This is a genomic window from Streptomyces sp. CC224B (genome assembly GCF_030010595.1).
Lineage (GTDB): Bacteria > Actinomycetota > Actinomycetes > Streptomycetales > Streptomycetaceae > Streptomyces > Streptomyces longispororuber.
The window spans coordinates 56,021-107,197 of sequence record NZ_JASCXL010000012.1 but is presented as its reverse complement, the minus strand read 5'-3'; the positions used below and the strand labels follow the sequence as shown (position 1 = coordinate 107,197).

The window sequence follows — 51,177 nt, the reverse complement described above, 5'->3', positions numbered from 1 at the left end:
GGTATCAACATATCTGGCGTTGACTTTTGGCACGCTGTTGAGTTCTCAAGGAACGGACGCTTCCTTTGTACTCACCCGCAGAATCTCTTCTGGGGCTTTCCTCCGGGCGCTTCCCTTCGGTATTTCGTGTTTCCGACTCTATCAGATCTTTCCGGCTTCCCGGTCCGTTCCGATTTCATCGGTGCTTTCCAGCCTTTCGGCCTTCCGGCGGTGTTGACTCTATCAGATCCTTTCGGGCCTGATTCCCTGTCAACCGGGTTTGTCTTCGCGGCTGTTGGGCCGTTCCGACGAGTGAGACTTTAGCGGATTCCCGGCTCCCGACGCTAATCGGGCTGGTTCTTGCGAACACCGGCTTCCTCATTTCGCAAAAGCGCACGGAAACGGAACGACGTCGGAGTCCTCGCGAACACGAAGAAGCCATGCATCGATCGTTTGAGTGGTTCTTGCGGAATGGCCGCCCGGGGACCGACCAGAGTCGGCGCTCACGTCGGGCAACTCGGAGAACACTACGTAGCGGCTCCCGGGGGTGTCAACTCCGGGCCTGGGGGCGCTACGGTGGACGCGTGACGACACACGCGTGCATCCAACTGTGGTGGGCCGCCTGACGGCGGCCGTACTCACGCGTGTACCCAACGGCCGCCGCCTCGGCGGCCGTTCGCGTATCTCCCTCCGGAGGACCTGAGCCCGGCCGCCGGGACGGCGGCCCCGTTCCGGAGGTGGAGAGCAGTCATGACGCGGATCTTCAGTGGGGTCAAGCCCACCGGGCACCTGACGCTGGGCAACTACCTGGGCGCCGTCCGGGGCTGGGCCGAGGTGGACCAGCACCGGGCCGACGCGCTGTTCTGCGTGGTCGACCTGCACGCCCTGACCGTGGAGCACGATCCGGCGCGGGTGCGCAGGCTCAGCAGGCAGGCCGCGACCCTGCTGCTTGCCTCGGGGCTCGATCCCGAGCGGTGCACGGTCTTCGTACAGAGTCACGTCGACGAGCACGCGCGGCTGTCGTACCTGCTGGAGTGCGTGGCGACCGACGGCGAGATGCGGCGGATGATCCAGTACAAGGAGAAGTCGGCGCTGGAGCGGGCGCGGGGCGGGAGCGTGCGGCTGTCGCTGCTGACGTATCCCGTGCTGATGGCGGCGGACATCCTCGCGTACGGGGCGGACGAGGTGCCGGTCGGCGAGGACCAGACGCAGCACGTCGAGCTGACGCGGGACCTGGCGGTGCGGTTCAACCAGCGGTACGGGCACACGTTCACGGTGCCGCGCGCGACGCGGCCCGAGGTGGCGGCGCGGGTCATGGACCTGCAGGACCCGACGTCGAAGATGGGCAAGTCGCACGAGTCCGGTGCGGGGATCGTCTACCTCCTCGACGAGCCGGACGCGGTGCGGAAGAAGGTCATGCGGGCCGTGACGGACAGCGGCGGCGAGGTCGTGTACGACCGCGGGGCCCGGCCGGGGGTCGCGAACCTGCTGGAGATCCTGGCCGCCTGCGAGGGCGGGGACCCCGAGGAGCTGAGCGGCGCCTATGACTCGTACGGGACGTTGAAGAAGGACACCGCGGAGGCCGTGGTGGAGGTCCTGCGGCCCGTGCGGGAGCGGCACAAGGAGCTGGCCGCGGATCCCGCGTACGTGGAGGAGGTGCTGCGGGCCGGGGCCGAGCGGGCCAGGGGGATGGCGCGGCCGACCGTCGACGCCGCCTACCGGGCGATCGGGCTGCTGCCGCCCGCGGCCGAGGGGCCCGCGGGCGGCGCGCGGGGTTAGCCGTTGCCGGAGGCCAGCTCGCGGCTGCGGTCGCGGGCGGCCTCCAGGGCGGCGATGAGGGCGGCCCGTACGCCGTGGTTCTCCAGTTCGCGGATGGCGTTGATGGTGGTGCCCGCGGGGGAGGTGACGTTCTCGCGGAGCTTCACCGGGTGCTCGCCGCTGTCGCGGAGCATCACCGCGGCGCCGATCGCGGCCTGGACGATCAGGTCGTGGGCCTTGTCGCGGGGCAGGCCCAGGAGGATGCCCGCGTCGGTCATGGCTTCGACCAGGAAGTAGAAGTACGCCGGTCCGGAGCCGGACAGGGCCGTGCAGGCGTCCTGCTGGGTCTCGGGGACGCGGAGGGTCTTGCCGACGGCTCCGAAGATGTCCTCGGCGTGCGCGAGGTCTCCGGCGGTGGCGTGGCTGCCGCCGGAGATGACGGACATGCCTTCGTCGACGAGGACGGGGGTGTTGGGCATGACGCGGACGACGGGGGTGTCCGCGGCCAGGCGCTCCTCTATGAAGGAGGTGGTGATGCCGGCGGCGGCGCTGATGACCAGGCGGTCGGCGGAGAGGTGGGGGGCGAGTTCGTCGAGCAGCCTGGCCATGTCCTGCGGCTTGCAGGCGAGGATCAGGGTGCCGGCGCGCCGGGCGGCCTCGGCGTTGCTCAGGGCCTCGACGCCGTAGCGGGTGCGGAGCTCGTCGGCGCGCTCCTGGCGGCGGGTGGTGACCAGCAGGTCGGCGGGCGCCCAGCCGGCCCGGATCATGCCGCTGAGCAGGGCTTCGCCGATCTTTCCGGTGCCGAGGACCGCGACGGTCTGGCTCGGCTTGCGCGTCTGGCTCATGGGCGAGGGCCTCCCGGGGTGCGTGGTTCGGGGCCATCCTCGCATCGGCGGGGGCGGGGGCGGCGGGGTGTCCGCCGGGCGGACGCCTGCCGCGGCGCCGTCAGGTCGTACGGCGGCGCAGGGTGGCGGCGCCCAGGGCCAGGACGAGGACGGCGCAGGCGGCGACGATCACGGCGTCGCGGACGAAGTCGCCGGTGATGTCGGGGTGGCGCAGCACCTCGTTCATGCCGTCGACGGCGTACGACATGGGGAGCACGTCGGAGAGCCCTTCGAGGACGGGCTGCATGGTGTCGCGGGGAGCGAAGAGGCCGCAGAGCAGGAGCTGCGGGAAGATCACCGCCGGCATGAACTGGACGGCCTGGAACTCGGAGGCGGCGAAGGCCGAGACGAACAGGCCGAGGGCGGTGCCGAGCAGCGCGTCCAGGAGGGCGACGAGCAGCAGGAGCCAGGCCGAGCCGGTGACGTCCAGGCCGAGGCCCCACAGGGCGAGGCCGGTGGCGAGGGCGGACTGGACGACGGCCAGGGCACCGAAGGCGAGGGCGTAGCCGGCGATGAGGTCGGCCTTGCCCAGGGGCATGGCGAGGAGGCGTTCCAGGGTGCCGGAGGTGCGTTCGCGCAGGGTGGCGATGGAGGTCACCAGGAACATCGTGATCAGCGGGAAGATCCCGAGGAGGGAGGCGCCGATGGAGTCGAAGGTGCGGGGGCTGCCGTCGAAGACGTAGCGCAGGAGCAGCAGCATCACGCAGGGGACGAGGACCAGCAGCGCGATGGAGCGGGGGTCGTGGCGGAGCTGGCGCAGGACGCGGGCGGCGGTGGCGAGCGTACGGAAGAGGAACGGCGTGAAGCGGGCTTCGGGGGCGGCCGGGGCTTGAGGGGGTGTGGTGGCGGGGGCCGGGCGGGTGGTCATCGGAGGCTCCTGGGGGGAGGTGGGTTGGAGGGGGAGCAGGGGTGAGGGGTTGGGGTTGGAGGGGCTGGGGTTGGACGGGGTGTAGGGGCTGGTTGGGCCGGTCAGGCCAGGGGGCTTGACGGGCCGGGCGGGCTGGGCGGACGTGGGCAGGTCGGGTGGGACGGGCTGGGCGGGCCTGGACGGCCGAGCGGGCTGGGACGGCCGAGCGGACCGGGCCGGGCTGGAGGGTCCGGGCGTGGTCGGACCGGGAGAGCCGGGCGGGCCGGATGGGCTGGACAGGCCGGTCGGGCCAGACGAGCCGCTCAGGCCGGATGTGCCGGAGGAACCGGTCAAGCCCGGCGAGCAGGACCGGTCGAGCAGGCCGGCCAAGCCGAGCAGGCCCGTCAGGGCGAGCAGGCCCGTCAAGCCGAGGGGGCCCGTCAGGCCGAGGAGGGTCATGAGCCCTGGGGCTCGCTCGCGGCGTTCGCCGCGTCGACGAGGTGGAGGAACGCCTCCTCGACGGTCGCCGAGCCGGTGCGGGTGCGCAGCGCTTCCGGGGTGTCGTCGGCGAGGATCTCGCCCGCGCGCATGAGGAGCAGGCGGTGGCAGCGCTCCGCCTCGTCCATGACGTGGGAGGAGACGAGGATCGTGGTGCCGCGTTCGGTGGCGATGGTGTGGAAGAGGTCCCACAGGTCCCGGCGGAGTACGGGGTCGAGGCCGACCGTGGGCTCGTCGAGCACCAGCAGCTCGGGCGCGCCGAGGAGGGCGACGGCGAGGGAGACGCGGTTGCGCTGGCCGCCGGAGAGGTTGCCCGCGAGGGCGTCGGCGTGGCCGGTGAGGTCCACGTCGGCGATGGCCCGGGTGACGTCCGCGCGGCGGCGGGCGGCCGCGGCGGGGCCCGGGGAGAGGACGGCGGCGAAGTACTCCAGGTTCTGCCGGACGGTGAGGTCGTCGTAGACGGAGGGGTCCTGGGTGACGTAGCCGATGCGGGAGCGCAGGGCGGGGGTGCCCGCCGGGTGGTCGAGGACGTCCAGGGTGCCGGTGACCTTGGCCTGGGTGCCGACCACGGCGCGCATCAGCGTGGACTTGCCGCAGCCGGACGGGCCGAGGAGGCCGGTGATCTGGCCGCGCGGGACGGTGAAGCTCAGGCCGCGCAGGACGGTGCGGTGGCCGCGGACCGCCTTGAGGGAACGGGCGCGGATGGCCGGGGCGGTGGTGCCGGGGGCCGGGGCGCGGGAGGGAGAAGCAATATTCATCATGTGATGATTATTGCGCGCGGGAGGGTGGCCGCGTCAAGGTGTCGGGCTTCTCGGCCGCGGTGTTCGTACCGTTTCGGTGCGCGCGTACGACGGACGGGCTGGAGGGTGTCTCCAGCCCGTCCGGGGTGCTCGGGGTTCAGATGGCGCCGCGGACGAGTTGGAGGGTGTCTCCAGCCGTCCGGGGTGCTCGGGGTTCAGGTGGCGCTGCGTACGACCGTGACGTCCACGGCGTAGGCCTCGGGCACCACTCCGTCGGGGAACTGCCCGAGGAGGTGGGCGCGCTCGTCGGCGAGGACGGGGGCGGCGCGGTCGGGGCCCAGGGCGGCGAAGTACGAGCGGCTGCCGAGGTGGGCCAGGTGCACGTCGAGCGGGACGGGGCGCGTCCAGTGCAGGCGGCGGTGGACCGGGCCGAGCCCCGGGGCCACGCGGTCGACGACGCGGGCGCTGTCGCCGGAGATGCCGTGGGCGTGGTAGCCGGGCAGGCGGGACTTCAGGCGGGCCTCCTGGGCGGCGGCCCAGGGGACGTCGGGGTCGGGGGTGTTCCACCACAGGGCGAGGGCGCCGCCGGGGCGCAGCACGCGCAGGGCCTCCGGTACCGAGAGTTCCGGTGTGGTCCAGTGGAAGGCCTGGGCGTACGTGACGAAGTCGGCGGAGGCGGTGGCCAGCGGCAGGGCGTCGCCCGAGCCGCGGACCAGAGGGGTGCCGGGCAGGGCCGCGCGCAGGTGGGCGCCCATCTCCGGGCCCGGTTCCACCGCGACGACGTGGGCGCCGCGGTCGCGCAGGAGGCGGGTGGCTATGCCGGTGCCGGCGCCTATGTCGGCGACGTCGGCTCCCGCCAGGGGCGCGCCTGCCAGTTCCTCGACCGTGGTGAACAGCTCGGGTGGGTAGCCGGGGCGGGCGGCGGCGTACTGGGCCGCTACGGAGTCGAAGCTGAGGGCTAAGGCGGTTGGGGGGTGAGGTGTCATGAGGCCATCGTGGCCTGCGCGGGGCGCCCCCAACCATGGGCGCGCTCCGCGCGCGGGCGCCCCTTTCCCGAAACCGGGGGCCGCCGCCCCTGGGCCCCGCTTCTCTCGTCCGGGGCTTCGCCGCTTTCCCCCTCTTTGGCTTTCCCCCTCTTTGGCGCTTCGCGCCTCCTCCGCGGATGCCGGACGGGCTGGGGTGCCCCGGCCCGGGTTACTTTCTGCGGCGCTTCTTGCGGCGCGCGTACTGTTCGAGCGCCGCCTCGTACTCCTCGCGGTGCAGCCGCTCGCCCGGGGCCTCCTTGAGGGAGCGGAAGAAGTAGGCGAGGAGGGAGCCGATGAAGCCGATGGTCATGAGGCTCCGCATGGACGCCACCGACTGCGGGTCGTGCCGCTTGGCAAACCCCTCCCACGTGCGCCGGAAGGCGATGGCGCTGCAGATCGCGAACATGACCACGACCAGCAGGTTCACGAAGGAGCCCACGGCCGCGATCTCCAGGCCCTCGTACGCGAAGCGCAGCACCAGGCAGCCCGCGGCGGCGGCGGCGAGCGAGCCGACGGCGACGCCGGCGCGGCGCGCGGCATAGCCGTCGGTGTGCTCCAGCCACGTCGTGCCGAAGAAGCGGATGGGCTCGGGCCGGGGCCCGGCCGGGGTGCCGGGCTGCGCGGTACGGGGTTCTTCGCTCACGCCCCTGATTATCGCCCGGCCCGGGCGGGGCGGGCCGCGGTGAGCCACGCCGTACTTCTCCCCCGCCTTGCTCCGCCTCCCCCGTCGGCGGCTAGTTTGTGCGGACAGGCGGTTCGTACGGGGGACGGCCGGTACCGGGAGGTCGAAAGAGGTGTCGCTCCGCTCAGGGGACCCTGAGGAGATCGGTGGTTATCCGCTCGAGTCGCGGCTCGGCTCCGGCGGCATGGGCACCGTCTTCCTCGCGCGTACCGCGTCGGGGCGGCCGATCGCGATCAAGCTGATCCACCAGCAGTTCGCGGACGACGACGAGTTCCGCATCCGCTTCCGGCAGGAGGTCGCCGCGGCCCGCCGGGTCAGCGGCGCGTTCACCGCGGCCGTCGTCGACGCCGACCCCGAGGGGCGGCACCCGTGGATGGCCACCACGTACATCGAGGGCCCCACGCTCGCCCAGCGCATCGCCGAGCACGGGCCCATCGGCGGCGCCGAGCTGCGCTCCCTCGCCATCGGGCTCGCGGAGGCGCTGCGCGACATCCACCGCGCGGACGTCGTGCACCGGGACCTGAAGCCGTCCAACGTCGTCCTGTCGCCCGAGGGGCCGCGCGTCATCGACTTCGGCATCTCCCGCGCCGCGGACCAGCAGACGCTCACGATGACCGGCCGTGTCATCGGCACCCCGCCGTTCATGTCGCCGGAGCAGCTCCAGACGCCGCGCGGGGTCGGGCCGTCGTCGGACGTCTTCTCGCTCGGGACGCTGCTGGTGTACGCGGCGACGGGGCAGGGGCCCTTCGACGCGGACAGCCCGTACATGACGGCGTACCAGGTGGTGCACGAGGCACCGGCGCTCGACGACGTCCCGGGCACCCTGCGCGCGGTCGTCGAGCCCTGCCTCGCCAAGGACCCGGCCGCCCGCCCCACGGTCGACGAGCTGCTCGTACGGCTGCGGGACCTGCCCGTGGAGCTGGGGGCCGCCGCGAGCCACGCGAACCGGACCCGGGACACCGACACGCAGCACCATCTGGCCGGGGCGTCGGACAGCACGGCGGGCACCGCGGCCGCCCTGCGCCCGGCGGGGCCGAAGGACGCCCGCGGCGAGCGCCGTGGCCTGGGGCGGCGGTTGCGCAGGCGGTGGCGGCCCGTGCTCGCCGCGGTCGTGGCCGTGGCGGCCATCGGGGGCGGCGTGGCGGTGCTCAGGGCGAGCACGGAGGGCACGGGGGGCGCCCGCGACGGCGGCCCCGACGGCAGGGGGCACACCGTCGCGGCGACCGGGGTGCCGCTGCCGCGGGGGTTCCGGCCCTGGCGGCAGAACGTACCGCCGGGCAAGTCGAAGATCACCGACGAGCTGCGCTGCGTGCCGCGCGGCGACTCGGCGTACTGCGGGGGCGGCGGCGTGATCGCGACCCGCGTCCGGATCGCCGACGGCCGACGGCTGTGGACGGCGCACCACCCGGGCATCCCCGTGCAGGGCACGCACCTGGCCGGGGTGGCGGGCAAGGACACGGTGCTCGGCTACCGTCTGCCCGCCGACGACTCTGGGCCCGGCGAAGTGGTGGCCCTCGACGCGGCGAAGGGCGAGGAGCTGTGGTCCGCCCGGTACGGCAGCCAGTCCCTGGCGCTGTCGGGCCGCGACACCGACGCCGCGCTGGCCGGGTCCACCGTCCTCACCGTCGACGCGGGCCGCACCCGCGTCGAGGCCCGCGCGGCCCGCTCCGGGAAGGTGCTGTGGACGACGCCGTTCCCAGGAGGCCTGGACTGCGCGCCGGTCGCCGAGCACGACCGGGCGTACCTCATGTGCGGGCCGGGCCAGGAGGTGTCGACATCCGAGGTGCGGCACGTCACGGTGTTCGGCGTCGACCTCGCCTCGGGCACGCTCGGCGAGGGCGTCGCCGTCCGCGGCCCGCTCCAGGTGCTCGGCGCGCGCGGCGGACAGCTCGTCCTGGCGAGGCAGCGGGTGGGCGAGATCGGCGTCATCGAGTACGAGGCGGTCGTCCGCGTGGACGCGGCGCGCGGCAGGGCGACCACGACGCGGCTGGCGAAGAGGTACGGCGGGGCGCCGGCGCTCGCGGGCGACAGGGTCTACTTCACCGAGCAGAACGGCGAGGTCAGCGCGGTCGACGCCACCACCGGCAGGCCCGCGTGGACCCGGCAGGCGGGTGTGGAGGGCGCGGCGGGTCCGGTGGCCGGGCCCGGGGCGCTGTACTTCAGCTCGGCCAGCGGCCGGGTCGCCGCGCTCGCGCCGCGCGACGGCAAGCTCCTGTGGACGACCGACCCGAGGACCAACGGCAGCGCGGACGTGGGCGCGAGTCCCCGCGTCGCCCTCGCCGGCCGCGCCGCGGTCGTGTCCGGCGCCGGGAACCTGCTGTACGCCTTCGACACGGCGAAGCCGCCGCGGTCCGGGTGAGCCCCGGGCCGCGACGGCCTCGCACGACCGGGCCGCGGGTCAGCAGCGCGGTGCCACGTACCCGTCGCTGCCCGTGCGCACGTAGGTGTCAGACACGTACCGCCCGCTGCCGATGCGGTCCCATATCTTCGAGGTGCCGGTGGGGCCGGTGACCGTCTCGCCGGACTTCTGGCAGCTGATGGTGACGTGGGCGCCGGCGCTGAGGCGGCCGACCTTGGCGTACGAGGTGCCGGGGCCGGAGCGGACGTTGACGTCGGCGACGACCGCGTAGCGGCGAGCCACCGCCGCCTCCACCGTCAGCTCGGCGCCGTTCGCCACGTCGATGACATCGGGTACGTCGATGACGTCGGGTACGTCGATGACGTCGGCCGTGCCGGCGGCGGCCGTGGCGACGGTGTCGGTCGTCGCGATGGCGTCGGTCGTCGCGATGGCGTCACGTCCGGCGAGGGTGTCGACGGCGTCGGGCATGGTCAGTTCTTCGCTGCTCATGGTGGTCCCCCGTGTGTGCGTGTTCCACGTGAAACAGGCGGCGCGGGCCGCACTGTGGACTGTGCGTCACACCTTAGACGCGCCCGCGCACCACACCAGTTGCAGGACAAACCAGGACAGTCGACCCTCGGCCCGGACGCGGCGGCGGGCGCCCTGCCGGGCCCCGGGGCTCAGCCCAGCCGTGACACGTCCCGCACCGCGCCCTTGTCCGCGCTCGTCGCCATCGCGGCGTACGCGCGCAGGGCCGCGGAGACCTTGCGCTCCCGGGACTTGGGTGCGTACGTGCCACCGAGGGCCGCGCGGCGGCGGTCCAGTTCGGCGTCGTCGACGAGCAGTTCGATCGAGCGGCCGGGGATGTCGATGCGGATGCGGTCGCCGTCCTCGACGAGCGCGATGGTGCCGCCGGACGCGGCCTCCGGCGACGCGTGGCCGATGGACAGGCCCGAGGTGCCGCCGGAGAAACGGCCGTCGGTGACCAGGGCGCAGGCCTTGCCGAGGCCGCGGCCCTTGAGGAACGAGGTGGGGTAGAGCATCTCCTGCATGCCGGGGCCGCCCTTGGGGCCCTCGTAGCGGATGACGACGACGTCGCCCTCCTTGACCCGCTTGTTCAGGATCTTCTCGACGGCCTCCTCCTGCGACTCGCAGACGACGGCCGGGCCCTCGAACGTCCAGATCGACTCGTCGACGCCCGCCGTCTTCACGACGCAGCCGTCGGCCGCCAGGTTGCCCTTGAGGACCGCGAGGCCGCCGTCGCTGGAGTAGGCGTGGGCGACGTCGCGGATGCAGCCGTTCGCGGCGTCCGTGTCGAGGGTGTCCCAGCGCTCGGACTGCGAGAACGCCTCGGCGGAGCGCTTGCAGCCGGGGGCCGCGTGCCACAGCTCCAGGGCCTCGGGGAGCGCGGCGCCGCCGCGCACGTCCCAGTCGTCCAGCCACTGCTTGACGGAGGTGGAGTGGACGGTGTGCACGTCCTCGTTGAGCAGGCCGCCGCGGTACAGCTCGCCGAGGATCGCGGGGATGCCGCCCGCGCGGTGCACGTCCTCCATGTAGTACGTGCCCTGCGGGGCCACGTTCGGGGCGACCTTCGCCAGGCAGGGGACGCGGCGGGAGACGGCGTCGATGTCGGTGAGGTCGTAGTCGGCGCCGGCCTCCTGGGCGGCGGCGAGCAGGTGCAGGATCGTGTTGGTGGAGCCGCCCATGGCGATGTCGAGGGCCATGGCGTTCTCGAACGCGGCGTGCGTGGCGATGTTGCGCGGCAGGACCGAGTCGTCGTCCTGCTCGTAGTAGCGCCTGGTCAGCTCGACGACCGTGGCGCCCGCCCTCTCGTACAGCGCCTTGCGGGCGGTGTGGGTGGCGAGCACCGAGCCGTTGCCCGGCAGGGACAGGCCGATGGCCTCGGTCAGGCAGTTCATGGAGTTGGCGGTGAACATGCCGGAACAGGAGCCGCAGGTCGGGCAGGCGTTCTCCTCGATGCGGAGGATGTCGTCGTCCGAGACGTTCTCGTTCGACGCGTCGACCATGGCGTCGATCAGGTCCAGCTTGCGGACGGTGCCGTCGACGAGGGTGGCCTTGCCCGCCTCCATGGGGCCGCCGGAGACGAAGACCGTCGGGATGTTCAGGCGCAGGGCGGCCATCAGCATGCCGGGCGTGATCTTGTCGCAGTTGGAGACGCAGATCAGGGCGTCGGCGCAGTGGGCCTCGACCATGTACTCGACGGAGTCGGCGATCAGGTCGCGGGACGGGAGGCTGTAGAGCATGCCGCCGTGGCCCATGGCGATGCCGTCGTCGACCGCGATCGTGTTGAACTCGCGCGGGATGGCGCCGGCCGCCTTGACCGCCTCGGAGACGATGCGGCCGACGGGGGCGAGGTGGGTGTGGCCCGGCACGAACTCGGTGAAGGAGTTGGCGACGGCGACGATCGGCTTCCGGCCGATGTCCGCGCCCGGTACCCCGGAGGCGCGCATCAGGGCGCGGGCGCCCGCCATGTTGCGGCCGTGGGTGACTGTGCGGGACCTCAGCTCGGGCATCGTCGCTCGCTCCTTCAGATACGGCTGTCGATACGGCCGAGCGTACGCCCATGATCCAAGATCCGGACAGGGTGTCCGGATGCCGGGACGGGTGTCTCGGGCCGGGTGTCCCGGGCCGGGCGGCGCCTTGCGGACGCCTGGGGCGGGCGGCTCAGGCGGGGCCGGGGCTCGGGCCCGCGGGCTCAGGCGGGGCCGGGGCCCGGCGCGGTCGTGCCGGTGCCGGTGTCTGTGCCTGCACCTGCGCCGGGGAAGCCGGTCAGGTGGCCCTGGACGACCGGGGCCAGCCGGGCCACCAGCTCCTCCAGGTCCGTCGAGGCCAGCGGCTCGACCTGGATGACGTACCGGAGCATGAAGATGCCGACCAGTTGGGCCGCCGCCAGCTCGGCGCGCAGGTCCGCGTCGGGCTGGTCCAGGGTGCGGGCGATGCGGGACAGGAGCTGGGCGGCGACGAGGCGGCGGAAGACGGCGGCGGCGGTCTCGTTGTTGACCGCCGAGCGGACGATCGCGAGGAGCGGCGCGCGCGTCTCCGGGTTCTCCCAGACGCCGAGGATGAAGCGGGTCAGCCGTTCGCCGACGCCCTCCGGGGGGCCGTCCTCGACGGCGACCGGGGCCCCCAGGGCGGGCGCGAAGGCCACCTCGACGGCCGCGGCGAAGACCTGCTCCTTGGTGCCGAAGTAGTGGTGCACGAGGGCCGAGTCGACGCCCGCCGCCTTGGCGATGGAGCGTACGGAGGTCTTGTCGTAGCCGTGCGCGGAGAACTGCTCGCGGGCCGCGTCCAGGATCACCTCGCGGGTCGCGGGGCCCTGCTCGGCCTGGCTGCGGGAGGGGCGGCCCCGGCGCCGGGGCGCGGAGGCGGCGGTCCGGCCGGTCACGGGCGCGGCACCTTCACCGACGACGCCAGGTGCAGCCGCGTGAAGGCCAGGGCCTCGGCGAGGTCGGCCTCGCGCTCGGCGCTGGACATGGCGCGGCGGGTGTTGACCTCGATGACGACGTGGCCGTCGAAGCCGGAGCCGGCCAGGCGCTCCAGGAGCTGGGCGCAGGGCTGGGTGCCGCGGCCGGGCACGAGGTGCTCGTCCTTCGCGGAGCCCTTGCCGTCGGCGAGGTGGACGTGGCCGAGCCGGTCGCCCATGCGGTCGACCATCTCCAGGGCGTCGGTGCGGGCGGTGGCGGTGTGGCTGAGGTCTATCGTGAAGTGGCGGTAGTCGTCCTTGGTGACGTCCCAGTCGGGGGCGTACGCGAGCATCTCGCGGTCGCGGTAGCGCCACGGGTACATGTTCTCCACGGCGAACCGCACGTCCGTCTCCTCCGCCATCCGCCAGATGCCCTGGACGAAGTCGCGGGCGTAGCCGCGCTGCCAGCGGAAGGGCGGGTGGACGACGACGGTCGAGGCGTCCAGCTTCTCGGCGGCGGCCCGGGCGCGCTGGAGCTTCACCCAGGGGTCGGTGGACCAGACGCGCTGGGTGATCAGGAGGCAGGGCGCGTGCACCGCGAGGATCGGGATGCGGTGGTAGTCGCTGAGGCGGCGCAGGGCTTCGATGTCCTGGCTGACGGGATCCGTCCACACCATGACCTCGACGCCGTCGTACCCGAGGCGCGCGGCGATCTCGAAGGCCGTCGCCGTCGACTCCGGGTACACGGAGGCCGTCGACAGGGCGACCTTCGCATCCGGGATGCGCACGACTGGTTCCACCACGGGGAACAGGGTACGGGGCCCCGCCCCGGAGCGGTGAGGCGGTCTCCGGCCCCTGCCCTGTCCTTGACGCCGGGCCTGCCCTGCCGGGGGCTCGCCTGCGGCGGGTGCGCGTCGCTCGTGGCCGGGCGCGCGCCGTTCCCCGCGCCCCCTCGGTGCGCCCCTGTGAGCGCGGTCGCCACGTCAGCCCGGCGGGAGGTGGTCCAGGCGGCGGAGGATGACGCCCTCGCGCAGGGCCCAGGGGCATATCTCGACGCACTCGACGCCGAAGAGGTCCATGGCGCCCTCGGCGACCAGGGCGCCCGCGAGCAGTTGCCGGGCCCGGCCCTCGGAGACGCCGGGGAGCTCCGCGCGCTCGGCGGCGGACATCGCGGCGAGCCGCGGCACCCAGTCCTCCAGGGACTTCCGCTTCAGCTCGCGCTGCACGTACAGCCCCTCGGTGGAACGGGCCGCTCCGGCGAGCCGGGCGAGCTGCTTGAAGGTCTTGGACGTCGCCACGACGTGGTCGGGGCTGCCGAGGCGGCTGAACTCCCCCACCGTGCGCGCGATCTCCGCGCGCACATGGCGCCTGAGGGCCCGTACGTCGTCCGGGTCCGGCGGGTCCTGCGGCAGCCAGGCGGCGGTGAGCCGGCCGGCGCCGAGCGGCAGGCTGACCGCGGCGTCCGGCTCCTCGTCCATGCCGTACGCGATCTCCAGGGAGCCGCCGCCGATGTCGAGGACGAGCAGCTTGCCCGCGGACCAGCCGAACCAGCGGCGCACGGCGAGGAAGGTGAGCCGGGCCTCCTCCGCGCCGCTGAGGACCTGGAGGTCGACGCCGGTGTCCGCGCGGACCCGGGCGAGCACCTCGTCGGCGTTGGTGGCCTCGCGCACCGCGGAGGTGGCGAACGGCAGCAGGTCCTCGACGCCCTTGTCCTCGGCGGCCTGGAGCGCGTCACGCACGGTGGCGACGAGCAGGCCGATGCCGTCGGGGCCGATCGCGCCCTCCGCGTCGAGGAGCTGGGCGAGGCGCAGTTCGGCCTTGTGGGAGTACGCGGGCAGCGGGCGCGCGCCGGGGTGGGCGTCCACCACCAGCAGATGCACCGTGTTCGAACCCACGTCGAGGACACCGAGTCTCATGTACGGAACGCTACTGCTCCGCCGCCCGCGGACGGTCCCGGGGCGGCCCCGGGCACGCATACCCTGGAGACGTGCCAAAGACGAAAAAGGCGAAGTCCGACAAATCGAAGCCCGTGCGCACGCCGGAGCCCTCGGAGCTGTCGGCGCCGCCCGCGCGGGACGGGGCGGAACAGGCAGATAAGGCGGAAAAGGCCGAGAAGTACGGCAAGAAGATCAAGCCAGGCAAGACTGACAAGCCCGGCAAGCCCGGCAAGCACGAAAACAGCGACAAGCCCGGCAACAGCGACAAGCCCGGCAACAGCGACAAAGGCATCAAGGGCAGTATCAAGGGCGGTGCGGCCGGCAAGGCCGTGCGGAAGCTCCGCAAGGCGCCGACCGCGGTGCCCCCCGTGCCCGTCGACGACGAGAAGGGCCTCGACTTCGCGCGCGCCTGGGTGGAGTTCCCGGACCCGGCCGACGACGAGCAGGTCTTCCGCTGCGACCTGACGTGGCTGACGTCCCGCTGGACCTGTGTCTTCGGCAGCGGCTGCCAGGGCATCAAGGCGGGCCGCGCCGACGACGGCTGCTGCACGCTCGGGGCGCACTTCTCCGACGAGGAGGACGAGCAGCGGGTCGCGGGGTTCGTGGAGCGGCTGACGCCCGACATCTGGCAGCACCACGACGTGGGCCGGGAGTCGGGCTGGGTGTCGGTGGACGAGGACGGCGAGCGCCAGACGCGGCCGTACAACGGCTCGTGCGTCTTCCAGAACCGCCCGGGCTTCGCGGGCGGCGCGGGCTGCTCGCTGCACATCCTGGCGCTCAAGGAGGGCCGGGAGCCGCTGGAGACCAAGCCGGACGTGTGCTGGCAGTTGCCGGTGCGGCGGACGTACGACTGGATCGAGCGGCCGGACGACACGAAGGTGCTCCAGGTGTCCATCGGGGAGTACGACCGCCGGGGCTGGGGCCCGGGCGGGCACGACCTGCACTGGTGGTGCACGTCGGCGACGTCGGCGCACGGGGCGGGCGAGCCCGTGTACGTGTCGTACCGGCCGGAGCTGATCGAGCTGATGGGCAAGGAGGGGTACGACCGGCTGGTGGAGCTGTGCGAGGCGCGGCTCGCGTCGCAGTTGCCGCTGCTGGCTCCGCACCCGGCGGATCCGCCGCACCGGGGCTGAGGAGTTCGCCCCGGGGGCGCGGGCGGGGGCGCGTGGGTAAGCCCCCGCGCCCCGGCAGGCGGCGCTTCAGCCCTGCCCCGGGTCCCCGCTCGGGGAGGGCGTCGGGGCGGGGTCCGTCGGGGTCGGCGTGGGCGTCGGGCTCGGCGGCGTCGGGTCGGGTCCGGGCGGGGTCGGCGTCGGCTCGCCGTCGCCGCTCGGCGTGGGCATCGGGTCCGGCAGCGTGGGGCCCGGACGGGTGGCGGTCGGGCGCGGGCCCGGCTGACCGGTCGGGCGTGAACCGCCGTACCCCGCGAGGGAGATGACGGCGCCCGTGGGGCCGATCGTGACGCGCGCGCTCCAGTGGCCGGCCGGCTCGCGGGCGTCGTCGACGTACACCCGGATCGTGAACGAGCGGCCCGGGGCGAGCGTTCCCGAGGCCTGGCTCAGGATCAGCCACGGGGCGCCGGTGCTGGCGGACCAGCGGACGGGGGCCGCCCCGGACGCCGTGAGCGTGATGAGGGTCACCCCGGCGCCCGACCGGGCCTGGACGGCGAGGCGGCCGCCGCCGGGCGCCGTGAGGGACCCACCGGGGCTGAGCACCTCCACGGAGACGCCCGGCCCCTCGCGTCCCTCGGCGGAGCGGGGGTCGGGGGTGGCCTTGGCGTTGCCCGCGTTCTCGTAGCTGTCCCGCGCGCGGGAGCCGTCCCCGCCCGGGCCGTCGTCGGCCTCCGTGGCGCTGGAGGAGCGGCCGTCGGTGCCCTCGCCGGTGAGGGGAGCGCCGCGGTAGGCGGCCCACAGGGCGAGGACGGGAGCGGCCACGACGGTGGCGACGACCGTGGTGGTGACGGCACGCGCGCGGAAGCGCTCGCGGCGCGCGGCGTGGTCCTTGGGGTCCATGGGGAAGCCGCGCCGGTCGAAGCGGGGACCGCCGCGGGCCCTGCGGTGGGCGCGCGGGGCGTGGGCCATGGCGTGGTGCAGGGCCGCGCGCGGGGCCTCGACCAGCGGCAGCGCGGCCGGGGTGACGGCGGTGCCGGGCCAGGCGCCGGAACCGGCGCGCTCGGCGGTGCGGCGGCAGCGCGGGCAGTCGTCGACGTGCCGGACCAGCTCGCGGCGCAGGGCGGTGCCCAGGAGCACCTGGTTGTCGCCGGTGAGGCGGGCGACGATGGGGCAGGCGCCGGTCTCGACGACGGCGAGCGCGGCGCGGGTGCGCTCCACCTCGCAGGCGGCGGAGGCGAGCAGTTCGCGGGCGGCCGCGGGGTCGAGTCCGAGGACGGCGGCGACCTCCTGCGGCGTGAGCTGGTGGCGGACCGCGAGCTCCAGGGCCTCGCGCTGCTCGGGGGTCGTACCGGCGGCCTCGGGCCAGGCGAGCCGGGCCAGTTCGTGGCGGCGGGCCCGCTCGGTGTCGTCCGCGTCGTCCGCGTCCGCCGGGGGCGGGTCGGCCGGGCGCGGGGGCGCGGGCGGGGCCGCGGGCGGCGTTCTGGCGGCCCCGGACCCGGCGGCGTGGGCGCCCTGGCGGCCGCTCCTGCGGGCCTCGGCGAGCGCGCGCAGGCACATCCAGCGGGCGAGCGCGTAGAGCCACGCGCGCGTGTCGCCGTCCGGGCGGGGGCCGCGGCGCTCGGCGAGGGCGAGGACGTCGCCGAGCGCGGTGGTGGCGGCGTCGTGGTCGCACAGGACGGACAGGCAGTACGTGAACAGGCCGTCCAGGAACGGTTCGTAGCGCCCCGGGGGCGTCTGCGGGACCGTGCGCGGCACCACACGGCTGCGGGCGCCCGCATACATCCGGTGCGCGCCGGTGGTGTACGTGGGGATCTCCGGACTGCTGCTCATCACCCGTGCGAAGTTAGGCGCATGATGCAGCGGGCTTCCTCCCTCTTGAGCGCATTTAATCCTTACGGGTGAACAGATCCCTCGAAAGGGGACAGGAGGCCACGCTTCCGTTGTCCGTTCGACCGATGCCGGCCGGTGCCGCGCCGGAGTGTGCCCCTGGCGGCGGGGTGGCGCGTGCCGGCGGGGCCCGGCGGACATCCTCGGGCCGAGCCGGCGGGCGTCCCCGGGCGCACCGGCGGGCACCCCTGGACGCAGGGGGGCGCTGTCAGTGGCTGCCGCTACGGTTCGTTCCATGGCTGCCCGTACGAAAACCGCCAAGGACCGTCCGTCCTACCGCTGCACCGAATGCGGCTGGCAGACGGCCAAATGGCTCGGCCGCTGCCCCGAGTGCCAGGCCTGGGGCACGGTCGAGGAGTACGGCGCGCCCGCGGTGCGCACCACCACCCCCGGCCGCGTCACCACCTCCGCGCTGCCCATCGGCCAGGTCGACGGCCGCCAGGCCACCGCCCGCTCCACCGGCGTGCCCGAGCTCGACCGCGTCCTCGGCGGCGGCCTGGTGCCCGGTGCCGTGGTGCTGCTGGCGGGCGAGCCCGGCGTCGGCAAGTCCACGCTGCTGCTCGACGTCGCGGCGAAGGCGTCCTCGGACGACCACCGCACGCTCTACGTGACCGGCGAGGAGTCGGCGAGCCAGGTCCGGCTGCGCGCCGACCGCATCGGCGCGCTGGAGGACCACCTGTATCTGGCGGCGGAGACCGACCTGGCCGCCGTCCTCGGCCACCTGGACGCGGTGAAGCCCTCGCTGCTGGTCCTGGACTCGGTGCAGACGGTCGCGTCCCCGGAGATCGACGGCGCCCCCGGTGGCATGGCGCAGGTCCGGGAGGTCGCCGGGGCCCTGATCCGGGCCTCCAAGGAGCGCGGCATGTCCACGATCCTGGTCGGCCACGTCACCAAGGACGGCGCGATCGCCGGCCCCCGCCTCCTGGAGCACCTGGTGGACGTGGTGCTGCACTTCGAGGGCGACCGGCACGCGCGCCTGCGCCTGGTGCGCGGCGTCAAGAACCGGTACGGGGCGACGGACGAGGTCGGCTGCTTCGAGCTGCACGACGAGGGCATCGTCGGTCTCGCCGACCCCAGCGGCCTGTTCCTCACCCGGCGTGCCGAGCCGGTGCCGGGCACCTGCCTGACGGTGACCCTGGAGGGCCGGCGCCCGCTGGTCGCCGAGGTCCAGGCGCTCACCGTGGACTCCCAGATCCCCTCCCCGCGCCGCACCACCTCGGGCCTGGAGACGTCCCGCGTCTCGATGATGCTGGCGGTCCTGGAGCAGCGCGGCCGGATCAGCGCGCTCGGCAAGCGCGACATCTACAGCGCCACCGTGGGCGGCGTGAAGCTGTCCGAGCCGGCCGCGGACCTGGCCGTGGCGCTCGCGCTGGCCTCCGCGGCCAGTGACACCCCGCTGCCGAAGAACCTGGTCGCGATCGGCGAGGTGGGCCTCGCGGGCGAGGTCAGACGGGTCACCGGGGTGCAGCGCAGGCTGGCCGAGGCGCACCGCCTGGGCTTCACGCACGCGCTCGTGCCGGGCGACCCGGGGAAGGTGCCGCCCGGTATGAAGGTCATCGAAGTCGCCGACATGGGTGACGCGCTGCGTGTCCTTCCGAGATCGCGTCGCCGAGAGGCCCCACGGGAGGACGAGGACCGCCGGTAGACTTTGCCCAGGTCTCGCCCATCCGTACGAGTCAGGCGTACGGGAGAGGGTCGGCCAGGCCTCGGACAACCTGCGACCGGAGGAGTGCAGTGGCAGCCAACGACCGGGCAGCGGTTCCCGGTAAGCCCGGTGGCGGCTCCGGTGCCGACGGCTTGATGCGTGCCTCGCTGAGCGCGGTCGCGCCGGGCACCGGCCTGCGGGACGGCCTGGAGCGCATCCTCCGGGGCAACACCGGCGGTCTGATCGTCCTCGGCTCCGACAAGACCGTCGAGTCGATGTGCACGGGCGGCTTCGTCCTGGACGTGGAGTTCACGGCGACGCGCCTGCGCGAGCTGTGCAAGCTCGACGGCGGCATCGTGCTGTCGTCGGACCTGTCGAAGATCCTGCGCGCGGGCGTGCAGCTCGTGCCGGACCCCACGATCCCCACGGAGGAGACGGGCACGCGCCACCGCACGGCGGACCGCGTCAGCAAGCAGGTCGGCTTCCCCGTCGTGTCCGTGTCCCAGTCGATGCGGCTGATCGCCCTCTACGTGGACGGTCAGCGGCGCGTCCTTGAGGACTCCGCGGCGATCCTGTCACGTGCCAACCAGGCCCTCGCCACCCTGGAGCGCTACAAGCTGCGCCTGGACGAGGTCGCGGGCACGCTCTCCGCCCTGGAGATCGAGGACCTGGTGACCGTGCGGGACGTCACCGCGGTCGCGCAGCGCCTGGAGATGGTGCGCCGCATCGCCACGGAGATCGCCGAGTACGTGGTGGAGCTCGGCACCGACGGGCGGCTGCTCACCCTCCAGCTCGACGAGCTGATCGCGGGCGTCGAGCCCGAGCGGGAGCTGGTCGTACGGGACTACGTCCCCGAGCCCACCGCCAAGCGCTCCCGCACCGTCGACGAGGCGCTCGCCGAGCTGGACTCCCTCAGCCACGCCGAGCTGCTCGAACTGTCCACGGTGGCCAAGGCGTTGGGCTACACCGGCTCCCCCGAGACGCTCGACTCCGCCGTGTCCCCGCGCGGCTTCCGCCTCCTCGCGAAGGTGCCGCGGCTGCCCGGGGCCATCATCGAGCGGCTGGTGGAGCACTTCGGCGGGCTGCAGAAGCTGCTCGCCGCGAGCGTCGACGACCTCCAGACGGTGGACGGCGTCGGCGAGGCGCGGGCGCGGAGCGTCCGCGAGGGGCTCTCGCGGCTCGCGGAGTCCTCGATCCTGGAGCGCTACGTCTGACCTCCGGCGGAGGCAATTCCCGGGCCGGGCCCCTGCGGCCTTCCGGTCCCCTCAGGCCCCTCGGTCCGCGAGTCCCCCCGGTCCGCGAGTCCCCTCAGTCCGCGCGGAGGACGAAGGACGTACGGGCCGTGCCGAGGGTCTCGGACGTGGCCTCGACCAGATACGTGTCCGGCTTCGCCGCCCCGGCCGGAGGCGTCGCGCACTGCGGGGCGCTGGGCTTGCGGTCCCACTCGACGACGTGCGTGACCTGACTGCCCCCGGGGACCCGGAAGAGCAGGGTCGTACCGACCGCTGCGGGGCAGTCCTCGGAGGACCAGATCTCCTTGCCGGAGTCGGACTGCGTGATCGTCAACACCGTTCCCTTGGCGCCGAGATCGACCTTGCAGGCCTTGCCGCCGCTGTTCACGGCGATCAGCTCCAGCTTGGGCTTCTCCCCGATGTCGTACGCGTTCCGGGCGCTGCGCAGCTTCAACTTCACCGCTCCGGAGGTGCAGTTGGCCATCGTCGACCCCGCGGGCAGCCGGTAGCCGGAGCCGCCGCCGCCCTTCGCGTCGTCACCGGAACCAGAACCGGAACTGTCGCCTCCGGTGCCGGAGCCTCCGGAACCGCCGGACCCGTCCGCGCCGTCGGCTCCGCCGGAGCCCGAGCCGCCCGTCCCGTCGGACCCGTCGGCGCCGTCCGACTCGTCCCGGCCGCCCGGCTTTTCACTGATCGCGGGGCCCGAACCGGAGGGCCCGGGCGTGATGGACGTCGCGGGCCCGTTGCCCGACGGCCCGTCGGCGCCGTTGTCCCCGCCGCCCCCGCCCGAGGCGAGCGCCCAGACGACCAGGAGCAACAGGAGCCCGACGACGGACAGCAGAACGGCCCTCCGACGCCAGTAGATGGAGGAGGGAAGCGGCCCGACCGGATTGCGCAGAGATCCCACGCCCAAACCTTACGAGAGAACCGCGCGTTCTCCGGCCCCACCCGCCGCCCAGGGTCACAACTTTTGCGGATCATCATCACGGTTTCGCCTTCTCCCACTGCCCAGTTGCCGCTTCCGCGTCCCCACCCGGCACCCGCGTCCCCGCCCGATCCCTGTCTTTCGTCAGGTCCGTTATCGGTCCATCGCTGGATGTGACGATTCGAGATCACTCCGTACCGTCCGTAATCATGGACACCATGGATTCCTCCGGGCTTTACCGCGACATCACCGAGTTCGCCCATGACACCCCGGGCTGGGTGCAGCACCTCGCCGAGGTGTGGACGGAACTCGGCCTGCTGCTCTTCGGCGTGCTGTTCCTCGTCGCCTGGTGGCGGACCCGGAGCGGTGACGCGCGCGCGTTCGCGGTGGCGGTCCTCGCGCCCCTGGGCACCGCCCTCGCGTACGTGATCAGCGAGACGGTGAAGTCCATGATCGACGAGGAGCGGCCGTGCCGGGCCGTGAAGGGCGCGCTGACGCCGCTCGTCGAGTGCCCGCCGCACGGCGACTGGTCCTTCCCCAGCAACCACTCGACGATCGCGGGCGCCGCCGCCGTCGGCCTCGCGCTCGCCTGGCCCCGCATCGCCGCCCTCACCCTGCCGATGGCGGTGCTGATGGCCTTCTCGCGGGTGTTCGTGGGTGTGCACTACCCGCACGACGTGGCGGTCGGCCTGGTGCTCGGCGCGCTCGTCGCGTTCCTGGCGGTGCGGCTCGCCACGCGCCCTGTGATGCGCGTCACGGAGGCGATGCGAGGGTCGCGCACGGCGCTCGTCACGTGGTTCGCGGGCCCGGGCCCCGCCGCCCCCGCACCGCGCGCCCCGCGCCAGGACCACGCGCCGTACGCGCCGCAGGCCCCGTACGCGCCCGCCGCGACCTCCTCGTACCAGGGTGTCGCGCAGGCCCCGTACGGCAGCACGGCGTACGGCGACGAGGCGTACGGGCACCGGACGCAGGAGCAGGGGGGCTGCGGCTACCCGCACCCGTCGTACAGCGCCGCAACGCCCGCGGGGCAGCCGCCCGCGGGACAGCCGCACACCGGGCAGCCCTACGCGGGCCGGGCGTACGGGAACCGGGGGCATCAGCCCTACCAGGGCGCGCAGGAGAACCAGGCATACCAGCCGAACCAGGGGGGCCAGACATACCAGGGCAACCAGGGACACCAGGGGCACCAGACACACCAGCAGTACTCGTCGCACCACGGGTATCAGGGAGACCCGGGAGCCCAGGGAGACCAGGGAGCCCAGGCTCAGCAGGGGCAGTCGTACGGGGACCCGCGCGCGGGGCACTACGCGCAGCCGCGCCGGGACGAGTACGGCGACCACGCGCAGCCGCCCACGCACCGCCCCTGACGCGGGAGTTCAGCGCGCGGTGCCCGGCGCCGGCCGCGCCTCGTCGTCCGTGACGAGCCCCGCCTCGTACGCGACGATCGCTGCCTGGACGCGGTTCTTGACCCCGAGCCGGTCGAGGACCGCGCTCACGTACGCCTTGACCGTGCCCTCCACGAGGTGCAGCCGCGCCGCGATCTCCGGGTTGGACAGGCCCGCGCCGACCAGGCCGAGGACTTCGCGCTCGCGCGGGGTCAGGGCGGAGACGCGGGTACGGGCGGCCGCCTCGCGGCCGATGCGCCGCGCGCCGAGCCCGTCGATGACGTGCCGGGCCACCTTCGGCGACAGGAACGCGGCGCCGCCCGCCACGGCCCGTACGCCCGCGATGAGTTCGTGCGGGTCGCCGGACTTCAGCAGGAAGCCGGTGGCGCCGCCGCCGAGCGCGCGGGCGACGTACGCGTCCTCGGAGAACGTCGTCAGCATCGCGACCGCCGTACCCGGCAGCGCCCGGACGATCTCCTCGCCCGCGGCGAGCCCGTCGAGGCGGGGCATGCGGATGTCCAGGAGCGCCACGTCGGGGTGGTGCGCCCGGGCCAGGTCGACCGCCTCGCGGCCGTCGGCGGCCTCGGCGACGACCTCGATGCCGTCGCCCGCGCCGAGGATGGCCCGGACCCCGGCGCGGATCATCGCCTCGTCGTCGGCGAGCAGCACACGGATGCCCCCGCTCACCGCTGCCCCGCCTCCTCCTGGTGGTGCCGGTCGGCCCGGCCGTCGCGGTCCGTACCGGCCTTGGGGATCACTGTCTTGTCCACGAGCTTTCCGTTCTCGAAGCAGATCCTGTAGTGCGTGGAGGAGGTGAAGAGGCGGCCGCTGGAGCGGTAGTAGCGGCAGGTCGCGCCGGCGGGCGGCGGGGTCGGCGCCCGGTCCGCGGGCGGGTCGGCCACGCTCCGCTCCGGCAGCACGGCCGCGGCCTCGGCCTGCGGGGCGCCCACGCGCAGGGCCGCGAAGTCGGCGGGCTCCAGGACGGAGTGCGCCTCGGTGTACGCGTACCAGCCGAAGGCCCCCGCGACCAGCACGGCACCGGTCGCGGCGGCGGCCCCGAACGCGAGGACGGTACGACGGCGGGCGTGCGCGAGGTGCCCGGAGGGCGGTGGCGGCGGGTCGGCGGGCCGGGCCGCGGCCGTGTCCACGGGGGCCGCCGGGGCGGTCACGTCCGCCGGGATGCTCGCACGGACGCGGAAACCCCCGCTGTCCGGACCACTGCCGTGGGGGTCGCTGCCGTGTGGCCCCGCCTCCAGCGTGCCGCCCAGGGACGTCAGCCGGGTGCGCAGGTCGGCGAGTCCGGAGCCGCCGCCGGGGGGCGCGGCGGCGCCGGGGGCCGGGCCGTTGGTGACCGTGATCGTGGTACGGGCGCCGTCGTGGGCCGTGGCGACGGTCACGGGGGCGCCCGGCGCGTACTTGGCCGCGTTGGTGAGGGCTTCCTGGACGACGCGGTGGGCGAGGCGCTCCGTCGGCTCCGGCGCGCCGGAGCCGGTGGCGGTGTACCGCACGTCGAGGCCGGACTCGGCGGCCCGCGCGACCAGTTGGGCCACCGTCTCGCCGGGCGGGGCGAGCGGCGCGGGTTCGTCGCCCTCGTCGCGCAGGACGCCGATGACCGCGCGCAGCCGGTCGGTGGCGTCGGCGGCGGCCGCGCGCAGGTCACCGGCCGCGGCCCGGTGGTGCTCGGGCAGGTCGGCGGCCAGTTGCAGGGCGCCCGCGCGCACCGCGATGAGGCTCAGCTCGTGGCCGAGCGAGTCGTGCATGTCCTGGGCGATGCGGGCCCGTTCGCGCAGCCGGGCCCGGTCGGCGACGATCCGCTGTTCGCGTTCGAGCTGGTCGGCGCGGGCGAGGGCCGCCGCGGTCAGGGCGCGGCTCTGCCGCCAGTAGCGGCCGCCGAGCCACGGGAAGACCGCGCCGAACAGCAGCGTGGCCGTCAGGACCAGCCACTCCACGACCGGGTCGACGTCCCGGACGGCGATCTTCACGGTGCCCGCGGCGGCGACCGCGGCGAACGCGAGCAGCGCGGGCCGGAGCCGCGGCCCCTGCTTGCCCAGCAGGAACGCGAAGGCCGCGAGGGCCATCCCGTACGAGGCCGTGAACAGCGAGGGGGCGGCGGCCTCGCCGGGGGCGGCCGCGAGGAGGAACGCCAGGGCGGGGCGGCGGCGCCAGACCGCGGCGGCGACCGCGAGGGCGGCCAGGCCCGCACACTGCTGCCAGGCGGTGCGCGGCTCGTTCAGCCCGATCGCGTCGGCCGAGGCCGCGGGCACGGCAAGGGCCAGCCACAGCAGGGCGTCCTGAGAGCGTCGGCGGATCACCCCACCGACGCTACTGCCCCCGGCCGGGCCCCCGGACCTGCCGATCGACAGGGTCCGGCCCGCGGCACCACGCGCCGGGGCCGGACAGCCAAAGCCACGGAGAGACGGGTGGGCGGGTGGGAGAAGCTCTGACGGACAGCCAAAACCCCACCCGCAGCGCCACGCGCCAGGGCCGGACAGCCAAAGCCACGGAGAGACGGGTGGGCGGGCGGGAGAAGCTCTGACGGACAGCCAAAAGACCACCCGCAGCGCCACGCGCCGGGGCCGGGCAGCCGAAGCAGGGAGCCACGGGCGGGCGGGTGGGTGAGAAACCCAGCACTCCGGTAAGGCGCCCCGCCCGAAAACCCCGGGCGTGGCAGGATCGTGGGCATGCCCACCGCACTCGCCGCCGACCCCGCCGTCAGCCGTCTCCACTCCCCCGTCATCGCCTGGTTCGAGGCACACGCGCGCGACCTGCCCTGGCGCCGTCCGGACGCCGGGCCCTGGGGGGTCATGGTCAGCGAGTTCATGCTGCAGCAGACGCCTGTCAGCCGGGTCCTGCCCGTGTACGAGCAGTGGATCAGCCGCTGGCCCCGCCCGGCCGACCTGGCCAAGGAGGCGCCCGGTGAGGCCGTGCGCGCCTGGGGCCGGCTCGGCTACCCGCGGCGCGCGCTGCGCCTGCACGGCGCGGCCGTCGCCATAACGGAGCGGCACGGCGGCGACGTACCGACGCAGCACGCGCAGCTCCTCGCGCTGCCGGGCATCGGCGAGTACACGGCCGCCGCCGTGGCGTCGTTCGCGTACGGGCAGCGGCACGCCGTGCTCGACACGAACGTACGGCGGGTGTTCGCACGGGCGGTGACCGGCGTGCAGTACCCGCCGAACGCCACCACCGCCGCCGAGCGCAAGCTGGCCCGCGCGCTGCTGCCCGAGGACGAGGCGACCGCCGCGCGCTGGGCGGCCGCGTCCATGGAGCTGGGCGCGCTGGTGTGCACGGCCAGGAACGAGGACTGCGGGCGCTGCCCGATCGCCGAGCACTGCGCCTGGCTGGCCGCGGGCAAGCCCGCGCACGAGGGCCCGGCGCGCCGCGGCCAGACGTACGCCGGTACGGACCGGCAGGTGCGCGGCAAGCTGCTCGCGGTGCTCCGGGAGGCCGTGCACCCGGTGCCCCAGGCCGCCCTGGACCGGGTGTGGGACGAACCGGTGCAGCGTGCCCGCGCGCTGGACGGGCTCGTCGCCGACGGTCTGGTGGAGCCGCTGCCCGACGGGTCGTACCGGCTGCCGCTGACCTGAGCCCGGGCCCGCGCGACGGGCCGGGGACCTCGACCGGGGTCCGGGGAGTTCTCCCGGGCCCCGGTGTCCGTGTCCGTGTACGTGTACGTACCCAGAACGTGGTGGGGACGTACCGGGGAGCCGGGCCTCAGCGGCTCCGTAACATCGCCCCGGACTGACAAAACGGGCAACCCCACCCACACTGAACTGCTGTTTTACGCCTGTCCTACTTCTGTTACACAACCGACGTACAGCCGTGCGTCCGCCGCTGGCTGCTCCGCACAGCGCCGTGACAACGCCTCCGTACCTTCATGTCTGTACCGCACAGGCAAGGCATCGCGGTCGGCAGCGAACCGGGGACGAACGGGAACGGAGGCGGTTGGGTATGGCGCACGGCGAGGTGCTCGAGTTCGAAGAGTACGTCCGCACACGGCAGGACGCCCTGCTGCGCAGCGCCCGCCGACTCGTTCCGGACCCCGTGGACGCGCAGGACCTGCTGCAGACGGCGCTCGTGCGGACGTACGGCCGCTGGGACGGCATAGCCGACAAGCGGCTCGCGGACGCCTACCTGCGCCGCGTCATGATCAACACCCGGACCGAGTGGTGGCGCGCCCGCAAGCTCGAAGAGGTGCCGACCGAGCAGCTTCCGGACGCCTGTGTGGACGACTCCACCGAGCAGCACGCGGACCGGGCCCTGCTGATGGACATCATGAAGGTGCTCGCCCCCAAGCAGCGCAGCGTGGTCGTGCTGCGACACTGGGAGCAGATGTCCACCGAGGAGACGGCCGCCGCGCTCGGCATGTCGGCCGGCACGGTCAAGAGCACGCTGCACCGGGCGCTGGCCCGGCTCCGCCAGGAGCTGGAGAGCCGCGACCTGGATGCGCGCGCGTTCGAGCGTGAGGAGCGGGAGCGTTGCGCGGCCTGAGCGCCCGGGCCTGCCGGACCGGCCGAGCCGGTCGGCCGGGACGAGACAGAACAGCGACTTCACGGCGGAAGGCGGGGAGTACGGCGGTGGCCGTGCTCGCCGCCCTCGGCCTTTTGCTCGTGGGGACGGGCTGCTCCGCGGGCGGCTCCGGCACGCGGGACGAGGGCCCGGCGCGCGCCGGTGCCGTGGCCTCGGCGTCGCCGTCGGCGGCCCCGTCGCCCGCGCCCAAGAACGTCGACGCGGTGCGCCTCGTCAAGGACGACCCGAAGGTCAGCCTGGCCGTGAAGCGCGATCTGAAACCGTGCGTCGAGGACGAGTACCCGGTGGACGTCTCGTACGGCAACCTGACCGGAGCGTCCTCATCCGATGTGGTGGTCAACGTGCTGACCTGTGGCGACGCGGTCGGCATCGGCAGCTATGTGTACCGCCCGGACGGGAAGTCGTACGAGAATGTCTTCGCCGACGAGCAGCCTCCCGTCTACGCCGAGATAGACCGCGGGGACCTGGTCGTCAGCAAGCAGTTGTACGGCGAGGACAGCCCGGAGGCGGAGCCCACCGGTGAGGACGTCATCACGTACCGGTGGGCGTCGGACCGCTTCAAGGAGCGGGGCCGCGTCCGCAACAACTACAGCAGCGCGGTGGGCGGCGACAGCGCGAGCCCCAGGCCGAGCTGACCACCGACCTCCGTCCACCCCGAGACCCTTGAACTGAGAGCACCCGATGGCAGAACACACCCATGTCCTGTTCGTCGAGGACGACGACGTCATCCGCGAAGCCACGCAGCTCGCTCTGGAGCGGGACGGCTTCGTGGTCACCGCCATGCCCGACGGCATCGCGGGCCTGGAGGCGTTCCGGGCCGACCGGCCGGACATCGCGCTGCTCGACGTGATGGTGCCGGGCATGGACGGCGTCTCGCTGTGCCGCCGCATCCGCGAGGAGTCCACGGTCCCGGTCATCATGCTGTCGGCGCGGGCCGACTCGATCGACGTCGTGCTCGGCCTGGAGGCGGGCGCCGACGACTACGTGACCAAGCCGTTCGACGGCGCCGTCCTGGTCGCCCGGATCCGCGCGGTCCTGCGCCGCTTCGGGCACGCCAGCGGTTCCGGCGCGGCCGCGCCCGCCGGCCAGGAGCAGCGCGGCACCGACGGGGGCGTGCTCACCTTCGGCGACCTGGAGATCGACACCGAGGGCATGGAGGTGCGCCGCGGCGGCCGGCCCGTCGCCCTGACGCCGACCGAGATGCGCCTGCTCCTGGAGTTCTCCGCCGCTCCCGGTACGGTCCTGTCCCGCGACAAGCTCCTGGAGCGCGTGTGGGACTACGGCTGGGGCGGCGACACCCGGGTCGTCGACGTCCATGTGCAGCGGCTGCGGACGAAGGTCGGCCAGGACCGCATCGAGACGGTCCGCGGCTTCGGCTACAAGCTCAGGGCGTGAGCTCGCCGCATGCGACAACACGAAGGGCTGCCCGCGGGGGCACCGCAGGCCGCTGCCGCGGCGGGGCGGGTGGTACAGGGGGCGGAGATGAGCGCGACGGCGCGGTCCGGCGACCGTGACGGGTCCGGGTCCGGGTCCGGTGGGTTCCGGGCCGGGGCCGGTGGGTCCGGTGGGTCCGGGTCGAGGTCCTGGCTCGGGTCCGGGTCGGGATCGGGGTCGGGGTCCGGCGGTACGGGCCGGTGGGCGCGGCTGAGTCGGCTGAGCGGGCCGGCTGGGCCGGGACGCCCCGGTGGTTCCGGCGGGCGCGGTGCCTACGCCGACCGCGGTGACCGCGGTGACCGCGGTGACCGCGGTGGCCGGGGCGGGGGCGGCGGTCGCGGGGGCGGCGGCTTGCGCGAGAGGCTCCTCAGGTCGGTCGGCCCCCGGCTGCGCACCGGCGTGCGGTGGAAGATCGCCGCCGCGATCGGGCTCGTCGGCGCGCTCGTCGCGATCGCCCTGAGCCTCGTCGTGCACAACGCCGCGAACGTGTCCATGCTCGACAACGCCCGCGACCTCCAGGACGAGCGCGTACAGATCGCGCAGCGCAACTTCGAGGCCTCGCGCGGCACCACCACCAGCACCATCTACGGCGCCAAGGTCGACGACCCGCGGCTCCCCGACGAGCTGCGCCGCAAGGTCCTCAGCGGGCGCCGCGCCACCTACGTCCAGGAGCACGACTCCGGCGTCCCCGACATCTGGGCCGCCGTGCCGCTCAGCAACGGGCACGTCCTGTCGGTGCACACCCGCTTCAACGACCGCTCCACCGCCATCATGAAGGATCTCGACCAGGCCCTGGTCATCGGCTCCATCTCGGTCGTCTTCGGCGGCTGCGCGATCGGCGTGCTCATCGGCGGCCAGATGGCGCGCCGCCTGCGCAAGGCCGCGACGGCCGCGGGCGAGGTCGCCCAGGGCCAGACCGACGTGTCCGTGCGCGAGGCCATCGGCGGTGTCGTACGGGACGAGACCGACGACCTGGCGCGAGCGGTGGACGCCATGGCGGACGCGCTCAAGCAGCGCCTGGAGGCCGAGCGCCGGGTGACCGCCGACATCGCGCACGAGCTGCGCACCCCCGTGACCGGGCTGCTCACGGCGGCCGAGCTGCTGCCGCCGGGGCGCCCCACCGAGCTGGTCAAGGACCGCGCGCAGGCGATGCGCACGCTCGTCGAGGACGTCCTGGAGGTGGCCCGGCTCGACTCCGCGTCGGAGCGCGCCGAGCTGCAGGACATCATGCTCGGCGAGTTCGTGACCCGGCGCATGGCCCTGCTGAGCGCCGAGGTGTCCGTGACGGTCGTGCACGAGTCGGAGGTCACCACCGACCCGCGCCGCCTGGAGCGCATCCTGCACAACCTCGTCACCAACGCCGCCAAGCACGGCAAGCCGCCCATCGAGGTCAGCGTCGAGGGCCGCGTGGTGCGGGTGCGCGACCACGGCCCGGGCTTCCCCGAGGCGCTGCTCGTCGAGGGCCCGAGCCGCTTCCGCACCGGCTCCGCGGACCGGGCGGGGCGCGGCCACGGCCTCGGCCTGACCATCGCGGCGGGGCAGGCGCGGGTGCTCGGCGCGCGCCTCACCTTCCGCAACGTCCGCCCGCCGGGCGCGTCCGCGGAGGTGCCCGCCGAGGGGGCGGTGGCGGTGCTGTGGCTGCCGGAGCACGCGCCGACGAACACCGGGAGCTACCCGATGCTCCAGCTGCCCGACCACCCGTGAGCCACGGGGCGCCGCGCGGGGCCCGCGGCGGGCGTGCGGGGCTCGGGCGCCCGGGCCGCGTGGACCGCCGGGGCCGCGTGGGCGCGGTCCTCGGGCGCCTGGGCCTTGGGCGCGCGGGCCTTGGGCGCGCGGGTCAGCAGCCCCAGTCCTTGTCCAGGTCGAGCTCGCCCTCCCGCTGCTGGGTGAGCGAGAACCAGTTCCCGGAGTCGTCCCGGAAGATCGCCTCGGTGCCGTACGGGCGCTCCTGCGGCTCCTGGAGGAACTCGACGCCTCGGGCCTTCAGCCGCTCGTAGTCCCCGTGCACGTCGTCCGTGTGCAGGGCCGCGCCCAGCGCGCCCTTGCCGACGAGTCCGCGTATCGCCTCGGCCGACTCGGCGTCCGTGCCCGCGTCGCCCGGCGCCATCAGGGCCAGCATGACCTCGGGCTGGTCCTTGGCGCCGACGGTGAGGAAACGCATGCCGCCCTCGCCCAGCGTCATGTCCGTACGGACCTCCATGCCGAGCTTCTCGGTGTAGAACTCCTTGGCCCGGTCCTGGTCGAGGACCCAGACGGTGGCGATGGCGAGTCCCTTGATCATGGTGTGCTCCTGGTGAGGGTGTCCCGTGGCCCGGCGGCCTCCGTGCCCGCCCGGCCGCCGTGGTCTCTCCACACCTCCGATGCTGGCACGCGCCACTGACAACGGCCCCTCGCGGACGGCCGGGCCCGCTGTCCGCGCGGCATTCCGGGCCCGGCGGCCCGCCGCCCGCGGCGCCACGACGACGGCCCCTGTGCCATGGCCCATGCGCTGAGCGACGACTTCTGCGCCACGGCGACGGCCCCCGGCACCCAGGCTCACGCCTCGGGCACCGGGGGCCGTACGGGCCGGGTGGGGCCGGCGGTCAGACGGCCTCTGCCACCGTCTCGCGCCGCTCCCCGCGCGCGGAGTCCCCGTCCGCGCCCCCGGCCGGCTTCTCGGCCGCGGGCGCGGCGCCCCGCAGCGGTGTCTCCTTCACGAAGAGCGCCGCGGCCAGCGCGCCCACGACCACCACGGCGCCGAGCAGGAAGGCGGCGTGCGTACCGGCCGTCACCGCGTGCTGGTAGGCCTCGCGGGCCGCCTCCGGCAGCTTGGCGAGGCTCGCGGCGTCGAGCTGGGCGGACTTCTCGGTGACCGCGCCGCCCGCTCCACCGGCGCGCTCGGCCATCTCGTCCTGCACCCGGCTGTTGAACAGCGCGCCCATCACGGCGACGCCGAAGGACGAGCCGAGCGTGCGGAACAGCGTGGCCGAGGAGGAGGCGACGCCCATGTCCTTCATCTCGACGCTGTTCTGCGCGACGAGCATGGTGATCTGCATCAGGCAGCCCAGGCCCGCGCCGAGCACGGCCATGTAGACGCCGGAGGTGAACCGCGAGGTCTCGGTGTCCATCCCCGCGAGGAGCAGCAGCCCCACGCCGATCAGGACGCTGCCGACGACGGGGAACACCTTGTACCTGCCGGTGGCCGTGGTGACGCGGCCCGCGACCATCGAGACGGCCATCATGGCGAGCAGCATCGGCATCAGCAGGAGACCGGAGTTGGTGGCCGAGGCGCCCTGCACCGCCTGCTGGTAGAGCGGCAGGAAGAGCATCGCGCCGAACATCACGAACCCGGTGAGGAAGCCGATCACCGACATCAGCGTGAAGTTGCGGCTGCGGAAGATGCGCAGCGGCAGGATCGGCTCGGCCGCCCGCGTCTGGACGAAGTAGAAGCCGACGAGCGCGGCCGCGCCGAGCCCGATGAGCTCCATGATGACGGCCGATCCCCAGGCGTACTCGGTGCCGCCCCAGGTGGTCACGAGGACGAAGGAGGTGATGCCGACGGTCAGGAGCGCGGCGCCCAGGTAGTCGATGCGGCCCGTGGCCTGCTTCTTCGGCAGGTGCAGGACGGCGCTCACCATGAACAGGGCCACGACGCCGAGCGGCAGGTTGATGTAGAAGGCCCAGCGCCAGCCGAGGTGGTCGGTGAGGGTGCCGCCGACGAGGGGGCCGCCGATCATCGCGACCGCCATGACGCCGGTCATCATGCCCATGTACTTGCCGCGCTCACGGGGCGGCACCAGTTCGCCGACGATCGCCATGACACCGACCATCAGGCCGCCCGCGCCGAGGCCCTGGACCGCCCGGAAGCCGATGAGCTGCCCCATGTCCTGGGCCATCCCGCTGAGCGCGGAGCCGAGCAGGAAGATCACGATGGACGCGAGGAAGGCGCCCTTGCGTCCGTACAGGTCGCCGAGCTTGCCCCAGATCGGGGTGGAGGCGGCGGTCGCGAGCATGTAGGCGGTGACGACCCACGACAGGTGTTCCATGCCGCCGAGGTCGCCGACGATCGTCGGCATCGCGGGGCTGACGATCATGTTGTCGAGCATCGCGAGGAGGATCGCGACCATCAGCGCGAAGATGACGACCCGGACGCTGCGCTGCGGCGGCCCGCCCTCCGCCTGTTCCGCCCGTACTCCCTGTGCACCCTGCGCACCCTGTGCGTCCTGTGCATGCTGTGCGTCCTGTTCAGGTTCCGCCGCGCCTCGCGTCCCGGCCGTCCGTGCCATGGTCCCCACTTCCCCACGTCGTGCCCCGGCCTGCTCGCCGAGCTACTTACTTGCCGCCCGGCAAGCTGACTACACTGAGGGAAGGTAGACCGTTAACTAGCCGGGCGTCAAGTAAGTTTGTCGGCCGGTCGGCGGCCGCGCCCCAAGGGACGGCAAAGGGCTGGTCCCCGCCGGGTGGCCGAGGAGTGCGAGGATCGCCCCATGGGCACAGGGAAGCAGCAGCGCCGGGGGAACACCCGCCAGCGCATTCAGGACGTGGCGCTCGAACTCTTCGCCGAGCAGGGGTACGAGAAGACGTCGCTGCGGGAGATCGCGGAGCGCCTGGAGGTCACGAAGGCGGCGCTCTACTACCACTTCAAGACCAAGGAAGACATCCTCACCAGCATCTTCGAGGACCTCACCCGCCCCATCGACGAGCTGATCGTCTGGGGCAAGGAACAGCCCCGCACGCTCGGCACCAAGCGGGAGATCCTGACCCGCTACAGCGAGATCCTCGTCGGCGCCGCGCCCCTGTTCCGCTTCATGCAGGAGAACCAGGCGACGATGCGCGACCTGAAGACCGGCGAGAGCTTCAAGGACCGCATGTTCGCGCTCCTGGACATCCTCAAGGACGACGATCCGGCGACGCCGATGACCGCGCAGGTGCGCTGCTTCAGCGCGCTGTTCACCATGCACGGCGGGATGTTCGTGCTCAGGGACGCCGAAGGCGACCCCGAGGAGAAGCGGAAGGCCATCCTCGAGGTCGCCATCGATCTGGTGACTCAGGCGCACCACGGCACGTGACGCGCCACGGTGCGTGAGTCAGGGCGCGCGCGGAGGAGATCAGTACGCGGGCGCCCTGCTCTGGGGGGGGGCGGGTCAGACGCGGACGCCGTGCTTGCGCAGGAAGGCGACCGGGTCGACGGCCGAGCCGTAGTTCGGGGTCGTACGGATCTCGAAGTGCAGGTGCGGGCCGCTGGAGTTGCCCGTGTTGCCGGACAGGGCGATGCGCTGGCCGCTGCCGACCGCCTGGCCGACGCGCACCTCCACGCGCGACAGGTGGGCGTACTGCGAGTACAGGCCGTTGGCGTGCTTGACCACGACGGCGTTGCCGTAGGCGGGGCCGTCACCGGCGCCGTTCGGGCCGGCCTTGACGACGGTGCCGGCGTGCGCGGCCTTGACGACGGTGCCGCTCGGGACGGCGAAGTCCTGGCCGGAGTGCTTGTGGGCCCAGCGGTTGCCGCCGAGGCCGAAGCTCGCCGAGAGGCGGTACTTGTCGACCGGGTCCTGCCAGGTCGGAGCGGCCGGGGCCTGGACGGCGGCGCTCGCGGCACCGGCGCCGAGCACCGTCACCGCGCCGACGCCGGCGGCGGCGACGGCCGCGCGCAGACGGCGGGCGGGACCGGAACGGTGGGACTTCGAGCGCTGCGACATGGGGACCTCCGGGGCGGCGGCACAGGAGTGCCTGGGGTGCGGCCGCACGGGGACGAGGCCACACCCTGGGGGACGTACGAGACGGAATCCGCGGACGTACGTGACCGACATCCGCAAAGCCGTCCGGCACGCGGGGGGGATGCGCACCGGACGGCCATCCCTTGGTAGCCGTCGCTCCGCCTCCCGCTCAAACCACGCCTCTACTAGGAGGGGCCGTAGCCCGGAGACCGCGATCACGGTGGAAGACGTGGACGGCCGAGCGGATGGCCACCACTAAGCCGCGTCGTATGTGACGTATGCCCTGTGCCCCATGTCACCGGTGGCAAAGATCCATCACCGTCCGGATATGACCGGCGCTACGCTCGCGCGCATGGAACCCGCGGCCCTCGGCATCCGTCTCGCGTCCGGAGTCGTCACCCCTCTGGTCAGGAAGCTGTTCGTCCGTCCCGGGCCGGGCGCCGCCCTGGTGGACGGGCCCGTACGGATCGACTCCCTGGTGTCCTTCAGGGGGGAGCACCGGGCGCTCACGCGCCGCGACCTGGAGAAGCTGGCCACCGAACTGGTCCGCCGGGCCGTGCGGGCGGGCGAGCGTCCCGTGCCCGCCGACGAGGAGCAGGCGGTGGTGCACGCCCTGACCGGCACCCTGCACGCCCTGGGAGACCTCACGCTCACCGACGTGGAGGCCGTGGAGCTGGGCCACGAGGAACTCGCGGTCCACCTGCGCCGGGCCGCGAGCGCGGCCTCCGGGGACCCGGCGCGCGACCTGACGGCGGACGCCGCGTACTTCTACGAGCGCCTGCTCACCACCACCTGTCTGCACGTCCTGAACTTCTTCAGCCAGCGGTCGACGTTCGTGGCCCACACCCTGGTGCGGCAGAGCCGCCGCCAGGCCGAACTGGTAGCCAAAGTTGACGAGCTGATCAGAAGGGACCCCCTTCCCGGCGCGGAGGACGCCGCTTTCGAACAGCGGTACCTGGAGTACGTCACCAAGAAGCACGGCAAGCTGACGATCTTCGGCATCGACCTGGCGAACTCCCCCGGGAAGTGGCCGCTGGACGCGGCGTACATGAGCCTGCTCGCGACGGGGCACGCGCAGCACCTGGGGGACGTCCGCGTGGGCGAGGAGTGGCACAAGGTGTTCGAGGCCCGCCTCGACGCGGCGCCCCGCCCCGCCGACCAGGCCCTGGCCACCCACGACCGCGTCCTGCTGCGCGGCGAGGCGGGCTCCGGCAAGACGACCCTCGTCCAGTGGCTCGCGGTCTCCGCCGCCCGCCAGGACGCGGGGGCCCGGAACGCCGGGGCCCTGGACTCCGGGGCCCGGGACGCCGCCGACCGGATGGCCTACCTCCACGACCGCGTCCCGTACGTCCTGCCGCTGCGCACCCTCACCCGCCACGGCGGACGCCTGCCCGTGCCCAAGGACTTCCTGTCCGCCGTCGGCTGCCCCCTGGCGGGGGCGCAGCCGGACGGCTGGGAGGCGCGCGTCCTCGGCGCGGGCCGGGCGCTGCTCCTGGTCGACGGCATCGACGAGGTCCCGGACGCGGAGCGCGCTCGCACGCGCGCGTGGCTGGCGGACCTGATGGACGCCTTCCCCGGCAACCGCTGGCTGGTGACGTCCCGCCCCTCGGCCGTACGCGACGACTGGCTCGCGGACGAGGACTTCACCGAGCTGACGCTCGCGCCGATGAGCGGGCCGGAGGTCGCGGCGTTCATCGGGCGCTGGCACGCGGCCGCGAGGACCGGCGTCCCGGAGGAGGACGCGGAGCTGGCGGCGTACGAGACCCAGCTCCTGGAGGCCGTCCGGGCCAAGCCCGACCTCGGCCGCCTGGCCACCAACCCCCTGATGTGCGGCCTGGTCTGCGCCCTGCACCGCGACCGCCGCGGCTTCCTGCCGCTGGGCCGCAAGGACCTGTACACGGCGGCCCTGTCGATGCTGCTCCTGCGCCGGGACCGCGAGCGGCACATGGGGATGCCCGAGATCCGGGAGGAGCCCCAGCTCCAGGTCCTGCAGCGGCTCGCGTACTGGCTGATCCGCAACGGGCGCACGATGATGGACCGTTCGCGGGCCGAGACGCTCATCGCCGACGCGCTGCCCGCGGTGCCGGAGCTGGCGGTCCTCGGGGACGCGTCCGCCGTCTACGCCCACTTCCTGCACCGCAGCGGCCTGCTGCGGGAACCCGGCGCGGACACGGTGGAGTTCGTGCACCGCACCTTCCAGGACTTCCTGGGCGCCCGGGCCGCGGTCGACGAGGGCGACTTCGGCGTCCTGGCCCGCCACGGGGCCGACGACCAGTGGGAGGACGTCGTCCGCATGGCCGTCGCCCAGGCCCGCCCCCGGGAACGGGCCGAGCTCCTGCGGGAGTTGCTGGCCTGCGGGGACCAGCACCCGGACCAGCGGGGCCGGGCGCGGGCCCACCTGCTGGCCGCGGCGTGCCTGGAGCACGCGGCGGAGCTGGACCCGGCCGTACGGCAGGAGGTGGAGCGGCGGACGGCGGCGCTGATCCCGCCTTCCTCGGTCGAAGCCGCCAAGGACCTCGGGGCTGTGGGGGCGATGGTGCTGGATCTGCTGCCGGGGCCGGAGGGGCTGACGGAGGACGAGGCCCACCTCGTCGTCGTCGCGGCCACGCATGCCGGGTCGGACGCGGCGATTCCGTTCCTCGCCCGCTTCGTGAGCCACCCGCATCTTCCCGTTCGCAGTCAGCTCATGTGGGGGTGGCACCGTTTCGACTGCCGCCAGTACGCGGAGCGGGTCATCGTCCCCCTCGACGACGGGAGAACACAGGTCACGCTCCACACCGACGAGCAGATCGACGAGCTGGATCGTCTGGGTCTGCGCCCGAAGGCACTGGACATCCGGGACACGGTCTCGGCGGAGGCGGCGTCGGGCCTGATCACGGTCTGTGAGCCCACCGTCCTGCGCCTCGGCGTCCCGCCCGGGCGCCTCGGTCCCGAGGCGCGTACTGCCCTGGGCGCGTTGACCGACCTGCACGTCGACGCCGTCGAAGAACCGTGGAGCCTGTCCCTGTTCCCCGCCGAGGCACCCCTGCACAGCTTCACGCTCGGCAGTCTCCACGGCCAGGTGCCGGACCTGGGCCGTCTGGACCGCTGGCAGAGTCTGCAGACGGTCACCTGCCTGCGCAACGAGTACCCCGCGTCACCCGCGCACTGGCGCGCCCTGGCCCGGCTGCCCCGCCTGACCGAGCTCTTCCTGCCCACGACCAGCCTCACGAACACCCCGCCCGGCCTGAGCCTGCCGACCGTCCGCGTCCTCACCTTGCACTGCCCGGACCGCTTCGACAGGACGAGCCACCTCGTCCTGGGCCTCTTTCCCGCGCTCGACACCCTGCTGATCACGAGCGTCACGGAGGAAGTCGACGTCTCGGCGCTGGCCTCCCACCCCACGCTCGCGTACCTGGAGGTGTTCGCCCGCCGCGTGCGCGGACAGGACGCCTTGCCCGACCGCATCCACGTGGCGGTGTCGCCCTGACACCGCGGGGACCACCGTCCAGCGGTGGTCCCCAGCGGGCCCGTCACCCACTCCACCCCCGAACTCCCAAACCCCCCCGCACACGTTCGGATGACCGCGCAACATTCCCGCCCCCGCCGGGCGGCGCCTGCGCGAGCCTCGCCCCATGCACAAGTACGAAGATCTGCTGGCCGAGGCGAAGGCCACCGCGGAGGGCGCCCGGCTCCGCACCCGCAGGGCCGTGAACACCGAACTCGTCCACATGTACTGGCGGATCGGCAAGCTGATCCTGGCCCGGCAGGCCGAGGACGGCTGGGGCACCGGCACCGTGGCGCGGCTCGCCACGGACCTGCGCGGCGCCTTCCCCCGGCAGCGGATCTTCTCGTACCGGAACCTCGTGCAGACGCCGAAGATGGCGCACACCTGGCCCGCGCTGATCGCGCACCGCCCGGTCGCCCAGCTCCCCTGGAGCCACATCACGGTGCTGCTCGACAAACTGCACACCCGCGCGGAGCGCGACTTCTACGCGACCGAGGCCGTTCGCCACGGCTGGTCGCGGGCGCACCTGGACCTCGCGATCCGGCAGCGGCTGCACCTCGCCCAGGGCAGCGCCCCGCGCGCGGGCACCCTCCCGCCGCACGACCTGACCCTCCCGGACGGCTCCCCCGCCCTCGACGAACTCGCCCGCGACCCCTACCGCCTGGACTTCCTGCGCCTGGACGAGCCGGAGCGGCAGCAGGAGCCCCCGTACGAGGAGTCAATCGCGGCACGGATGGTCCGCTTCCTCACCGGCCTCGGCACCGGCTTCGCCTTCGTCGGCTGCCGCTACCCCGTGCTCACCGGCGACCAGTACCACCGCGTGGACCTGCTCTTCTACCACCTGCCGCTGCGCCGCTACGTCGCCTGCGCCCTCGGTACGACGTCCGCCCGCCCCACCCATCTGGTCCGCCTGGACACGCAGGTGAGGGCGGTGGACGAGCGGGTGCGCGACCCTGACCGCGACGCCCCCACCATCGGCGTCCTCATCGAGACGAGCAGCGGCCAGGCGACGTACACCTCGCTGCCCCCGCGCGGACGCCAACTGCTGCCCACGGAGGCCGACCTGACCCGTGTCCTGCGGGAGGCGGTGGGCGCGGTCGACGGCGCCCCGCACGCGTAGGGGGCCGGTGGGGCCGTGCGCGTCCCGCGCCATTGCAGCGCCCGGGTGTTGGGGATGAGCCCGGTGTTGGGGATGAGCCTGGCGTTGGTGAGGGGCCCCGTGTTGGTGAGGGGCCCCGGTACCCAGAGTGCGGTGTTCGGTGCGCGCCCCCGGGCGCCTCCTCCCGCCTTCGGGTGCTCCAAAGCGCCGTCCTGGTGCCGCGCGACGCACCCCGTGCGCGAGGCGCGTATTCCGGGGTTGCTCAGGGGTAGGGAGCGCGCATGGATCCCGCAGTCCTCGGTACGCGCCTGGCCTCCAGCGCCCTCGTCCCGCTCGTGCGGAAGCTGTTCGTCCGGGAGGGGCCGGGCGCGGGCCTGGCCGACCGGCCCGTCCGCCTCTCCGCCCTCGTCTCGTTCCGGGGCGAGCGACGCACCCTCGACGAGCGCGGCGTACGGAAGCTGGCCGGCCGGCTGGTCCGCCACGCCGTGGAGTCGCCGGGCGAGGCGCCCTTCCCCGCCGACGAGGAGGCCGCCGTCACCGACGCCCTCGCGCGGCGCCTGCTCGCCCTGGGCGACCTCGACATGGACGACGTCCAAGCCGTGCACCTCGGCCACCGCGAACTCGCCCGCAAGCTCCACACCCACTCGACCGCCCCGGTGGGACTCTCCGCGGACGCCACCGTGTTCCTCGACTCCGTCACGGAGTGGGCGTGCGTCCACGTCCTGCACTTCTTCACCCAGCGCAGCACCTTCGTCGCCCGCACCCTGGTGGAACAGAGCCGTACGCAGGCCGAACTCATCGCAAAGGTCGACGAGCTGATCCGGCGGGGCCCCCGCCCCAGCGCCCAGGACGCCTCCTTCGAGCGCCGCTACCTCCCCCACATCGCCGACAAGCAGAACCGCATCACCATCTACGGCATCGACCTGCGCGAGTCCCCCGACCGCTGGCCCCTCGAAGTCGCGTACCTCAGCCTGGAGGCGAGCGGGGCCGACACCCAGGCGTACGACCGGCTCGACAGCCTCCCGGACGGCGGCCCGGTCACCGTCCAGCTCCGCGCCGACGCCGCCCTCGCCGAGCACGCGCGGGTACTGCTGCGCGGCGACGCGGGCTCCGGCAAGACCACGCTCGTCCAGTGGCTGGCCGTCACCGCCGCCCGGCAGGGCGCGCCCGTCCCCTTCGTGCTCCCCCTGCGCACCCTGGTCCGCGCCGATACCCTGCCCGCCCCCGAGGCCTTCCTGACCGCCGTCAGCTGCCCGCACACCGCCCCGCCCGGCTGGGCCGAGCGCGTCCTGACCGCCGGGCGCGGGCTCGTCATGGTCGACGGCATCGACGAGGTCCCGGCCGCCGACCGGACCCGCACCCGCGACTGGCTCCTCGACCTCACCCGGGCCTACCCCGGCAACCAGTGGCTCGTCACCACCCGCCCCACCGCCGTCCGCCCCACCTGGCTCGCCGACCAGGGCTTCCGGGAACTGACCCTCGCGCCGATGAAGCGGGCCGACGTCACCACCTTCGTCCGCCGCTGGCACGCCGCCGCCGACGCCCGCGACTACGAGGACACGCTCCTGACCGCCCTGCGCACCAAGCGCGACCTGGCCCTCATGGCCACCAACCCCCTCATGTGCGGCCTCATCTGCGCGCTGCACCGCGAGCGGCGCGGCTTCCTGCCGCAGGGCCGCAAGGAGCTGTACGACGCGGCGCTGTCCATGCTCCTCACCCGGCGCGACCGGGAGCGCGGCATGGGCGCCCCCGACGGCATCGAGCTGACCGAGGAGGCCCGTCTCGAACTGCTCCAGTCCCTCGCCTACGGCCTGATCCTCAGCGGCCGCACCGAGATGGACCACGACGGCGCCCTGCTGCTCCTGGAGCGCGCCCTGCCGAACATCGCCTCAGCGGCGCAGCAGGGCGACACCGAAGCCGTCTTCCGCCACCTCCTGCTCCGCAGCGGACTGCTCCGCGAACCGGCCCCCGGGGTCGTCCACTTCGTCCACCGGACCTTCCAGGACTACCTGGGCGCGCGGGCCGCCGTGGCCGACGGCCACCTCGACGTCCTCGTGCACCACGCGGGCGACCCCCAGTGGGAGGACGTCATCCGCATGGCCGTGGCCCACGCCCGCCCCCAAGAACGCGCCCGCCTCCTCCGCCACCTCCTGGCGGCGGACTCTTCCCCCCGCGTAAGCCTCCTGGCCCTGGCCTGCCTGGAGGACGCCACCACCCTGGACCCGTCCGTACGCCAGGAGGTCGAGTCCCGAGCAGCGGGCCTGATACCACCCCGCACGGCAGCAGAGGCCCGCGCCTTGGCAGAGGCGGGCCCCCTGGTCCTTGAGCTGTTACCGGGCCCGGAGGGACTTTCGGACGACGAGGCCTTGGGGGTAGTACACACTGCCACGCTGGTAGGCGGTCCGTTCGCTTTACCGGTCCTCAAGCGCTACCGAGACCACGAAGACGGCAGAGTGAGCAGCCAACTGCTCAGCGCCTGGAGTGACTTCGACACCCAAGAATTCGCTGACGAGGTGCTCACGCGTCTCGTACAGCGAGGCACGTCTTTCACCGCCAAGACCAGGGCGCAAGCAGAAGCACTGCGGCGGTTGGGCCCACTTCGAGCCGTCAGCTTTACCGGCTCCTATACCGCCGAGGAACTGCTGTCCTTCGTCGATCCAGACGCTCTTGAGCGCTTAGCCGTCTTCGACAACCCAGTGCTACGGGATCTGCGCCCCCTCTGTCGGATCCGGAACCTTGAGACACTTACGCTGTCCGACTGCGCCCCATCGATCGATCTGGAGCCACTGGCTGCGCTGGACTTGCGCTGGCTGCAACTGATGCCGTGCCGCGAACCTGGACCCCTGCCGGGGCTGCAACAACTCACGTCGCTGGACACACTCGGTATCAGCCACCCACTGAACGGCAGCGACCTCGCTGAGTGGCTACCAGTCGATGCCCCACTGCACTCGCTCTTTCTCCAGCCCGGGGCCATCGGCACCTGCGGCCTGAAAGGCCTCACACGCTGGCGCACCTTGAAACGCCTCCACCTGAGCAAGGGGCAATGCGAACTGGCCGCTCCGGACTATGAGGAGCTGGCTGGTCACCCCTCCCTGGACAACCTCCTGCTGTTCCGGCCCGTACTGCCTGAGCTACACGACGCGCCAGAGATGCCCGGTATCGAGACACTCCGGCTGTGGGCACTCTCCGGCACTGAAGATCTCTCCGCCCTCGCCGGGGTCTTCCCCAACGTACGCGAGGTCGTGATCGCACCAGCGGGCCACCACTACTTGCCCGCCGACCACTATCAGCGGTACTTCCCCCACGCCAAGGTCGAGGTTCTCAACTCCTACTGGAACGCTATAACCACATGAACGGAAAACGGGGCTGCCCCGGACCGTACGAAACGGTCCGGGGCAGCCCCGCAAGCGCGCCCGCGAAGGGCTACGCCTCCTTGCTCAGATTCGGCCCCGAGCCGCCCGCCGCCGACTCGATCGGCGGCACATCCGGCAGCGCGGCCTTCTCCTCGCCGCGGAAGGTGAACTTGGCGGTCTCGCCCTCGCCCTCCGTGTCGACGACCACGATGTGGCCCGGACGCAGCTCGCCGAAGAGGATCTTCTCCGAGAGCGTGTCCTCGACCTCGCGCTGGATGGTGCGGCGCAGCGGCCGCGCGCCCAGGACGGGGTCGTACCCGCGCTTGGCGAGGAGCTCCTTCGCGGACTGGGAGAGCTCGATGCCCATGTCCCGGTCCTTCAGGCGCTCGTCCACCTTGGTGATCATCAGGTCGACGATCTGGAGGATGTCGTCCTGGCTGAGCTGCGGGAAGACGACGACGTCGTCCACGCGGTTGAGGAACTCGGGACGGAAGTGCTGCTTCAGCTCGTCCGAGACCTTGTTCTTCATCCGCTCGTAGTTGGTCTTCGTGTCGCCCTGGGCGGCGAAGCCCAGGTTGAAGCCCTTGGAGATGTCCCGGGTGCCGAGGTTGGTCGTCATGATGATGACCGTGTTCTTGAAGTCCACGACCCGGCCCTGGGAGTCGGTCAGGCGACCGTCCTCCAGGATCTGCAGCAGCGAGTTGAAGATGTCCGGGTGGGCCTTCTCGACCTCGTCGAAGAGGACGACGGAGAACGGCTTGCGGCGCACCTTCTCGGTGAGCTGGCCGCCCTCCTCGTAGCCCACGTAACCGGGGGGCGAACCGAAGAGCCGCGACACCGTGTGCTTCTCGCTGAACTCCGACATGTCGAGGGAGATCAGCGCGTCCTCGTCGCCGAAGAGGAACTCGGCGAGCGCCTTGGACAGCTCGGTCTTACCGACACCGGACGGGCCGGCGAAGATGAACGAGCCACCGGGGCGCTTGGGGTCCTTCAGACCGGCACGCGTACGGCGGATCGCCTTCGAGAGCGCCTTGACGGCGTCCTTCTGGCCGATGACGCGCTTGTGGAGCTCGTCCTCCATGCGGAGCAGACGGGAGGACTCCTCCTCCGTCAGCTTGAAGACCGGAATGCCGGTGGCGGTCGCGAGGACCTCGGCGATCAGCTCGCCGTCGACCTCGGCGACGACGTCCATGTCGCCGGCCTTCCACTCCTTCTCGCGCTTGGCCTTCGCGGCGAGGAGCTGCTTCTCCTTGTCGCGCAGGGACGCGGCCTTCTCGAAGTCCTGGGAGTCGATCGCCGACTCCTTGTCCCGGCGCACGCCCGCGATCTTCTCGTCGAACTCGCGGAGGTCCGGCGGCGCGGTCATCCGGCGGATACGCATCCGGGAACCGGCCTCGTCGATGAGGTCGATCGCCTTGTCCGGCAGGAAGCGGTCCGAGATGTACCGGTCGGCCAAGGTGGCGGCCTGGACCAGGGCCTCGTCGGTGATGGAGACGCGGTGGTGCGCCTCGTACCGGTCGCGCAGGCCCTTGAGGATCTCGATCGTGTGCGGCAGGGACGGCTCCGCGACCTGGATGGGCTGGAAGCGGCGCTCCAGGGCCGCGTCCTTCTCCAGGTGCTTGCGGTACTCGTCCAGGGTGGTCGCACCGATGGTCTGGAGCTCGCCGCGGGCCAGCATCGGCTTGAGGATGCTCGCCGCGTCGATGGCGCCCTCGGCGGCACCCGCACCCACGAGCGTGTGCAGCTCGTCGATGAACAGGATGATGTCGCCGCGGGTGCGGATCTCCTTGAGGACCTTCTTCAGGCGCTCCTCGAAGTCACCGCGGTAGCGCGAGCCGGCGACCAGGGCACCCAGGTCGAGGGTGTAGAGGTGCTTGTCCTTGAGGGTCTCGGGCACCTCGCCCTTGACGATGGCCTGGGCGAGGCCCTCGACGACGGCGGTCTTGCCGACGCCGGGCTCACCGATCAGGACGGGGTTGTTCTTCGTGCGGCGGGACAGCACCTGCATGACCCGCTCGATCTCCTTCTCGCGCCCGATGACCGGGTCGAGCTTGGACTCACGAGCGGCCTGGGTGAGGTTCCGGCCGAACTGGTCGAGGACCAGGGACGTGGAGGGCGTGCCCTCGGCAGGACCGCCGGCGGTGGCGGTCTCCTTGCCCTGGTAGCCGGAGAGCAGCTGGATGACCTGCTGCCGCACCCGGTTGAGATCGGCGCCCAGCTTGACCAGGACCTGGGCGGCGACGCCCTCGCCCTCGCGGATCAGGCCGAGCAGGATGTGCTCCGTGCCGATGTAGTTGTGGCCGAGCTGAAGGGCCTCGCGGAGCGACAGCTCCAGGACCTTCTTGGCACGGGGGGTGAAGGGGATGTGGCCGGACGGGGCCTGCTGCCCCTGGCCGATGATCTCCTCCACCTGCTGGCGGACCGCCTCGAGCGAAATCCCGAGGCTCTCCAGGGCCTTAGCGGCGACACCCTCACCCTCGTGGATCAGGCCCAGGAGGATGTGCTCGGTGCCGATGTAGTTGTGGTTGAGCATCCGGGCTTCTTCCTGAGCCAGGACGACAACCCGCCGCGCGCGGTCGGTGAACCTCTCGAACATCGTTAATCGCTCCTCAGAGCGGTCAGGCAGTAAGGGGTCGGTCCCCTCCCTGTCCTTCCGCAGCTTAGTCCCGCAAGCGGGGACCGCTCATTCCAACTGCCGACACCCGTCCGGATCACCCTCACTACGGTAGGGAACGCTTCCTGACTCATACGCCGACACATGCTCCAACCCGATGGTGCGAGACGATGTTCCCGCAGGCCAGGCAGTCACCCTCGCCATGAGTACGCCGTTGGCGAACGTGAGACGCCTGAACACCGCGTGTCGCCCCTCCCCACTAGGGATGTCTTACCCGTATGCACGGACACTCCATGCGGCGCACACCGGTTCCCTCCGCTACGGGCGAACACCCTTGCGCCGGGACGGGCTCCGACGCGCCCCCGTTTTCGCCACCGTACGCGTCCAGGATGGCACCCTGCGTGATGCGGCCCGTAACCCGGGTCCGCCCGGGGCGGTTGCTCCGGGCATGGCCCTCTCCCGCGTTCCGCACCCCAGGCCGCCGGCCGAGCAGCGCGACGGCGCGCGGTGGGAGGACCCGGTGCGACGGTGGTACGAGCGGGAGCTCGGCTGGCCGGTGGCGCCCGGGGCGGCGCCCGGGGCGGCCGTCCGGCTGGTGACCGGGGTCCGCTTCGACGTGCTGCGACTGCCGGCCGAGGCCGGTTTCGCCACGCTGCGCCACCTGGGCCCGTACGCGCCCGTGGCCCTGCACGGCACGGCCATGGGGCTCTTCGTGGCCGCGGGCAGCGCCGAGGAGCTGCCGGGGCTGCTCGACTGGCTGGAGTGGGGCGGTGTGCCCCTGGACCTCACCGCGATCGGCTCGGGCGGCCTGATCGACGCCCCGACGCCCCCGGGGCTCGCCGGCTCGCGGGGGGCGGCCGTGTGGCTGCGCCCCCCGGAGCCCGGACGCGAGGTGGAAGCCGGGCTGCCGTCGCTGACGTCACTGCCGGCCCGGGCGCCGCGGACGGCGGCGCGGGCACGCGACGGCAGCGGAACCGACCCCCGTTCCGGCTCCGCCGCGGGCTCCGATCTCGGGCGCCTGGTGGACGCGGCGGCAACGCAGTGCCACCGGGTCCGGCTGCGGCGGGCGAGTGATCAGCCGTTGGCCTTCTCGTAGGCCTCACGGATGGACGCGGGGACGCGGCCACGGTCGTTGACCTCGAAGCCGTTCTCCTTCGCCCAGGCGCGGATCTGCGCGGTGTCCTGGCTGCTGCTCGCCGCCGGGGCGCGCCCCTTGCCGCGGCCGCTCGCGCGGCCTCCGGTACGCCGCCCGCTCTTGAGGTACGGCTCCAGGAGTCCGCGCAGCTTGTCCGCGTTGGCGGTGGTGAGATCGATCTCGTAGCTCTTGCCGTCCAGCGCGAACGTCACGGTCTCGTCCGCCTCGCCGCCGTCGAGGTCATCGACAAGAAGGACCTGAACCTTCTGTGCCACCGGATTTCCTTTCATCGATAACTTCAGGGCCGGACGCCGCGGCGTGCGCCGCCGATTCGCCGCCCCCTGTTATATGCAGCACTGCAGTACGTCGGAAAGCAAACCGCTTTTCTTGGGAAAACACAAACCCCTGGGAGAGACCGGTGCCCCGGGATCGCGGGAAACATGCGCGTTTCGGACATAGGGAACCTGGGCATGTGACAGCGCGGAATAGCCCGGTCACGATCACAGATGCAGAAGCATCCGAGTGTTGCCCAAGGTGTTCGGTTTCACTCGTTCGAGGCCCAGGAACTCCGCGACCCCCTCGTCATAGGAACGAAGGAGCTCGGCGTAGACATCTGTGTCGACCGTATCCGCGGGCGTCTCGCCGATCTCCACGAAGCCGTGCTTGGCGAAGAAGTCGACTTCGAAGGTGAGGCAGAAAACGCGCCGGACCCCGAGCCAACGCGCGGTCCGGAGCAACTCGCCGAGCAGCCTGCGCCCCACGCCGGCGCCCTTGACCTCGGGGTTCACCGCCAGGGTGCGGACTTCGGCGAGGTCTTCCCACATCACGTGCAGGGCCCCGCAGCCGACCACCGTGCCCGCTTTGCCGCCGCCAGCGCCGCGTTCCGCGACCCAGAACTCCTGGATGTCCTCGTAAAGCATGACGGTCGCTTTGTCGAGGAGGATGCCCCGGCGGACGTACGGGTCGAGCAGGGCGCGCACGGCGGGCACATCGGCGGTGCGGGCCCTGCGCACGGAGACCGCATTTGCGGGGTGGTCGCGGAGCGGCGCGAGTTCGCCACGCTCCGCCGGGACTTCGTCGTGCTCAGCCGGCATGGGCGGACGCTATCGCCCGTCCGCGCGGTCAGGGCCGCCGGGGTTCGGGGGGTTCTCGGGCGGCGCCGGGAGGGCCGTGCCCGCCGGGGTCTCGTGGGATTCAACCATGCGGACCGCGTCGCTGAGGGCTTCCCGCTGCTGCGGCGACATCATGCCGAAGAAGGCGACGAGAGCGGCCGCCGGGTTGTCGCTCTGCGACCAGGCCTCGTTCATGAGTGCGGCGGCGTAGGCGGCGCGGGTGGAGACCGCCTCATATCGATAGGCGCGGCCTTCCGCTTCGCGGCGCACCCAGCCCTTCTGATGGAGATTGTCCAAAACGGTCATCACAGTGGTGTACGCGATCGACCGTTCCTGCTGAAGGTCTTCCAGGACTTCTCGAACGGTCACCGGGCGGTTCCACTTCCACACCCGCGTCATCACTGCGTCTTCGAGTTCTCCCAAGGGGCGAGGCACACCAGAACAATAGTGGGAGAAGTGACCCAAGTCACTGAAGCCGGGAATGGGGGGCGGGCCCGGGCGGAGGAGGCCGGAGCGGGCCGGAGCCCGCCAGACCGGGATCAGCTGGCAGTAACGGGCTTAATGTCTTTTTTATGGACAAAAAGGGCGTACGGCTCGCAGAGGTGAGCGAGCCGTACGCCGGGGGTGTGCGGGGCGGGCGCCGGTGAGCGGTGGTGGCCGGACCTCAGGCGTCGCCGGCCCTGGGCGTCTGCCGGGCCGCCTCGGCTCGGGTGATCGCCGCGTCGACCGCGGCGTCCTCCTTGGCCTTGTTGGCGCCGCCCTGCGTCTTGACGATGGTCACGATGAGGCCGATGAAGAACACGGCCATCACTACGGGGGGCACGAGCGCGGAGACGTATTCCATGCCCCCCAGCGTAGCTAGCCCACGGCGAGACGCTGCGACGGGGCGGTCGGCGGCGCCGGGCGTTTGGGCGGGAACACCTCCGCCGGGGTGGGCACCGGGCGCGGCCGCTCCGGCGGGGCCGCGGGTCGCTCCGCGGGCGGGTTCGGCCGGGGCCCGGACCCGCTGTCGTCGGCCGCCGCGCGGCCGCCGGGCAGGGCCAGGAGGCGGGTACGGGACTGGGGCACGAGGGGGCGGGGGGTGGCGGGGCGAGGCACGGGGCGCGCCGCGCCCGCCGCGAGCCGGACGCGTACCTCGCGCTCGGCGAGCCTCTCGCAGCGGGCGAGCAGGGCTCCCGCGCGCGGGTTGGCGCGCAGGGCGCGGAGTGCGGCGAGGTCGTCGGGTGCGGGGCGGTAGCCGGTGGCGAGGACGTCGTCCAGGAGCTCCAGGTACCCGGTCGCGGTGCCGGGCAGAGCGGCCCGGTAGCGCGCGAGGTCGGCCACCAGGAAGGCGCGCAGCCGTGCGCCTTCGCGCACCGCCTCGTCGATGTCGTCGGCGAGGCGCACGCATTCCTGCACGGCCTGGTCGTCGAGGGCGTGAGCGGTACTGGGGTGCAGGGCGAGGGCCAGGGCGCGGCGGAGCACTCGCAGCTCCTGCGCGCCGAAGGCCATGCCGCCCCGGGATCCGTATGGCGTGGGCATAGGGTGACGATACGTGCGGAGGGGACAAAATCGTCTTAACTCACCCGTTTGCCCGGCACGTCATTGCGGCCCTGGGGCCGCCGCTCGCTCGGTTCGCCCTTCTTTCCCGCCGGCCCACCCGTGGCTCCCGGGCGTCGTCCGCCCGGCCCCGGCGCCCAGCGCTGCGGCTGGGTGCCGCCCGTGCCCGCCCGGCCCCGGCCAGGTCAGCCGTCGTGGTGGGGGCGGTCCGGGCGGCGGCGGGTTGTGGCGAAGGCGACCGCGCCCACGCCCAGGGCCGCCGCTCCGCCCGCCGCCAGCCAGGGCAGCACCCCGGCCCCGGTGTCGGCCATCCGGGCGGGCGGGCGCGGGCTTTCCTCGGGCGGCGGGGAGACGGACGACCGCACCGTGGGCGGGTCCGGGGTCGCCGCCTGCGCCGCGGGCGCCCCGAGTACGAGCGCCGCCGTCGCCGCGGCGCCCGCGAGGGCCCGCCCTGCCCTACGCCGCCGTCGTTTCCCGTCCATCAGGCACCCAGCCCCCACACCCGCTCAGAACCCCTCCCAGGAGAGACCCCAGGCCGCGCGGCAGGGTTGCCTGGCACGGCGTCACGTACGGGACACGTTGCGTTCGTAGACCAGGCGGAGGCCGATCAGCGTCAGCCACGGCTCGTGCTCGTCGATGACCGACGCCTCGCCGAGCACCATGGGGGCGAGGCCGCCGGTGGCGATGACCGTGACGTCCTCGGGGTCGCCCTTCGGGCCCGCGAGCTCCCGGGCCATGCGGCGGACGACGCCGTCGACCTGGCCCGCGAAGCCGTAGACGATGCCCGCCTGCATGGCCTCCACGGTGTTCTTGCCGATGACGCTGCGCGGCCGGGCCAGCTCGATCTTGCGGAGCTGCGCGCCGCGGACGCCGAGGGCCTCCACGGAGATCTCGATGCCGGGCGCGATGACGCCGCCCGCGTACTCCCCGCGCGCGGAGACCGCGTCGAACGTCGTCGCCGTACCGAAGTCCACGACGATCGCCGGCCCGCCGTAGAGCTCGACCGCCGCGACCGCGTTGATGATGCGGTCGGCGCCGACCTCCTTGGGGTTGTCCATGAGGATGGGCACGCCGGTCTTGATGCCGGGCTCCACCAGGACGGCCGGTACGTCCCCGTAGTAGCGGCGGGTGACTTCGCGCAGCTCGTGCAGGACGGACGGGACCGTGGAGCAGATCGCGATGCCGTCGATGCCGTCGCCCAGTTCCTCACCGAGCAGCGGGTGCATGCCCATCAGGCCGTTGAGGAGCACGGCGAGTTCGTCGGCGGTGCGGCGGGCGTCGGTGGAGATCCGCCAGTGCTCGACGATGTCCTCGCCGTCGAAGAGCCCGAGGACGGTGTGGGTGTTGCCGACGTCGATCGTGAGCAACATGGCGCGTTACTCCGCCCCGCGCGCGGGGGCCTCGACGGCCTCCCGGAGGTCGAGGCCGATGTCCAGGATCGGCGAGGAGTGGGTGAGGGCGCCCACGGCCAGGTAGTCGACGCCCGTCTCCGCGTACGCCCGGGCGTTCTCCAGGGTGAGGCGGCCGGAGGACTCCAGCAGGGCCCGGCCGTCGACGAGCGCGACGGCCTCCTCGGTCTCCAGGGGCGTGAAGTTGTCCAGGAGGATCAGGTCGGCGCCCGCGTCCACGACCTCGCGGAGCTGGTGCAGGGTGTCGACCTCCACCTCGACGGGCACGTCAGGGAAGGCGTCCCGGACGGCCTTGAAGGCCTGGGTGACGCCGCCCGCGGCGACCACGTGGTTGTCCTTGACCAGGGCCGCGTCGGCGAGCGACATGCGGTGGTTGACGCCGCCGCCCATGCGGACCGCGTACTTCTCCAGGGAGCGCAGCCCCGGCGTCGTCTTGCGGGTGTCGCGGACCTTGGCCTTGGTGCCCTCCAGGGCGTCCGCCCACGCGCGCGTGGCGGTGGCGATGCCGGACAGGCGGCACAGCACGTTCAGCGCGCTGCGCTCGGCGGTGAGCAGGTCGCGGGTGCGGGTGGTGATGCTCAGCAGCACGTCACCGGCCTCGACCCGGGCGCCGTCCTCGACGTGCCGCTCCACCTCGAACTCGTCGGAGCAGACCACGGAGACGATGGCCTCGGCGACCCGCAGGCCTGCGACGGTGCCCGCCTGGCGGGCGGTGAAGTCGGCGGTGGCGACGGCGTCCTCGGGGATGGTGGCGACCGTGGTGACGTCCACGGCGTCCGGGGAGAACTCCAGGTCCTCGGCGATCGCGAGGTGCGCGACGTCCTCGACCTGGACGGGGTCGAGGCCGGCGTCGGCCAGGAGCTGGGCGAGGGACGGGTCGAGACCGCACTCCATGGAGTCCTGCGCGTCGTCGCCGCCGCAGCCGCAGGCGTCGCCGCAGCCGGTGTCGGCGAGGGGGAGTTCGGGGGTGCTCACGTCGGTCACTGCTCCTGGGTGCTGGGGAAGCGGGCGTTGTCGGTGGTGTGGATGGCGAGGCTCCGGTCGGCCTGGAGGCGTACGACGATGTGGCGTCCCCACGCCGCGTCGTCGCGGGCCGCGTGGTCCTCACGCCAGTGGCAGCCACGAGTCTCCTCGCGCTGCTGGGCCGCCGCCACCAGGACGCGGGCCACGCACAGGAGGTTGGTGGTCTCCCAGGCGTCGACGCCCGGCTCGGCGGTCTTGCCGTCCTCGGCGAGCGCGCCCGCCGCGTCCGCGTGGATCCGCGCGAGCCGCTCGGCGGCCTCGGCGAGCGAGGCGGCGGAACGGAGCACTCCGGCGCCCTCGGTCATGGTCCGCTGGATGGCGAACCGGGCCTCCGGGGGCAGCAGCGGGTGAGCGGGCTGCTCCGGGGCGGCCACCGGCGCGGGCACGCGCGGGTGGAGGGCGTTCCCGGCGTGCCGGGTGGCGATGTCCGCGGCGATGCGCTCGGCGTAGACCA

Annotated in this window: 42 protein-coding genes and 1 pseudogene (1 of these 43 running past the window's edge); 16 read left to right on the top strand and 27 right to left on the bottom strand. The window is 73.2% G+C overall.

Features of this window, described 5'->3' with window-relative positions:
* Positions 1–729: 729 nt before the first annotated feature.
* Positions 730–1,758, top strand: a complete 1,029-nt coding sequence (gene trpS, locus QK440_RS07600; RefSeq protein ID WP_282792204.1) for a tryptophan--tRNA ligase — start codon at positions 730–732, stop codon at positions 1,756–1,758.
* Here trpS and proC read toward each other — a convergent pair.
* The 5 genes from proC to QK440_RS07575 form a co-directional block, all read right to left on the bottom strand.
* Positions 1,755–2,582 (bottom strand): pyrroline-5-carboxylate reductase, encoded by an 828-nt coding sequence (gene proC / locus QK440_RS07595; RefSeq protein ID WP_282792203.1) that lies wholly within the window; start codon positions 2,580–2,582, stop codon positions 1,755–1,757. The two genes, trpS and proC, sit on opposite strands and share 4 nt — an antisense overlap.
* Positions 2,583–2,682: 100 nt before the next feature.
* A complete protein-coding gene (locus tag QK440_RS07590) occupies positions 2,683–3,489 on the bottom strand; it encodes an ABC transporter permease (RefSeq protein ID WP_282792202.1) in 807 nt (268 codons plus the stop codon).
* A gap of 434 nt (positions 3,490–3,923) precedes the next feature.
* Positions 3,924–4,727: an ABC transporter ATP-binding protein gene (locus QK440_RS07585; RefSeq protein ID WP_282792201.1), complete on the bottom strand. Its 804-nt coding sequence runs from the start codon at positions 4,725–4,727 to the stop codon at positions 3,924–3,926.
* A 194-nt stretch (positions 4,728–4,921) separates the two neighbouring features.
* Positions 4,922–5,692: a class I SAM-dependent methyltransferase gene (locus QK440_RS07580; RefSeq protein WP_282792200.1), complete on the bottom strand. Its 771-nt coding sequence runs from the start codon at positions 5,690–5,692 to the stop codon at positions 4,922–4,924.
* Between the two features lie 208 nt (positions 5,693–5,900).
* Positions 5,901–6,374 carry an EamA/RhaT family transporter gene (locus tag QK440_RS07575; protein WP_282792199.1) on the bottom strand — a complete coding sequence of 158 codons (474 nt, stop codon included), beginning with the start codon at positions 6,372–6,374 and terminating at the stop codon, positions 5,901–5,903.
* Between the two features lie 151 nt (positions 6,375–6,525).
* On the opposite strand from QK440_RS07575, the gene QK440_RS07570 reads away from it, so the two are divergent.
* Positions 6,526–8,772, top strand: a complete 2,247-nt coding sequence (locus QK440_RS07570; protein ID WP_282792198.1) for a PQQ-binding-like beta-propeller repeat protein — start codon at positions 6,526–6,528, stop codon at positions 8,770–8,772.
* A gap of 39 nt (positions 8,773–8,811) precedes the next feature.
* Here QK440_RS07570 and QK440_RS07565 read toward each other — a convergent pair whose 3' ends face one another.
* From QK440_RS07565 to QK440_RS07545, 5 genes are all read right to left on the bottom strand, one after another.
* Positions 8,812–9,072, bottom strand: coding sequence for an SH3 domain-containing protein (locus QK440_RS07565; protein WP_282792214.1), 261 nt, complete (start codon positions 9,070–9,072; stop codon positions 8,812–8,814).
* 359 nt (positions 9,073–9,431) lie between these two features.
* Positions 9,432–11,285, bottom strand: a complete 1,854-nt coding sequence (gene ilvD, locus QK440_RS07560) for a dihydroxy-acid dehydratase (RefSeq protein ID WP_282792197.1) — start codon at positions 11,283–11,285, stop codon at positions 9,432–9,434.
* Between the two features lie 182 nt (positions 11,286–11,467).
* Positions 11,468–12,157, bottom strand: coding sequence for a TetR family transcriptional regulator (locus QK440_RS07555; RefSeq protein ID WP_282792196.1), 690 nt, complete (start codon positions 12,155–12,157; stop codon positions 11,468–11,470).
* Positions 12,154–12,978, bottom strand: coding sequence for a sugar phosphate isomerase/epimerase (locus QK440_RS07550; protein ID WP_282792195.1), 825 nt, complete (start codon positions 12,976–12,978; stop codon positions 12,154–12,156). Before QK440_RS07550 ends, QK440_RS07555 begins: the two co-directional genes overlap by 4 nt.
* Before the next feature lie 180 nt (positions 12,979–13,158).
* Positions 13,159–14,091 carry a Ppx/GppA phosphatase family protein gene (locus QK440_RS07545; RefSeq protein ID WP_282792194.1) on the bottom strand — a complete coding sequence of 311 codons (933 nt, stop codon included), beginning with the start codon at positions 14,089–14,091 and terminating at the stop codon, positions 13,159–13,161.
* 350 nt (positions 14,092–14,441) lie between these two features.
* On the opposite strand from QK440_RS07545, the gene QK440_RS07540 reads away from it, so the two are divergent.
* Positions 14,442–15,245, top strand: coding sequence for a hypothetical protein (locus QK440_RS07540; RefSeq protein ID WP_282792213.1), 804 nt, complete (start codon positions 14,442–14,444; stop codon positions 15,243–15,245).
* 66 nt (positions 15,246–15,311) lie between these two features.
* Here QK440_RS07540 and QK440_RS07535 read toward each other — a convergent pair whose 3' ends face one another.
* The gene (locus QK440_RS07535; RefSeq protein ID WP_282792193.1) at positions 15,312–17,051 is read right to left on the bottom strand and encodes a hypothetical protein; all 1,740 of its coding nucleotides are present in this window, start codon (positions 17,049–17,051) and stop codon (positions 15,312–15,314) included.
* Between the two features lie 292 nt (positions 17,052–17,343).
* On the opposite strand from QK440_RS07535, the gene radA reads away from it, so the two are divergent.
* Together radA and disA are read left to right on the top strand one after the other, a co-directional pair.
* On the top strand, positions 17,344–18,753 hold the full coding sequence (gene radA, locus QK440_RS07530) for a DNA repair protein RadA (RefSeq protein WP_282792192.1): 1,410 nt from the start codon (positions 17,344–17,346) through the stop codon (positions 18,751–18,753).
* An 89-nt stretch (positions 18,754–18,842) separates the two neighbouring features.
* Positions 18,843–19,967: a DNA integrity scanning diadenylate cyclase DisA gene (gene disA, locus QK440_RS07525; protein ID WP_282792191.1), complete on the top strand. Its 1,125-nt coding sequence runs from the start codon at positions 18,843–18,845 to the stop codon at positions 19,965–19,967.
* 94 nt (positions 19,968–20,061) lie between these two features.
* Here disA and QK440_RS07520 read toward each other — a convergent pair whose 3' ends face one another.
* Entirely contained in the window at positions 20,062–20,892 is an 831-nt protein-coding gene (locus QK440_RS07520; protein WP_282792190.1) for a hypothetical protein, read from the bottom strand.
* Between the two features lie 227 nt (positions 20,893–21,119).
* Here QK440_RS07520 and QK440_RS07515 point away from each other — a divergent pair.
* Positions 21,120–21,725 (top strand): annotated as a pseudogene (locus tag QK440_RS07515) (phosphatase PAP2 family protein); the annotation flags it as partial.
* 561 nt (positions 21,726–22,286) lie between these two features.
* On the opposite strand, the gene QK440_RS07510 reads toward QK440_RS07515, so the two are convergent.
* Both QK440_RS07510 and QK440_RS07505 read right to left on the bottom strand, forming a co-directional pair.
* Positions 22,287–22,940, bottom strand: coding sequence for a response regulator transcription factor (locus tag QK440_RS07510; protein ID WP_282792212.1), 654 nt, complete (start codon positions 22,938–22,940; stop codon positions 22,287–22,289).
* A 38-nt stretch (positions 22,941–22,978) separates the two neighbouring features.
* Positions 22,979–24,607 (bottom strand): histidine kinase, encoded by a 1,629-nt coding sequence (locus QK440_RS07505; RefSeq protein WP_282792189.1) that lies wholly within the window; start codon positions 24,605–24,607, stop codon positions 22,979–22,981.
* A 369-nt stretch (positions 24,608–24,976) separates the two neighbouring features.
* On the opposite strand from QK440_RS07505, the gene QK440_RS07500 reads away from it, so the two are divergent.
* The 5 genes from QK440_RS07500 (at position 24,977) to cseC (ending at position 29,960) form a co-directional block, all read left to right on the top strand.
* Complete coding sequence (locus QK440_RS07500) at positions 24,977–25,879, top strand: A/G-specific adenine glycosylase (protein ID WP_282792188.1); 903 nt, start codon at positions 24,977–24,979, stop codon at positions 25,877–25,879.
* Positions 25,880–26,243: 364 nt separating this feature from the next.
* Complete coding sequence (locus QK440_RS07495; protein ID WP_282792187.1) at positions 26,244–26,783, top strand: SigE family RNA polymerase sigma factor; 540 nt, start codon at positions 26,244–26,246, stop codon at positions 26,781–26,783.
* 86 nt (positions 26,784–26,869) lie between these two features.
* The gene (locus QK440_RS07490) at positions 26,870–27,457 is read left to right on the top strand and encodes a hypothetical protein (protein WP_282792186.1); all 588 of its coding nucleotides are present in this window, start codon (positions 26,870–26,872) and stop codon (positions 27,455–27,457) included.
* Positions 27,458–27,503: 46 nt separating this feature from the next.
* The gene (cseB, locus tag QK440_RS07485; RefSeq protein ID WP_282792185.1) at positions 27,504–28,217 is read left to right on the top strand and encodes a two-component system response regulator CseB; all 714 of its coding nucleotides are present in this window, start codon (positions 27,504–27,506) and stop codon (positions 28,215–28,217) included.
* Between the two features lie 390 nt (positions 28,218–28,607).
* Entirely contained in the window at positions 28,608–29,960 is a 1,353-nt protein-coding gene (gene cseC / locus QK440_RS07480) for a two-component system sensor histidine kinase CseC (RefSeq protein WP_282792184.1), read from the top strand.
* A 133-nt stretch (positions 29,961–30,093) separates the two neighbouring features.
* Here cseC and QK440_RS07475 read toward each other — a convergent pair whose 3' ends face one another.
* Together QK440_RS07475 and QK440_RS07470 are read right to left on the bottom strand one after the other, a co-directional pair.
* Positions 30,094–30,537 carry a VOC family protein gene (locus tag QK440_RS07475; protein WP_282792183.1) on the bottom strand — a complete coding sequence of 148 codons (444 nt, stop codon included), beginning with the start codon at positions 30,535–30,537 and terminating at the stop codon, positions 30,094–30,096.
* Positions 30,538–30,838: 301 nt separating this feature from the next.
* Complete coding sequence (locus QK440_RS07470; protein WP_282792182.1) at positions 30,839–32,521, bottom strand: MDR family MFS transporter; 1,683 nt, start codon at positions 32,519–32,521, stop codon at positions 30,839–30,841.
* A gap of 201 nt (positions 32,522–32,722) precedes the next feature.
* Here QK440_RS07470 and QK440_RS07465 point away from each other — a divergent pair, with 201 nt between their 5' ends.
* Positions 32,723–33,304, top strand: coding sequence for a TetR/AcrR family transcriptional regulator (locus QK440_RS07465; protein ID WP_282792181.1), 582 nt, complete (start codon positions 32,723–32,725; stop codon positions 33,302–33,304).
* A 75-nt stretch (positions 33,305–33,379) separates the two neighbouring features.
* On the opposite strand, the gene QK440_RS07460 is transcribed toward QK440_RS07465, so the two are convergent.
* Positions 33,380–33,934: a M23 family metallopeptidase gene (locus QK440_RS07460; protein WP_282792180.1), complete on the bottom strand. Its 555-nt coding sequence runs from the start codon at positions 33,932–33,934 to the stop codon at positions 33,380–33,382.
* 370 nt (positions 33,935–34,304) lie between these two features.
* On the opposite strand from QK440_RS07460, the gene QK440_RS07455 reads away from it, so the two are divergent.
* The 3 genes from QK440_RS07455 (at position 34,305) to QK440_RS07445 (ending at position 41,891) form a co-directional block, all read left to right on the top strand.
* Positions 34,305–37,421 (top strand): NACHT domain-containing protein, encoded by a 3,117-nt coding sequence (locus QK440_RS07455; protein WP_282792179.1) that lies wholly within the window; start codon positions 34,305–34,307, stop codon positions 37,419–37,421.
* Between the two features lie 145 nt (positions 37,422–37,566).
* Positions 37,567–38,559 (top strand): PDDEXK nuclease domain-containing protein, encoded by a 993-nt coding sequence (locus QK440_RS07450; RefSeq protein WP_282792178.1) that lies wholly within the window; start codon positions 37,567–37,569, stop codon positions 38,557–38,559.
* Between the two features lie 260 nt (positions 38,560–38,819).
* Positions 38,820–41,891 carry an NACHT domain-containing protein gene (locus QK440_RS07445; RefSeq protein ID WP_282792177.1) on the top strand — a complete coding sequence of 1,024 codons (3,072 nt, stop codon included), beginning with the start codon at positions 38,820–38,822 and terminating at the stop codon, positions 41,889–41,891.
* A 70-nt stretch (positions 41,892–41,961) separates the two neighbouring features.
* Here the strand turns inward: QK440_RS07445 and QK440_RS07440 are convergent, their stop codons facing one another.
* Positions 41,962–44,487, bottom strand: coding sequence for an ATP-dependent Clp protease ATP-binding subunit (locus QK440_RS07440; RefSeq protein ID WP_282792176.1), 2,526 nt, complete (start codon positions 44,485–44,487; stop codon positions 41,962–41,964).
* A gap of 466 nt (positions 44,488–44,953) precedes the next feature.
* On the opposite strand from QK440_RS07440, the gene QK440_RS07435 reads away from it, so the two are divergent.
* Positions 44,954–45,601: an SCO3374 family protein gene (locus tag QK440_RS07435; protein WP_282792175.1), complete on the top strand. Its 648-nt coding sequence runs from the start codon at positions 44,954–44,956 to the stop codon at positions 45,599–45,601.
* On the opposite strand, the gene QK440_RS07430 is transcribed toward QK440_RS07435, so the two are convergent.
* The 9 genes from QK440_RS07430 to QK440_RS07390 form a co-directional block, all read right to left on the bottom strand.
* Positions 45,580–45,915, bottom strand: coding sequence for an Lsr2 family protein (locus QK440_RS07430; protein WP_190138155.1), 336 nt, complete (start codon positions 45,913–45,915; stop codon positions 45,580–45,582). The two genes, QK440_RS07435 and QK440_RS07430, sit on opposite strands and share 22 nt — an antisense overlap.
* Positions 45,916–46,140: 225 nt before the next feature.
* A complete protein-coding gene (locus QK440_RS07425; RefSeq protein ID WP_282792174.1) occupies positions 46,141–46,734 on the bottom strand; it encodes an amino-acid N-acetyltransferase in 594 nt (197 codons plus the stop codon).
* A gap of 9 nt (positions 46,735–46,743) precedes the next feature.
* The gene (locus QK440_RS07420) at positions 46,744–47,187 is read right to left on the bottom strand and encodes a BlaI/MecI/CopY family transcriptional regulator (RefSeq protein ID WP_282792173.1); all 444 of its coding nucleotides are present in this window, start codon (positions 47,185–47,187) and stop codon (positions 46,744–46,746) included.
* A 229-nt stretch (positions 47,188–47,416) separates the two neighbouring features.
* On the bottom strand, positions 47,417–47,596 hold the full coding sequence (locus tag QK440_RS07415) for a hypothetical protein (protein WP_190138152.1): 180 nt from the start codon (positions 47,594–47,596) through the stop codon (positions 47,417–47,419).
* Between the two features lie 14 nt (positions 47,597–47,610).
* Positions 47,611–48,273 (bottom strand): hypothetical protein, encoded by a 663-nt coding sequence (locus QK440_RS07410; RefSeq protein WP_282792172.1) that lies wholly within the window; start codon positions 48,271–48,273, stop codon positions 47,611–47,613.
* Positions 48,274–48,476: 203 nt separating this feature from the next.
* Positions 48,477–48,773, bottom strand: coding sequence for a hypothetical protein (locus QK440_RS07405; RefSeq protein WP_282792171.1), 297 nt, complete (start codon positions 48,771–48,773; stop codon positions 48,477–48,479).
* An 81-nt stretch (positions 48,774–48,854) separates the two neighbouring features.
* Positions 48,855–49,661 carry a type III pantothenate kinase gene (locus QK440_RS07400; protein WP_282792170.1) on the bottom strand — a complete coding sequence of 269 codons (807 nt, stop codon included), beginning with the start codon at positions 49,659–49,661 and terminating at the stop codon, positions 48,855–48,857.
* Positions 49,662–49,667: 6 nt separating this feature from the next.
* Positions 49,668–50,675 (bottom strand): carboxylating nicotinate-nucleotide diphosphorylase, encoded by a 1,008-nt coding sequence (gene nadC, locus QK440_RS07395; RefSeq protein WP_282792211.1) that lies wholly within the window; start codon positions 50,673–50,675, stop codon positions 49,668–49,670.
* Between the two features lie 5 nt (positions 50,676–50,680).
* Positions 50,681–51,177 carry the end of an L-aspartate oxidase gene (locus QK440_RS07390; RefSeq protein ID WP_282792169.1) on the bottom strand. The gene runs 1,207 nt beyond the window's last position, so only the last 497 of its 1,704 coding nucleotides appear in the window; the start codon falls outside the window, past its right edge; the stop codon is at positions 50,681–50,683.

Coding starts and splice junctions, on each gene's coding strand:
- trpS (WP_282792204.1), top strand. CDS start 730: ATGACGCGGATCTTCAGTGGGGTCAAGCCCACCGGGCACCTGACGCTG.
- proC (WP_282792203.1), bottom strand. CDS start 2,582: ATGAGCCAGACGCGCAAGCCGAGCCAGACCGTCGCGGTCCTCGGCACC.
- QK440_RS07590 (WP_282792202.1), bottom strand. CDS start 3,489: ATGACCACCCGCCCGGCCCCCGCCACCACACCCCCTCAAGCCCCGGCC.
- QK440_RS07585 (WP_282792201.1), bottom strand. CDS start 4,727: ATGATGAATATTGCTTCTCCCTCCCGCGCCCCGGCCCCCGGCACCACC.
- QK440_RS07580 (WP_282792200.1), bottom strand. CDS start 5,692: ATGACACCTCACCCCCCAACCGCCTTAGCCCTCAGCTTCGACTCCGTA.
- ilvD (WP_282792197.1), bottom strand. CDS start 11,285: ATGCCCGAGCTGAGGTCCCGCACAGTCACCCACGGCCGCAACATGGCG.
- QK440_RS07545 (WP_282792194.1), bottom strand. CDS start 14,091: ATGAGACTCGGTGTCCTCGACGTGGGTTCGAACACGGTGCATCTGCTG.
- QK440_RS07535 (WP_282792193.1), bottom strand. CDS start 17,051: ATGAGCAGCAGTCCGGAGATCCCCACGTACACCACCGGCGCGCACCGG.
- radA (WP_282792192.1), top strand. CDS start 17,344: ATGGCTGCCCGTACGAAAACCGCCAAGGACCGTCCGTCCTACCGCTGC.
- QK440_RS07510 (WP_282792212.1), bottom strand. CDS start 22,940: ATGATCCGCGCCGGGGTCCGGGCCATCCTCGGCGCGGGCGACGGCATC.
- QK440_RS07500 (WP_282792188.1), top strand. CDS start 24,977: ATGCCCACCGCACTCGCCGCCGACCCCGCCGTCAGCCGTCTCCACTCC.
- QK440_RS07495 (WP_282792187.1), top strand. CDS start 26,244: ATGGCGCACGGCGAGGTGCTCGAGTTCGAAGAGTACGTCCGCACACGG.
- cseB (WP_282792185.1), top strand. CDS start 27,504: ATGGCAGAACACACCCATGTCCTGTTCGTCGAGGACGACGACGTCATC.
- QK440_RS07475 (WP_282792183.1), bottom strand. CDS start 30,537: ATGATCAAGGGACTCGCCATCGCCACCGTCTGGGTCCTCGACCAGGAC.
- QK440_RS07470 (WP_282792182.1), bottom strand. CDS start 32,521: ATGGCACGGACGGCCGGGACGCGAGGCGCGGCGGAACCTGAACAGGAC.
- QK440_RS07465 (WP_282792181.1), top strand. CDS start 32,723: ATGGGCACAGGGAAGCAGCAGCGCCGGGGGAACACCCGCCAGCGCATT.
- QK440_RS07460 (WP_282792180.1), bottom strand. CDS start 33,934: ATGTCGCAGCGCTCGAAGTCCCACCGTTCCGGTCCCGCCCGCCGTCTG.
- QK440_RS07455 (WP_282792179.1), top strand. CDS start 34,305: ATGGAACCCGCGGCCCTCGGCATCCGTCTCGCGTCCGGAGTCGTCACC.
- QK440_RS07450 (WP_282792178.1), top strand. CDS start 37,567: ATGCACAAGTACGAAGATCTGCTGGCCGAGGCGAAGGCCACCGCGGAG.
- QK440_RS07445 (WP_282792177.1), top strand. CDS start 38,820: ATGGATCCCGCAGTCCTCGGTACGCGCCTGGCCTCCAGCGCCCTCGTC.
- QK440_RS07440 (WP_282792176.1), bottom strand. CDS start 44,487: ATGTTCGAGAGGTTCACCGACCGCGCGCGGCGGGTTGTCGTCCTGGCT.
- QK440_RS07435 (WP_282792175.1), top strand. CDS start 44,954: ATGGCCCTCTCCCGCGTTCCGCACCCCAGGCCGCCGGCCGAGCAGCGC.
- QK440_RS07425 (WP_282792174.1), bottom strand. CDS start 46,734: ATGCCGGCTGAGCACGACGAAGTCCCGGCGGAGCGTGGCGAACTCGCG.
- QK440_RS07415 (WP_190138152.1), bottom strand. CDS start 47,596: ATGGAATACGTCTCCGCGCTCGTGCCCCCCGTAGTGATGGCCGTGTTC.
- QK440_RS07410 (WP_282792172.1), bottom strand. CDS start 48,273: ATGCCCACGCCATACGGATCCCGGGGCGGCATGGCCTTCGGCGCGCAG.
- QK440_RS07405 (WP_282792171.1), bottom strand. CDS start 48,773: ATGGACGGGAAACGACGGCGGCGTAGGGCAGGGCGGGCCCTCGCGGGC.
- QK440_RS07400 (WP_282792170.1), bottom strand. CDS start 49,661: ATGTTGCTCACGATCGACGTCGGCAACACCCACACCGTCCTCGGGCTC.